The organism is Leisingera aquaemixtae (assembly GCF_001458395.1).
GTDB classification, from domain to species: domain Bacteria; phylum Pseudomonadota; class Alphaproteobacteria; order Rhodobacterales; family Rhodobacteraceae; genus Leisingera; species Leisingera aquaemixtae.
The window spans coordinates 1-56041 of sequence record NZ_CYSR01000011.1 but is presented as its reverse complement, the minus strand read 5'-3'; the positions used below and the strand labels follow the sequence as shown (position 1 = coordinate 56041).

53 protein-coding genes (1 of these 53 cut by a window edge) are annotated in these 56041 nt (G+C 63.3%); 26 read left to right on the top strand and 27 right to left on the bottom strand.

Annotation, left to right across the window (positions count from 1 at the left end):
- A protein-coding gene (holA, locus tag PHA8399_RS06155; RefSeq protein ID WP_058285302.1) for a DNA polymerase III subunit delta crosses the window boundary here: on the top strand, nt 1-432 show its 3' end. Its footprint begins 597 nt before the window's first position; only the last 432 of its 1029 coding nucleotides appear in the window; the start codon falls outside the window, past its left edge; its stop codon occupies nt 430-432.
- Nucleotides 433-508: 76 nt separating this feature from the next.
- A complete protein-coding gene (locus PHA8399_RS06150) occupies nt 509-1099 on the top strand; it encodes a glutathione S-transferase family protein (RefSeq protein ID WP_058285301.1) in 591 nt (196 codons plus the stop codon).
- Here PHA8399_RS06150 and PHA8399_RS06145 read toward each other — a convergent pair.
- Nucleotides 1072-2271 carry a TIGR03862 family flavoprotein gene (locus PHA8399_RS06145; RefSeq protein ID WP_058285300.1) on the bottom strand — a complete coding sequence of 400 codons (1200 nt, stop codon included), beginning with the start codon at nt 2269-2271 and terminating at the stop codon, nt 1072-1074. The two genes, PHA8399_RS06150 and PHA8399_RS06145, sit on opposite strands and share 28 nt — an antisense overlap.
- Nucleotides 2272-2339: 68 nt before the next feature.
- Between PHA8399_RS06145 and PHA8399_RS06140 the strand changes: the two genes are divergently transcribed.
- Nucleotides 2340-2633, top strand: coding sequence for an HNH endonuclease (locus tag PHA8399_RS06140; protein WP_058285299.1), 294 nt, complete (start codon nt 2340-2342; stop codon nt 2631-2633).
- Here the strand turns inward: PHA8399_RS06140 and PHA8399_RS06135 are convergent.
- Genes PHA8399_RS06135 through PHA8399_RS06125 form a run of 3 tightly spaced genes read right to left on the bottom strand, consistent with a single transcriptional unit; the run spans nt 2630 to nt 4670 of the window.
- On the bottom strand, nt 2630-3316 hold the full coding sequence (locus tag PHA8399_RS06135; protein ID WP_342027516.1) for a VOC family protein: 687 nt from the start codon (nt 3314-3316) through the stop codon (nt 2630-2632). The genes PHA8399_RS06140 and PHA8399_RS06135 overlap by 4 nt on opposite strands.
- On the bottom strand, nt 3313-3924 hold the full coding sequence (locus PHA8399_RS06130) for an enoyl-CoA hydratase/isomerase family protein (RefSeq protein ID WP_058285297.1): 612 nt from the start codon (nt 3922-3924) through the stop codon (nt 3313-3315). Before PHA8399_RS06130 ends, PHA8399_RS06135 begins: the two co-directional genes overlap by 4 nt.
- Nucleotides 3921-4670, bottom strand: coding sequence for an SDR family oxidoreductase (locus PHA8399_RS06125; protein WP_058285296.1), 750 nt, complete (start codon nt 4668-4670; stop codon nt 3921-3923). The genes PHA8399_RS06130 and PHA8399_RS06125 overlap by 4 nt, the downstream gene beginning before the upstream one ends.
- A gap of 135 nt (nt 4671-4805) precedes the next feature.
- Between PHA8399_RS06125 and PHA8399_RS06120 the strand changes: the two genes are divergently transcribed.
- From PHA8399_RS06120 to lpxK, 5 genes are all read left to right on the top strand, one after another.
- Entirely contained in the window at nt 4806-6329 is a 1524-nt protein-coding gene (locus PHA8399_RS06120) for a DUF2125 domain-containing protein (protein ID WP_058285295.1), read from the top strand.
- 122 nt (nt 6330-6451) lie between these two features.
- A complete protein-coding gene (locus PHA8399_RS06115) occupies nt 6452-7798 on the top strand; it encodes a TldD/PmbA family protein (RefSeq protein ID WP_058285294.1) in 1347 nt (448 codons plus the stop codon).
- Nucleotides 7785-8588, top strand: a complete 804-nt coding sequence (locus tag PHA8399_RS06110) for an inositol monophosphatase family protein (protein ID WP_058285293.1) — start codon at nt 7785-7787, stop codon at nt 8586-8588. Before PHA8399_RS06115 ends, PHA8399_RS06110 begins: the two co-directional genes overlap by 14 nt.
- 113 nt (nt 8589-8701) lie before the next feature.
- The gene (locus tag PHA8399_RS06105) at nt 8702-9895 is read left to right on the top strand and encodes a 3-deoxy-D-manno-octulosonic acid transferase (protein WP_058285292.1); all 1194 of its coding nucleotides are present in this window, start codon (nt 8702-8704) and stop codon (nt 9893-9895) included.
- Nucleotides 9882-10883, top strand: a complete 1002-nt coding sequence (gene lpxK, locus PHA8399_RS06100; RefSeq protein ID WP_058285291.1) for a tetraacyldisaccharide 4'-kinase — start codon at nt 9882-9884, stop codon at nt 10881-10883. The genes PHA8399_RS06105 and lpxK overlap by 14 nt, the downstream gene beginning before the upstream one ends.
- 83 nt (nt 10884-10966) lie before the next feature.
- Here the strand turns inward: lpxK and PHA8399_RS06095 are convergent, their stop codons facing one another.
- Nucleotides 10967-11638: a DsbA family protein gene (locus PHA8399_RS06095; protein ID WP_058285290.1), complete on the bottom strand. Its 672-nt coding sequence runs from the start codon at nt 11636-11638 to the stop codon at nt 10967-10969.
- Nucleotides 11635-12162, bottom strand: a complete 528-nt coding sequence (locus PHA8399_RS06090) for a DUF721 domain-containing protein (RefSeq protein ID WP_058285289.1) — start codon at nt 12160-12162, stop codon at nt 11635-11637. Before PHA8399_RS06090 ends, PHA8399_RS06095 begins: the two co-directional genes overlap by 4 nt.
- 84 nt (nt 12163-12246) lie before the next feature.
- Here PHA8399_RS06090 and PHA8399_RS06085 point away from each other — a divergent pair, with 84 nt between their 5' ends.
- Together PHA8399_RS06085 and PHA8399_RS06080 are read left to right on the top strand one after the other, a co-directional pair.
- Entirely contained in the window at nt 12247-13311 is a 1065-nt protein-coding gene (locus PHA8399_RS06085) for an A/G-specific adenine glycosylase (RefSeq protein ID WP_058285288.1), read from the top strand.
- An 84-nt stretch (nt 13312-13395) separates the two neighbouring features.
- Nucleotides 13396-14529 (top strand): alkane 1-monooxygenase, encoded by a 1134-nt coding sequence (locus PHA8399_RS06080; RefSeq protein WP_058285287.1) that lies wholly within the window; start codon nt 13396-13398, stop codon nt 14527-14529.
- Nucleotides 14530-14532: 3 nt separating this feature from the next.
- On the opposite strand, the gene PHA8399_RS06075 is transcribed toward PHA8399_RS06080, so the two are convergent.
- The 4 genes from PHA8399_RS06075 to PHA8399_RS06060 all read right to left on the bottom strand — a co-directional run bounded on the left by PHA8399_RS06075 (nt 14533) and on the right by PHA8399_RS06060 (nt 18564).
- On the bottom strand, nt 14533-15924 hold the full coding sequence (locus PHA8399_RS06075) for an adenylate/guanylate cyclase domain-containing protein (RefSeq protein ID WP_058285286.1): 1392 nt from the start codon (nt 15922-15924) through the stop codon (nt 14533-14535).
- A 190-nt stretch (nt 15925-16114) separates the two neighbouring features.
- Nucleotides 16115-17218: a site-specific DNA-methyltransferase gene (locus tag PHA8399_RS06070; protein ID WP_058285285.1), complete on the bottom strand. Its 1104-nt coding sequence runs from the start codon at nt 17216-17218 to the stop codon at nt 16115-16117.
- Between the two features lie 107 nt (nt 17219-17325).
- Nucleotides 17326-17943, bottom strand: a complete 618-nt coding sequence (gene rnhB / locus PHA8399_RS06065) for a ribonuclease HII (RefSeq protein WP_058285284.1) — start codon at nt 17941-17943, stop codon at nt 17326-17328.
- 102 nt (nt 17944-18045) lie between these two features.
- The gene (locus tag PHA8399_RS06060; RefSeq protein WP_058285283.1) at nt 18046-18564 is read right to left on the bottom strand and encodes a hypothetical protein; all 519 of its coding nucleotides are present in this window, start codon (nt 18562-18564) and stop codon (nt 18046-18048) included.
- Between the two features lie 170 nt (nt 18565-18734).
- Here PHA8399_RS06060 and PHA8399_RS06055 point away from each other — a divergent pair, with 170 nt between their 5' ends.
- The 3 genes from PHA8399_RS06055 to PHA8399_RS06045 all read left to right on the top strand — a co-directional run bounded on the left by PHA8399_RS06055 (nt 18735) and on the right by PHA8399_RS06045 (nt 21406).
- Nucleotides 18735-19028, top strand: a complete 294-nt coding sequence (locus PHA8399_RS06055) for a hypothetical protein (protein WP_058285498.1) — start codon at nt 18735-18737, stop codon at nt 19026-19028.
- On the top strand, nt 19000-19701 hold the full coding sequence (locus tag PHA8399_RS06050; RefSeq protein ID WP_058285282.1) for a winged helix-turn-helix domain-containing protein: 702 nt from the start codon (nt 19000-19002) through the stop codon (nt 19699-19701). Before PHA8399_RS06055 ends, PHA8399_RS06050 begins: the two co-directional genes overlap by 29 nt.
- Before the next feature lie 130 nt (nt 19702-19831).
- Nucleotides 19832-21406: a DUF427 domain-containing protein gene (locus tag PHA8399_RS06045; protein ID WP_058285281.1), complete on the top strand. Its 1575-nt coding sequence runs from the start codon at nt 19832-19834 to the stop codon at nt 21404-21406.
- 184 nt (nt 21407-21590) lie between these two features.
- Here the strand turns inward: PHA8399_RS06045 and PHA8399_RS06040 are convergent, their stop codons facing one another.
- Together PHA8399_RS06040 and PHA8399_RS06035 are read right to left on the bottom strand one after the other, a co-directional pair.
- Nucleotides 21591-22625: a hypothetical protein gene (locus tag PHA8399_RS06040; protein WP_058285280.1), complete on the bottom strand. Its 1035-nt coding sequence runs from the start codon at nt 22623-22625 to the stop codon at nt 21591-21593.
- A complete protein-coding gene (locus PHA8399_RS06035) occupies nt 22622-24811 on the bottom strand; it encodes a dehydrogenase E1 component subunit alpha/beta (RefSeq protein WP_058285279.1) in 2190 nt (729 codons plus the stop codon). The genes PHA8399_RS06040 and PHA8399_RS06035 overlap by 4 nt, the downstream gene beginning before the upstream one ends.
- A 376-nt stretch (nt 24812-25187) precedes the next feature.
- Here PHA8399_RS06035 and PHA8399_RS06030 point away from each other — a divergent pair, with 376 nt between their 5' ends.
- The 5 genes from PHA8399_RS06030 to PHA8399_RS06010 all read left to right on the top strand — a co-directional run bounded on the left by PHA8399_RS06030 (nt 25188) and on the right by PHA8399_RS06010 (nt 30333).
- Nucleotides 25188-26636: a mannose-1-phosphate guanylyltransferase/mannose-6-phosphate isomerase gene (locus tag PHA8399_RS06030; protein ID WP_058285278.1), complete on the top strand. Its 1449-nt coding sequence runs from the start codon at nt 25188-25190 to the stop codon at nt 26634-26636.
- Nucleotides 26637-26640: 4 nt separating this feature from the next.
- Nucleotides 26641-27735, top strand: a complete 1095-nt coding sequence (locus tag PHA8399_RS06025; RefSeq protein ID WP_058285277.1) for a glycosyltransferase — start codon at nt 26641-26643, stop codon at nt 27733-27735.
- 124 nt (nt 27736-27859) lie between these two features.
- Nucleotides 27860-28126 (top strand): spike base protein, RCAP_Rcc01079 family, encoded by a 267-nt coding sequence (locus PHA8399_RS06020; RefSeq protein WP_058285276.1) that lies wholly within the window; start codon nt 27860-27862, stop codon nt 28124-28126.
- Entirely contained in the window at nt 28123-29010 is an 888-nt protein-coding gene (locus PHA8399_RS06015) for a phage head spike fiber domain-containing protein (protein ID WP_058285275.1), read from the top strand. The genes PHA8399_RS06020 and PHA8399_RS06015 overlap by 4 nt, the downstream gene beginning before the upstream one ends.
- Nucleotides 29011-29070: 60 nt before the next feature.
- A complete protein-coding gene (locus PHA8399_RS06010; protein WP_058285274.1) occupies nt 29071-30333 on the top strand; it encodes an O-antigen ligase family protein in 1263 nt (420 codons plus the stop codon).
- Here the strand turns inward: PHA8399_RS06010 and PHA8399_RS06005 are convergent.
- The 6 genes from PHA8399_RS06005 to PHA8399_RS05980 form a co-directional block, all read right to left on the bottom strand.
- Nucleotides 30309-31373, bottom strand: coding sequence for a glycosyltransferase (locus PHA8399_RS06005; RefSeq protein ID WP_058285273.1), 1065 nt, complete (start codon nt 31371-31373; stop codon nt 30309-30311). The genes PHA8399_RS06010 and PHA8399_RS06005 overlap by 25 nt on opposite strands.
- Nucleotides 31370-32290, bottom strand: coding sequence for a sulfotransferase domain-containing protein (locus PHA8399_RS06000; RefSeq protein ID WP_058285272.1), 921 nt, complete (start codon nt 32288-32290; stop codon nt 31370-31372). The genes PHA8399_RS06005 and PHA8399_RS06000 overlap by 4 nt, the downstream gene beginning before the upstream one ends.
- Nucleotides 32287-33606: a lipopolysaccharide biosynthesis protein gene (locus tag PHA8399_RS05995; protein WP_158509250.1), complete on the bottom strand. Its 1320-nt coding sequence runs from the start codon at nt 33604-33606 to the stop codon at nt 32287-32289. Before PHA8399_RS05995 ends, PHA8399_RS06000 begins: the two co-directional genes overlap by 4 nt.
- A gap of 100 nt (nt 33607-33706) precedes the next feature.
- Nucleotides 33707-35086 (bottom strand): polysaccharide biosynthesis/export family protein, encoded by a 1380-nt coding sequence (locus PHA8399_RS05990; protein WP_208856270.1) that lies wholly within the window; start codon nt 35084-35086, stop codon nt 33707-33709.
- Nucleotides 35087-35111: 25 nt separating this feature from the next.
- Nucleotides 35112-35753: a YjbF family lipoprotein gene (locus tag PHA8399_RS05985; RefSeq protein WP_244270164.1), complete on the bottom strand. Its 642-nt coding sequence runs from the start codon at nt 35751-35753 to the stop codon at nt 35112-35114.
- Entirely contained in the window at nt 35750-37828 is a 2079-nt protein-coding gene (locus tag PHA8399_RS05980) for a YjbH domain-containing protein (protein WP_244270163.1), read from the bottom strand. The genes PHA8399_RS05985 and PHA8399_RS05980 overlap by 4 nt, the downstream gene beginning before the upstream one ends.
- On the opposite strand from PHA8399_RS05980, the gene PHA8399_RS22225 reads away from it, so the two are divergent.
- The gene (locus PHA8399_RS22225) at nt 37827-38198 is read left to right on the top strand and encodes a hypothetical protein (RefSeq protein ID WP_145976984.1); all 372 of its coding nucleotides are present in this window, start codon (nt 37827-37829) and stop codon (nt 38196-38198) included. The genes PHA8399_RS05980 and PHA8399_RS22225 overlap by 2 nt on opposite strands.
- Before the next feature lie 2 nt (nt 38199-38200).
- Nucleotides 38201-38491, top strand: coding sequence for a hypothetical protein (locus PHA8399_RS05975; RefSeq protein WP_027245281.1), 291 nt, complete (start codon nt 38201-38203; stop codon nt 38489-38491).
- 99 nt (nt 38492-38590) lie between these two features.
- On the opposite strand, the gene PHA8399_RS05970 is transcribed toward PHA8399_RS05975, so the two are convergent.
- From PHA8399_RS05970 to PHA8399_RS05940, 7 genes are all read right to left on the bottom strand, one after another.
- Entirely contained in the window at nt 38591-40735 is a 2145-nt protein-coding gene (locus PHA8399_RS05970; protein ID WP_058285495.1) for a GumC family protein, read from the bottom strand.
- A gap of 103 nt (nt 40736-40838) precedes the next feature.
- Nucleotides 40839-41525, bottom strand: coding sequence for a sugar transferase (locus PHA8399_RS05965; protein WP_082649471.1), 687 nt, complete (start codon nt 41523-41525; stop codon nt 40839-40841).
- Between the two features lie 537 nt (nt 41526-42062).
- Nucleotides 42063-42260: a VPEID-CTERM sorting domain-containing protein gene (locus tag PHA8399_RS05960; RefSeq protein WP_244270162.1), complete on the bottom strand. Its 198-nt coding sequence runs from the start codon at nt 42258-42260 to the stop codon at nt 42063-42065.
- A 187-nt stretch (nt 42261-42447) separates the two neighbouring features.
- Complete coding sequence (locus PHA8399_RS05955) at nt 42448-43176, bottom strand: metallophosphoesterase (RefSeq protein WP_058285268.1); 729 nt, start codon at nt 43174-43176, stop codon at nt 42448-42450.
- 134 nt (nt 43177-43310) lie between these two features.
- A complete protein-coding gene (locus PHA8399_RS05950; RefSeq protein WP_058285267.1) occupies nt 43311-43823 on the bottom strand; it encodes a hypothetical protein in 513 nt (170 codons plus the stop codon).
- A 176-nt stretch (nt 43824-43999) separates the two neighbouring features.
- Nucleotides 44000-45601, bottom strand: coding sequence for an exosortase E/protease, VPEID-CTERM system (xrtE, locus tag PHA8399_RS05945; RefSeq protein ID WP_058285266.1), 1602 nt, complete (start codon nt 45599-45601; stop codon nt 44000-44002).
- 143 nt (nt 45602-45744) lie between these two features.
- Nucleotides 45745-46776: an SDR family NAD(P)-dependent oxidoreductase gene (locus PHA8399_RS05940; protein ID WP_058285265.1), complete on the bottom strand. Its 1032-nt coding sequence runs from the start codon at nt 46774-46776 to the stop codon at nt 45745-45747.
- 532 nt (nt 46777-47308) lie between these two features.
- Between PHA8399_RS05940 and PHA8399_RS21845 the strand changes: the two genes are divergently transcribed.
- The 4 genes from PHA8399_RS21845 (at nt 47309) to PHA8399_RS22215 (ending at nt 53327) form a co-directional block, all read left to right on the top strand.
- Nucleotides 47309-47740 (top strand): plasmid mobilization protein, encoded by a 432-nt coding sequence (locus tag PHA8399_RS21845; protein WP_145976983.1) that lies wholly within the window; start codon nt 47309-47311, stop codon nt 47738-47740.
- On the top strand, nt 47730-50456 hold the full coding sequence (locus tag PHA8399_RS05935; protein ID WP_058285264.1) for an AAA family ATPase: 2727 nt from the start codon (nt 47730-47732) through the stop codon (nt 50454-50456). Before PHA8399_RS21845 ends, PHA8399_RS05935 begins: the two co-directional genes overlap by 11 nt.
- 284 nt (nt 50457-50740) lie before the next feature.
- Nucleotides 50741-52117, top strand: coding sequence for a hypothetical protein (locus PHA8399_RS22220; protein WP_145976982.1), 1377 nt, complete (start codon nt 50741-50743; stop codon nt 52115-52117).
- A 1-nt stretch (nt 52118) separates the two neighbouring features.
- On the top strand, nt 52119-53327 hold the full coding sequence (locus PHA8399_RS22215; RefSeq protein WP_145976981.1) for a hypothetical protein: 1209 nt from the start codon (nt 52119-52121) through the stop codon (nt 53325-53327).
- 348 nt (nt 53328-53675) lie between these two features.
- On the opposite strand, the gene PHA8399_RS05930 is transcribed toward PHA8399_RS22215, so the two are convergent.
- Entirely contained in the window at nt 53676-54419 is a 744-nt protein-coding gene (locus PHA8399_RS05930; protein ID WP_145976980.1) for a hypothetical protein, read from the bottom strand.
- Between the two features lie 29 nt (nt 54420-54448).
- On the bottom strand, nt 54449-54775 hold the full coding sequence (locus tag PHA8399_RS05925; RefSeq protein ID WP_058285262.1) for a hypothetical protein: 327 nt from the start codon (nt 54773-54775) through the stop codon (nt 54449-54451).
- A gap of 223 nt (nt 54776-54998) precedes the next feature.
- On the opposite strand from PHA8399_RS05925, the gene PHA8399_RS05920 reads away from it, so the two are divergent.
- Complete coding sequence (locus PHA8399_RS05920) at nt 54999-55571, top strand: recombinase family protein (RefSeq protein WP_058285261.1); 573 nt, start codon at nt 54999-55001, stop codon at nt 55569-55571.
- A gap of 164 nt (nt 55572-55735) precedes the next feature.
- The coding region (locus PHA8399_RS05915; protein ID WP_145976979.1) for a helix-turn-helix domain-containing protein at nt 55736-56041 on the top strand (306 nt) is incomplete at its 3' end.

Here is a 56041-nt window from a genome sequence, read left to right as displayed (position 1 = left end):
CTGGCACTGGAGGATATCGCCGCCGTCGCCCCGCAATCGACCGAAGCCGCGCTGGATGATGTGCTGCACGTGGTGGCCGAGGGGCGCAGCGCCGAAATCGGCCCGCTGATCCGCCGCCTGCAGGCGCAGGGCACCAACGCGGTCACGCTGTGCATCGGCGCGACACGGCATTTCCGCACGCTCTATACCATCGCGGCCGCCCCCGGCGGCCCGGCCCAGGGCATCGGCCAGCTGCGCCCGCCGCTCTATGGCAAGCGCCGCGACCGGATGCTGCGGCAGGCGCAGAGCTGGGGCGCGAACCGGCTGGAAACCGCGCTGACCATCATCACCGACACCGATCTGGCCTTGCGGTCTGCCGGCCAGACCGCCCCGGCGCTGGCGCTGATGGAACGGGCGCTGATCCGGCTGGCAATGCTGGGCCGCGCCCGCTGAACCGGCGGCGCGCCGTACCGCTTGATCCGCCTCCGCCGGCGGCGCATCTTACCCGCACATGAACAGGAGAGAGATGATGTACACCGTCACAGGCATGCCGCTCACCCGCACCTTCCGGGTGCTCTGGGCGCTTGAAGAGCTTGGCGAGCCTTATGAGCTCCACCCGCACGGCCCCCGCAGCCCGGAAGTTCAGGCGCTGAATATCTCGGGCAAGGTGCCGGTGCTGCAGGCAGAGGGTGAGGTCATCACCGATTCGACCGCCATCATCACCTATCTGGCCGACAAGCACGGCGCGCTGACAGCGCCCGCCGGGACGGTGGCCCGCGCCAAGCAGGACGCGATCACCCATCTGCTGCTGGACGAGTTCGACGCCGTCCTGTGGGCCGCGGCCCGCCACAGCTTTATCCTGCCCGAGGAGCAGCGGGTGCCGGAGGTGAAAGGCAGCCTGAAATGGGAGTTCGGCCACAATCTGGCGCGGCTTGAGGGCAAGATGACCGGTCCCTTCCTGATGGGCGAGGACTTCACCATCGCCGACATCATCTTCACCCATTGCCTGAACTGGGCGCGCAGCGCCAAATTCCCGGTCGAGGGCGAGAAGATCCAGGACTACGGCAAGCGGATGCGGGAGCGCCCTGCCTTTCAGCGGGTCGCGGCACTCGCCAAGTAAGCCGCCGCCGCCCGGCCCGCCCAGCGCCCAGTCGCCAGGCATCCGGTCAGAAGGTAGCCGCCGGTGGGCGCTTCCCAATCCAGCATCTCCCCGGCGCAGAACGTGCCGGGGAGCTGTTTCAGCATCAGGGTGTCCTCCAGCGCACCGCGGCAGACGCCGCCTGCGGTGGAAATCGCCTCATCCATCGGGCGCAGGCCTGCGTGCTGCACCGGCAGCGCCTTGATCAGCTGCGCCAGGGACTGCGCATCCTGCGGCAGCGGACGCCCGAATTCCTGCAAAACCGCCGTTCGCGCAGGCCCCAGCTTCAGCACCTTGCGCAGATGGTTGGAAAAACTCGCCTTGCCGCGCGGGCGGGTCAGGCGGCTGGCAATCTCCGCCACGTCCAGGTCCGGCAGCAGATCCATATGCAGAACCGCACCCTCCCGGACCGCCGCGCAGACGGAATAAACGCCGCCGCCCTCCAGGCCGCGCTCCGAAATGACCGCCTCACCACGCGACGCCAGGCTGTCGGCGCGCAGGGCAATGCCCTTCAGCGGCTGGCCGAACTGAGGCTTCATATGCGCGGACCATTCCACCAGCAGACCCGCATTGGCCGGCTGGAACGGCGCGGTTTTCACGCTCTTTTCACGCAGATGCGGCACCCAGGCCCCGTCCGATCCGAGCCGAGCCCAGCTGGCGCCGCCCAGCGCCAGAACCACGGCCCCGGCCCCGATCCGCTGCGGCCCCTCCGGCGTCTCGAAGGCAAGCGCAGCGCCGTCCCAGCCGGTCCAGCGCCAGCGGGTGCGGATCTGAGCGCCGTACCCATCCAGCCGCGCCAGCCAGGCGCGCAGCAGCGGCGAGGCCTTCATCACCGTGGGAAACACCCGGCCCGTCGATCCGGTGAACAACGCGCTCCCCAGCCCCTGCGCCCAGTTCTGCACGGCCTGCGCATCAAAGGCGCGGATCATCGGGGCCAGCCAATCCGCTGCGCCCCCATAGTGGGTGATCAGCTGCTCATACGGCTCATCCTTGGTCAGGTTCAGGCCGGACTTGCCCGCCATCAGGAACTTGCGCGCAACCGACGGCTTGGCCTCGATCACCAGCACCCGGTGCCCGGCGCGGCCCAGCTCCTCTGCCGCCATCAGCCCGGCCGGCCCGGCGCCGATCACCACTGCGTCCCACGTTTCCGTCATGCCATCCCCTTGCCAGCGCCCGCCGCCAGCGTGTCTATTCACCGCACGAAACCGCAAGAGGCCCGCACATGTCCGATCCGGTCTGCCCGCTTTGCGGCCGTCCCATTCCCGACGGCGTCCCGCAAAGCCTGCACCATCTGATCCCAAAACTGAAAGGAGGCAAGGGCGGGCCGACCGTGCTGCTGCATGACATTTGCCACCGCGAGATCCACGCGACGCTCACGGAGGCAGAACTGGCCCGCGAATACAGCACCCCGGAAGCGCTGAAAACACACCCGCGGCTGGCCAAGTTCATCGTCTGGGTGCAGAAACGCCCGCCGGGCTTCCGCTCCCGCGTGCCCGGCAGGCGGCGCAAGCGCTAAGCGATCTCCAGCCCCAGAAGCGCCGGGCTGTCGCGCAGGTCCGCCCCGGCAATATGCTGGAATTCCAGCACCGTATACGGCCGCTTCCACAGCCAGGGCCGGTTTCCCACAGCCTGCAAGTCCGGATTTGGCGGGGTTTCCTCCGTGTAGGCCAGGAAATGCAGGTCAAAGCCGAACTCTGCCACGTCCTGCACCGCCAGCAGCGTCATGTCCGCGTGTATGGCCAGTTCGGCGGCGATGTCGCCGGTGCGCAAGGTGATCTGCCCCAGATGCGCGCCGCCGCCCAGCGGCAGCGCCGGATCGCCCGCCCCGTCAGGCCGGCTGCCCTGGAAGTCATGCTGCAGCAACTCTATGGCAAAGCCTTCGGGATCGTGCATATGCGCCATATAGCCAATGTCGCGGAACTGGTGCGGAGCAGAGACTTCCACCCCCTTCTGCCGCAGCTGTTCGCAGGCGGTATCCAGATCGGGCAGGCAGATGCCGATTTTCCAGTAGCGCTCCTCCCGTGAATGCGGAACCGGGCGGCCGCCCGGCTGCAGGACCAGATCCGCGTCTGCCCCGGCATAGCCTGCGCGCCAGCCGCCGTTGCCGCTGCGCGCCGTCATGCCCAGCACATCCGAATAGAACCGGGCCAGCCGTTCGGGATCCTGCACCTGCAGCTTCACACCGGACAGCCGCTTCACCGGCACATCCTCAGGATCCCGGCGGCGGTCTCCGGCTTGGCCGCCAGCGAATGCGCCAGCAGGTCCTGCGCGGTGGCCATCAGCGCGTCCGGCTCCACGATCCGGTCGACGAGGCCGTAATCATAGGCCTCTTGCGCGGTGATCTTCTGCCCTGCCGCCAGGATCATCTTGGTGCGCGCAGGCCCGATCAGCGCCGCCATTCGGCCCGCGTCCGAGGGCTGCGGCAGGTAGCCGAGCTTCATCACCGGATAGAAGACCTTGGCCGACGGCACGGCAAGGCGGACATCGCAGGCCAGCACCATGCCGTTGGCGCCGCCCGCGAGGGTTCCGTTCAGCACAGCGACCTTAAGGCAGGGCACGGCGGCCATCGCATTCGAAAGCCGCTCCCACACAGGAGAGGTCGCCAGACCGGCCCGTGCCTCGTCCAGGTCGGCACCGGCGCTGAAGACCTTGCCGGTGCCGGTCAGGATCAGCCCGCGCGCCTCCTGCGCGCGCTCGGCGATCTCTGCCAGCTCGGTCAGCATCGCGCCGGTCAGCGAATTGGCCTTGTCCGGGCGGTTGATGGTGATGGTCCACAGGCCGCTGTCCGCGATGTCCAGCCCGATCATGCCAGTCCGACCCGCTGGCGGATGCTGTCTTCGCGCAGGGAGACTTCCTCGCCGATATAATCGTCCGCGTCGGCCGTGCACATCCACAAGAGCGTCCGGGCGGGCCATTCCGGCGGGATGTGGTCTTCCCACTCCAGCGCGCTCACCGGGTTGATGCCGCTGGCCTTGATCTCGCGCTGCATTTTCGTTGCCACCGTGCCCGGCGAAAGGCCCATGGCGCGGATGCCGTTTTCGCGTTCCTCCAGGTCCAGCGCGCTGGTCAGCATCGCCGCCCCCGCCTTGGAGGTGCAATAGGCGCTCCAGCCCTCCAGCGGCCGGTGCGCCGCGCCGGAGCTGACGGTGATGATGGTGCCGCCGCCCGCGGGTTTCATCAGCGGCAGCGCGGCCCGGATCCCGTTGAACACGCCTTTGACGTTGATGTCGATCAGCTTGCCCCAGTCTTCGGGCTCAGCCGCCTCCAGCCTGGCGATCGGCTCGATCACCCCGGCATTGTTGATCAGCACATCCAGGCTGCCGAATTTCCGGTGCGCCTCGGACAGCGCCGCCGCCACCGCGGCATAGTCGGCCACATCGCAGGCGAAGGTCAGCACGTTCCCGCCGATTTCCGCCGCCAGTTCCTGCAGCGCCGCGCCGCTCCTTGCCAGCAAGGCCAGATTGGCCCCGGCAGCGGCAAACACCCGGGCCGCATCCGCGCCGATGCCGCGGCTGGCCCCTGTAATTACAACTGTTTTTCCATTGAAATCCATCCGCTGTCCCTCCAAGTGGCTGCTGTCCCAAGTGGTAAAGCGGTTACGGGGAGCGGTCCAGCCCAAGGCCCCCTTGACGGCACCGCCCGCCGGGCCGACGATGATTTCAATTATCTCACAGAGAAAGGTTCTCTAATGTCCCGAATTTTTGCGCGCGGCGGTGCCGCAGCGGCAATTTTGGTTGTTTCAGCCCAGGGCGCCCTCGCCGATCTCAGCGCTCAGGACGTCTGGGCCGAGTGGAAAGCGTATCTGACCAGCACCGGCTATACCGTGTCCGGCACCGAATCCATTTCCGGCAGCACCCTGACCGTTTCCGATGTGTCGATGGTCATGCCGATCCCCGAAGAGGACGGGTCTGGCACCGTCAGCCTCCCGGAAATCAAGTTCGTGGAAAACGGCGACGGCACCGTCAACCTGCTGCTGCCTGCGGAATTCCCGGTCGGGTTTGAGTTCTCTGGCGACGGCGAAGAATTTTCGGGCAAGCTGCTCTACACCCATGACGGCGCGCCGCTGACGGTGGCCGGCGATACCGAGAACATGAGCTATGATTACAGGTCGTCCAAGGTCACCGTGACCTTGGCTGAACTGGCCGCCGATGGCGAGGCGGTTCCGGACGGCGTGGCGAATGCGCAGGTCACCCTGAACGATGTGACCACCACAACCGACATGAAGATCGCGGAGGTACGCACCTACAAACAGGCGCTGTCCGCCTCCAGCCTGAGCTACGACATGGGGTTCAACGACCCGGAAAGCAACGGCAACGGGTCCTTCAAGGGCGCGCTGGAAGGGCTGAGCTTCAAGGGCACCAGCACCGTTCCGACGGGCCTCGACGCCCCCGACATGGCAGCGCTGCTGGAGGCCGGTTTTGCCTTTGACGGCACCTTTACCTTTGCCGGCGGCAAAGGCTCCATTTCCGGCCAGGAGGGCAGCGAAAGCTTTGCCATGGAGAGCAGCTCCGAAGGCGGTTCGGTCGCCATAGCGATGGACAATAAGCACCTGACCTATGACGTGTCGCAGAGCGGCACCAATGTGAACATCACCGGGTCCGAGATCCCCTTCCCGCTGGCGATCAGCATGGCGGAAGCCGGGTTCAACCTGATGATGCCGCTTGCCAAATCCGAGGAAGAGCAGGATTTCGCCCTGGGCGTCACCCTGCGCGACTTTGCGCTGCCGGAGATGCTGTGGGGGATGTTCGATCCGACCGGCCAGCTGCCGCATGACCCGGCCACCGTCGTTCTGGACCTGGCCGGCAAGGGCAAGGTGCTGTTCGACATGTTCGACCCGGAGGCGATGGAAGCCCTGGAGAAGGGCGAGGAACAGCCGGGCGAGCTGCATGCGCTGACCGTCAATCAGCTGCAGGTGTCCGCCGCGGGCGCTGAGCTGACCGGCACCGGCGACTTCACCTTCAACAACGAGGATCTGACCAGCTTTGACGGGGTGCCTGCCCCCGCAGGCGAGGCCAACCTCAAGCTGACCGGCGCCAACGCCCTGATCGACAAGCTGATCCAGATGGGCCTGATCACCGAGGGCGACGCCATGGGCGCGCGCATGATGATGGGTATGCTGGCAGTGCCGGGCGAGGCTGAGGACACCCTGACCTCGAAGATCGAAATCTCCGAGGATGGCCAGATCCACGCCAACGGCCAGCGCATCAAATAACCGTCAAAACCCTGACGGGGACTGCAAGGGGGCTGCCATGCGCGGCCCCTTTTTTGCAGCCCGCACTTGCGGCAAGCCGCCTCACTGGATAGCTCTTTTACAGAGCAGAACAGAAGGTGCCCATGACCCAGACCCCCGAAGCGCTTTGCCACGCCCTGATTGACGCCGCCCGCAAGGCCGGCGCGGATGCCGCTGATGCGATGGCTGCTGAGGGCAGCTCTCTCAGCATCGAAGTGCGCGAGGGCAAGCTGGAGCACGCGGAGCGCTCCGAAGGGACAGACCTGGGCCTGCGGGTCTTTGTGGGCAAGCGGCAGGCGCTGGTGTCGTCCTCGGACATGCGCCCGGAGACCATCGCCGCGATGGCCGAACGCGCCGTGGCGATGGCCAGGGAGGCGCCGGAGGATCCCTATGCGGGCCTTGCCGACCCGTCGCAGCTGGCCCGCGGCTGGGACCTGGCCGCGCTGGAGCTGGAAGACCCCTCGGGCGAGCCGGAACCGGCCGCGCTGCAGGCGGACGCCCTGGCGGCCGAGGCCGCCTGCCAGGAGATCGACGGCATCAGCCAGGTGCAGTCCGCCGCCGCGGGTTATGGCCGGCACGCGGTTCACATGGCTGCCACCAACGGGTTCTCCGGCGGCTACCAGCGCACCGGGCGGTCGCTGTCCTGCACCGGGATCGCAGGCACCGGCACCGGCATGGAGCGTGACCACGATGGCGACTCGCGCACGTTCCAGGGTGACCTGCGCAGCGCTCAGGAGATCGGCCGCACCGCCGGCGAGCGGGCCGTGGCCCGGCTGGGGGCGCGCAAGCCCAAGACCGGCAGCTTTCCGGTGCTGTTCGACGAACGCATCTCCTCCTCCCTGATCGGGCATCTGCTGTCCGCCGCCAATGGCGCCGCGATTGCCCGCGGCTCCTCCTGGCTGAAGGATTCGCTGGGCCAGCAGGTGCTGCCCGAAGCGCTCTCGGTCATCGAGGACCCGCACCGCCCGCGCATTTCCGGCTCCCGCCCCTTTGATGGCGAAGGGCTGCCGACCCGCCGCCGCACCGTGGTGGACAATGGCGTTCTGACCGGCTGGACGCTGGACCTGGCCTCCGCCCGCAAGCTGGGGCTGGAAAGCACCGGCAACGCCGCCCGCGGCATCGGCGGGGTGCCCTCGCCCGCGACCTGGAACATCGCGCTGACCCAGGGCGAGGCCAGCCGAGAGGATCTGATCGCCCAGATGGGCACCGGCCTGCTGGTCACCTCGATGATCGGCTCCACCATCAATCCGAACACCGGGGATTATTCCCGCGGCGCCTCCGGCTTTTGGGTGGAAAACGGCGAGATCGCCTATCCGGTGAACGAATGCACCATCGCGGGCAACCTGCTCGACATGCTGCGCCGGATCGTGCCGGCCAATGACGCACGCACGCATCTGTCCACCGTGGTGCCGTCGCTGCTGGCCGAGGGGATGACACTTGCCGGCAACTGACCTGCCCCTGCTTGTGAAAGCGGCGGAACTGGCCGGAGACATCGCATGCCGCTTCACGGGTCCCGAGGCCAGGAGCTGGGACAAGCCCGGCGGCGCGGGCCCGGTGACAGAAGCAGACCTCGCCGTGAACGCCATGCTGGAAGACATGCTGCAGAAGGCGCGCCCCGGTTACGGCTGGCTGTCGGAGGAGACCGAGGACAGCGCCGCGCGGCTGTCGCGGGACCGGGTGTTCATCATCGACCCGATCGACGGCACCCGCAGCTTTGCCCAAGGCTCCCGCACCTGGGCGCATTCCATTGCGGTTGCGGAAAAGGGCGTGGTGACGGCGGCGGTGATCTACCTGCCGCAGCGGGAGCTGATGTACACCGCGGCCAAGGGCCAGGGCGCCGCCTGCAATGGCGCCCCGATCCGGGTTTCCTCCGCCTTGGACCTGTCCATAACAGAGGTGCTGGCCGCCAAGCCCAACCTGCAAGCGCATCACTGGCTGGGCGGCATCCCGCCTGCGTTCATCCGCAGCTACCGGCCCTCGCTGGCCTACCGCCTGGCCAAGGTGGCGGACGGCCGGTTCGGTGCGATGCTGACGCTGCGGCCGAGCTGGGAGTGGGACATTGCCGCAGGTGATCTGCTGCTGCGCGAGGCCGGCGGCACCATCACCGACAAGACCGGCACCCCCTTGCGCTTCAACAACCCGGCCCCGCGCCTGAACGGCGTGGTGGCCGGCGGCAGCGCCCTGCACCGGGCATTGCTGGACGCGCTGGACCCGGACAGCCCCGGCATCACTGGACATTGACAGCGGCCGGCCTTAAGCGGCGGTAGCAGAGGCGGCTGCAACGCCGGCAAATTTTTCACAGACAAACCCGCATGTTGCCGATACGTTGGGCCGGAAATTTCAGATCGAACCAGATGCAACGGCGAACCACAGCTCCCAGCCGCCAATCCGTGCTGCAGCCCCGTCCCAGGGGCGAGCTGCTGTGGGTGCACGCAACAACGGCGGAGCGCTACCTGGCGCTGTGCGATATCGGCCGCCGGCTCAAGACCCTGCGCCCGGACCTGTCGGTGCTGGCCAGCTGGGAGCCCGGCCTGCGGCTGACCGGCACCGTCGGCTGCGATGTTCCCGTCGGCCCGCTGGCAGAAGACACCCAGGCGGAGGCGCGGGAGTTTCTGGGGCACTGGCAGCCTGACGCCTGCATCTGGACCGGCCCGCCCGCCCGGCGGGTGATGCTGCGGCAGCTGCGCGAGCAGGGCACCGGGGTTTTGCTGGCCGACCTGCTGGAGGATGAGGTTCCGAACCGGGCCAGCCGCTGGCTGCCGGACCAGCGGCGGCGGCTGCTGGAGGGGCTGACCTGCATCCTGACCCCGTCCAAGGACGTTCAGGCGCGGCTGGTCCGGACCGGCTTTCCGGCGGAGCGGGTGGAGCTGGCCGGCAAGCTGCGGGTCTCCGCTGTTCCGCCCGGCTGCAACGATGACGAGCTGGCCGCGATGCAGCAGACCCTGGGCAGCCGCCCGGTCTGGCTGGCGGCCCATGTGAAGCTGAGCGAGCTGTCCCGCATTCTGGACGCCCACCGGGGCGCCTTGCGGCTGCTGCACCGGCTGTTGCTGGTGATCGCGCTGGACGATTACGCGGATCTGGACGCCGCCCGCGGCCTGCTGCAGGACAGCGGGCTGTCCTTTGCCGACTGGGAGACCGGCGGCGAGCCGGACGATTTCACCCAGGTGCTGCTCACAGGCGGCGAGGATCTGGGCCTCTGGTACCGGCTGTCCCCGGTTGCGCTGATTGCCAGCAGCCTGGATCCCGCGGCCCAGGGCCAGTCGCCCCTGGATGCTGCCGCCCTGGGTTCGGCTCTGCTGCACGGCCCGGGCATCCATGCCCACCGCGACTTGTACGAGCGTCTGGCCAAGGCCGGCGCTGCCCGGCCGGTGCGGACGCAGGAGGAAATGACCGATGCGGTGGTCGCGATGTCGGCGCCGGACAAGGCAGCCGAGATGGCGCTGGCCGGCTGGCAAAGCGTGACCGAAAGCGCGGCCACGACCGACACACTTCTGGAAAAGGTTCAGGATCTTCTGGACCGGCGCGAGGATACCGATGCGGGCACCTGATTTCTGGCACAAGCCGCCGGGCGAATTCGATGCGCGGGCTGCCTTGCTGGCGCCGCTCGGCTGGGCCTATGCGCGCGCCACCGCGTCCAGAATCGCCAAGGGCAGCCCGGCTGCAGCCGGCGTGCCGGTGATCTGCGTGGGCAATCTGAACGCCGGCGGCACCGGCAAGACGCCCACGGTGATCTGGCTGCTGGAAACCCTGCGCAGCCAGGGGCACGAACCGCATGTGGTGACCCGCGGCTACGGCGGCACGATGGAGGGGCCGGTGCAGGTGCTTCCCGCCACGCATGACGCTGCCCAGACCGGGGATGAGCCGCTGCTGCTGGCCGCCTTTGGAGAGGTCTGGGTCGCCAAGGACCGCGCCGCTGGCGCCCGGGCCGCTGCCGCAGCGGGGGCGACGGTGATCCTTCTGGATGACGGCTTTCAGAATCCTTCGGTGGCGAAGGACCTGTCGCTGATCGTAGTGGATGCGCAGCATGGCTTCGGCAACGGTCGCTGCCTGCCGGCCGGTCCCCTGCGCGAGCCGGTGGCCGCCGGGCTGAAACGCGCCGATGCTGTTCTGTCGATCGGGCCGGAGGCGGCCCAGCAGGCCTTTGCCGCCGCCTGGGGCAGCCAGCTGCAGGGCCTGCCGCATTTCACCGGCGCGCTGGAGCCCTTGCAGACCGGAATGCCCTGGACCGGCACCCGCGTGCTGGCCTTTGCCGGGATCGGCCATCCGCAGAAATTCTTCGACACCCTGCGCAGCCTTGGGGCGGATATCGCCCGGGCCGAGGCGCTGGACGATCATCAGCCGCTGACCCCGGCGCTGCTGACCCGGCTGGAAAATGAGGCCAAGCTGCGCGGCGCCCAGCTGGTCACCACCGAAAAGGATGCCGTGCGCCTGCCCGCCAGCTTCCGCCGCAAGGTGATCACCCTGCCGGTGCGGCTGCAAGTTGCCGGAGACGGCGCCTTGAAAGACCTGCTGAAGAAAGCCGCGCCTGCGCCCTGAGCCGCCACGGGTTTCGCCGTGCCCCCTCAAACAGAAAAGCCCGGGCACAGGCCCGGGCTTGCCATTGTTGCAGCGGTGCTGGCTTAGCTTTCCAGCTCTGCATCGAGCAGCTTCTTGAACTCCTCGTAGGAATGGTTCGAGATCTTTTCGCCGTTCAGGATGAAGGACGGGGTCGACTCGATGCCGTGCTCGGTCGCGTTCTCCTGGTACCATGCCACCAGGGTCTGCGCCTTGGCGCCATCCTGCAGGCAGGCTTCCAGCTGCTCGTTCTCCAGCCCCGCCAGGCGGCCGATCTTGCGCAGCTCATCAACGATTTCCGACGCACCGCCGGCGCGTGCCCATTCGGACTGGCCCTTGTAGATCAGGTCGGAGATGCCAAAGAACTTGTCCGGCCCGTTGCAGCGCGCAATCATCGACGCCCACAGCCCGTAGCGGTCGAAATAGACCTCGCGGTAGATGAACTTCACCTTGCCGGTGTCGATGTAGTCTTTCTTCAGCTGCTTGAAGACCGTGTTGTGGAAATTGGCGCAATGCGGGCAGGTGTAGGACGCGTATTCGATCAGCGTGACCGGCGCATCCTCAGCCCCCAGGGTCATCTCGGTGATGGTCGAGGTGTCCACCTCGGCCTCCTGCGCAAAGGCGGCGCCGACCAGCGGGTTTTCCGGCAGATTGCTCTGGCTGTTGAAACCGGTCAGGGCATAACCGCCCGCCACAACCGCAACAGCGGCAAACACACCAGACATGAGACGGGTCATTTGAACCCCTTTCCTTGCGTTTTCTGTTTTGTCAGCACATTGCGCCCCAGGCGTTCCAGGGCGGCGCGCAAATCGTCGTTTTCCACCCCTTCGGCGGCCTTGCTGGCCTCCGCCGCATCCTGCGGGTCCGGCTGAAGCGGCGCTTGCACCTTGGGGGCATATTTGAATTCCACGCGGCCGTCGGAAAATCCCGTCGGTGCCGTTTGCGTGATCCGCACCTTGGAGATGGCGTTGAAACCGTAAACCGCGTTAACCCGCTCGCGCAGGCGTTCCTTCTGCATCTCCAGCATCGGCGCGTTGGCCCCGGTTGTCAGCACCGTCAGCGTGGCGCCAAAGGAGCCGCGGCCATAGCCGACATTCACCGGCCGCGCCATCGCGGCAATATCCGGGCCTGCGATCTCTTCCCAATGGGTCAGCAGCCGGGATACCGCGAAGCCGCGGCTCTCCCCCGCCTTGCGGATCTGCTCATTTAGAAGCTTGGAGGTTCGTGCGAACCCGCGTGTTGTGCTGCGCCTGAATGCCATGATCTAGCTTTTGCTCGACTGCGTACCCTATTGTAAAGAGCCCGAGTACAGGTGCCAGCCTAACCGAAAGCCAGGGAATAACGAATGCGTGACTTGAACAGCAATGCAGCGGAGATGAGCGGAGAGCTGCTGGCCTGGTACGATATCCACGCCCGCGAAATGCCGTGGCGCGTCAGCCCAGCAGAGCGCGCCACCGGAATCCGCCCCGATCCTTACAAGGTCTGGCTGAGCGAAGTGATGCTGCAGCAAACCACCGTGGCCGCGGTGCGGGAGTATTTCCTGCGCTTCACCAGCCGCTGGCCGACGGTCCTGGATCTGGCCGCGGCACAGGACGCCGACGTGATGAGCGAATGGGCAGGCCTTGGCTATTACGCCCGCGCCCGCAACCTGCTGAAATGCGCCCGCACGGTGGCAGGTGAGCTGGAGGGCGTCTTTCCCGGCAGCTACGAGGGGCTGCTCAAGCTGCCCGGTATCGGCCCCTATACCGCTGCTGCCATCGCCTCGATCGCCTTCGACCGCCCGGAGACCGTACTGGACGGCAACGTCGAACGGGTGATGTCCCGGCTGCATGACATCCATGATCCCCTGCCCGAGGTGAAACCTGTCCTCAAGGAGCGCGCGGCGGAGCTGACCCCGGCCCGGCGGCCCGGCGACTATGCTCAGGCAGTGATGGATCTGGGCGCCACCATCTGCACCCCCCGCAGCCCGGCCTGCGGCATCTGCCCCTGGCGGGCGCCTTGTGCGGCGCGGGTGGCAGGAACCGCCGCCGAGCTGCCCAAGAAAACACCGAAAAAGCCGAAACCCACCCGCTACGGCATCGTTTACCTGGCCGAATCCGCGGCGGGGACCTGGCTGCTGGAACGGCGCCCGGACAAGGGGCTGCTGGGCGGAATGCTCGGCTGGCCGGGATCCGAGTGGAACGAGGCCCCTGCGCCCAATCCCCCCTTTGCGGCAGACTGGCAGGACCTGGGCGGCGAGGTGCGCCATACCTTCACCCACTTCCACCTGATCCTGCAGGTGATGACGGCTGAACTGCCCGAAGGGTTCAACCCCGCCGCGGATCAGGAGCTGCTTCCCCGCCACAGGTTCCGCCCCGCCAGCCTGCCCACGGTGATGCGCAAGGCGTTCGACCTCTACAGGGGGCGTTAGGTCAGGCTGCGCCCCTCTTGGGTTTTCAGTTCTTTGGGCCTAGGGTCGCCCTTGACGCGCGCTGACTGATTGGGAGACCCCGGCATGATTGCCCCCGAAACCCTTGCCCGCTGGCAAAGCGCCCTGCCGTTCTGGATGTCCTTTCTGCTGCTGCCGCTGGTCTGGTTCGGCGCGCTGCAGGGCGGCTGGGCGCTGCTGCTGCCGCCGCTGGTCACCTGGCATCTGTTTGCGGTTCTGGACGGGATGTTCGGGCTTAACCTGGAAAACGCCGATCCGCAGACGCCGGACAGCGATCTGAAATGGTACAAGGCGCTGACCGCGGCCTGGGTGCCGCTGCAGTTCCTCACGCTGTTCGGGCTGATCTGGTACGTCAGCGGCGCGGAACACCTGAACGGGTTCGAAAAGGCCGCCGCGTTTTTCGGCGTCGGCGTGGTGACCGGCGCTGTCGGCATCAACTACAGCCACGAGCTGATGCACCAGTCCAGCCGGGTGGAGCGCTGGCTGGGGGATATCCTGCTGGCGATGGTGCTGTACTCGCATTTCCGGTCCGAGCATCTGCTGGTGCATCACCGCTATGTCGGCACCCCGCGCGATCCGGTCACTGCGCGCTACAACGAGGGTTTTCACCGCTTCTATCCGCGGGTGCTGCGGCAATGCTGGCATTCCGCCTTCCGCGCCGAGAAGGAGAAGCTGGCGAAGAAAAACCGCCCCTGGACCGACCGCTCCAACCCGTTCTTCCGCTACTGGGCGCTGCAGGCAGCCATGCTGCTGCTGGCGCTGCTGCTGGGCGGGGTAACCGGCGTGCTGCTGTTCCTGGTGCAGGCGGGCACCGCCATCTGGCAGCTGGAGGTGGTCAACTATGTCGAGCATTACGGGCTGACCCGCAAGCATCTGGGCGATGGCAAGTATGAGCCGGTCCAGCCGCGCCATTCCTGGAATGCGGCGCATAAGGCGTCGAACTGGCTGCTGATCAATCTGCAGCGCCATTCGGATCACCACTACAAGCCGAACCGGCGTTTCCCGCTGCTGCAGAATTATACCGAGGCCGACGCCCCGCAGCTGCCCTACGGCTACCCGGTGATGACCATCGCCGCGATGATCCCGCCCCTGTGGCGCCGGGTGATGAACCCCCGCGTGCGCCGCTGGCGGCAGCGGTATTACCCGGAGATCACCGACTGGCACGCCTATAACAAGGCCGAAAATCCGCTGCCGCGCTAAGGCTCAGCCCCAGGCCAGCACGGTCATCGGCTGATCCAGCCCGCGCACCTCCTGGCCGGGGTGCCGGGTGGCACCGTCCAGCAGGCCCGGCTCTGCCTGTTCTGCCCTGACCTGCTGCGCCAGCGTTTCACTGACCACGATCCTGGCCTGCAGCGTGCGGGTCAGGCTCTCCAGCCGGGCCGCAACATTCACCGTCATGCCGATCACCGCATATTCCAGCCGGTTGGCGCCGATATCGCCCAGCAGCGCCGCGCCATAGTGGATGCCGATCCCGGCGGGGATCTCCGGCTTGCCCTGGCGGATGCGCTCTGTATTCCACTTTGCCAGCGACGCCCGCATGGCGTGGGCACAGGCCAGCGCGTTGCTGGCATCCCGCACCCCCGACACCGGCGTGCCGAAGGTCGCCATCAGCCCGTCGCCCAGGTATTTGTCGAGCGTGCCGTGATGGCAGAACACCTCGCGCTCCATCCGGCCGTGAAACTCGCGCAAGAGATCGATCACCGCCCGCGGCTCCATCCCCGCTGACAGCCGGGTGAAGCCGACGATGTCGATAAACAGCACCGCCACGTTCTCGCTGCGCACCCGTTTCAGCGGCTCGTCGTTCTGCGACAGCTGCTCCACCACGTTGGGCGAAAAGTAGCGCGACAGGTTGGCCCGCTCCCGCGTCAGGCTGGCATTGCGCCGCAGCAGCCCGTTGAACCGGCGCACCGAAAAGCCCAGGGTCACCGCCACCAGCACAAAGACCACCGCCTCCTGCACCCGCAGGCGCACAACAAAACTGTTTGGATCAAAAAACTCCGCCAGTTCCGGACTAAAGCCTAGGGCCGTGTTCACCGCTTCCGAGAGCCCCGGAACCGGGCTGGAGAACCACCACACAAGGGCCAGCGCGCTGAGCCACATCATCGCCGTCCAGGTGCCGATCGCAATCACCGTGCGCCAGGAATAGGCCATGGTGCCAGCCGCAAGGATGATAAAGAAATACTGAAAATTGTCGAACCTGTACTGCATGGCCACCGGTATGACACGGCTGTCGAAGGGGTTGGGCACGACCAGGCCGTAGGTCATGATGAGGAGGTCTAGGAAAATCAGGAAAAGCTCTACCCGCGACCTGCCGACTTTGCCCGCCCGGCTGATGAACCATCCATTGAGGCACAAGAGCGCAAGGATCCCGTGGTAATACAGCACGCTCCAGACCGGGTTCAGGAAGACAATGAAAATCGCAATAATAGGCAGTGCAATCCAGCGGGCCCGCACAGCCAGCTGCAACCCGCGCCGTTTGTGCGCATCCAGCGCCGCCTCCGCAAACTTGCTTTCGGCGGATGAGGCCCGCTGCAAGCTGCCGCGCTCCGCCGCCTGAACGGCGCTGGTTCCGGACGCAAAGGCGGTATCGGTCATCGGCTTTCCCCCCTGCCCGCGGGCTGCTGCAGTTGCGGCACATCAGATAACGGCCCGGCACGGCACAGGGAATAGCGCATCGGGCCGCATCAATGCAAAAAACCCCGCCTGGAACAGGCGGGGCAAGGTGTGCGCCCGCGCATACGCGCAGGCGCCTGCAATAGACTGCTGTGTTCTGAAACCGTGGCCGTCAGTTCTGCATCTCGGCCCGGATCTGCTGGCGCAGCACGTCGATCGGCACCGTCTTGCCGTCGCGCTTGAAGCACCAGTAGGTCCAGCCGTTGCAGGACGGCGCATTTTCCAGATGCGCCCCCACCTGATGGATCGAGCCCTTGATGTTGTCGCCGATCAAGGTGCCGTCTGCCCGCACCTTGGCCTTGTGGCGGCGGTTCATCGAATAAAGCTCCTCGCCCGGGCGCAGCATGCCGCGTTCCACCAGCTGGCCGAACGGCACCCGCGGCGCCGCGCGCTTGCTGGCGGAAACCTCCAGCGCCTCGCGGTCGAACTTGCGCACTGCCTTGATCCGCTTTTCCGCCACCTTTCGATAGGCTTCCTCGCGCTCGATCCCGATGAATTCACGGCCCAGCATCTTGGCCACTGCGCCGGTGGTGCCGGTGCCGAAGAAGGGATCCAGCACCACATCGCCCGGGTTGGTCGCGCCAACCAGGATTCGGTGCAGCAGCGATTCCGGCTTCTGCGTCGGGTGCGCCTTGTCGCCGTTCTCGTCCTTCAGCCGCTCGTGGCCGGTGCAGATCGGCAGCACCCAGTCGCTGCGCATCTGGATGCCTTCGTTCAGCGCCTTCAGCGCTTCGTAGTTGAAGGTGTATTTCGCGCCTTCCGACTTCGACGCCCAGATCATCGTCTCATGCGCGTTGGTGAACCGCTTGCCGCGGAAGTTCGGCATCGGGTTCGACTTGCGCCAGATGACGTCGTTCAGCACCCAGTAGCCTTCGTCCTGCAGCAGCGCGCCGACCCGGAAGATGTTGTGGTAGGAGCCGATCACCCAGATCGAGCCGTTCGGCTTCAGCACCCGGCGCGCCGCCTTCAGCCACTCGCGGGTGAACTGGTCATAGGCCGCAAAGCTGGAAAACTGGTCCCAGTGATCGTCCACGGCATCGACCTTGGAGTTGTCGGGGCGGTGCAGCTGGCCTTTCAGCTGCAGATTGTAGGGCGGATCCGCGAAGATCAGATCGACCGAATTGGCCGGCAGACTGTTCATCGCCTCGATGCAGTCCCCGCCAATAATCGTGTTTAAAGGGAGCGCTGCCGCGCCCTTTGTCATGGTTTTATTCATTGCTCTGCCTCATAACCGCGGCGCATTTTTGCGCTCATTAGGTTGTCCACAGGATGAGTCATCGCGGATTCGAGGTCAATTTGTTTATTACAACAACGCCTTACGGTTCACTCTTGATACAAGATGTTGTGTAACGGCTTAAAGGAGCGCCGATGATGTGGGGTCACACCCAGCTGAACTAGCGCCTCGCGGTGCTGTTTCGAGGGGTAGCCTGCGTTTTTCTCCCAGCCATATCCCGGGAACTGTTGCGCCAAATCCACCATGATCCGGTCGCGTGCCAGTTTGGCGATTATCGACGCCGCCGCAATCGACAGCGATTTGGCATCCCCCTTGACGACCGCTTCGCAGGGCAAGACCAGCCCCTTGGGGATCAGATTGCCGTCGATCAGCAAGTAATCCGGCGCCGGGTCCAGCGCCGCCACCGCGCGCTCCATCGCCAGATGGGAGGCGCGCAAAATATTCAGGGAATCAATCTCTTCCACCGTGGCGTGGGCAATGGCCGTCTGCGCGGAGGACAGGATCAGGCCTTCCAGCGCCGCGCGTTTTTTCAGGCTCAGTTTCTTGGAATCGTTCAGGCCCTCGGGGATCGCGGCACCGTCCAGAACCACTGCCGCGGCCGTCACCGGCCCGGCCAGCGGCCCGCGGCCCACCTCATCCACTCCGGCAATCCTCAGATGCCCCTGGGCAAGGGCGGCGGCTTCTAGGCTGTAGTCTGGCTGTGTCATGCGCCCGACAAAGCCAATGGCCGCCGGTTATGCAAGGGCCGCGGCGAAAAAAGGGGGGGCCGAAGCCCCCCAGTTTGCTGCTGCTCGAATCTGCGCTTTGGCTCAGCGCCGCACCAGCCGGTAGCCGTGGCTGTTCAGGCATCCCGGCTTGTATCCGGTGCGATGGCGCTGGCCGTTCCAGAACGTCACCCGGCAGGACTTCGGCAGCGCCTTGGTTTGGCCATAGCTGCGCTCCAGGCAGCCCTTGCCGACCAGCGGATGAGTGCGGCTGTAGCGCGGGAAGTATTTCAGGCACTGGGACGGCAGGTCATAGCGGCGCACCCGTGGCGGCAGCGGTTTCACATACCTGTCATCACGGCCATAGCCCCGGTAAGCGTGGCCGCCATGGGAATGGTTGTGCGGGGGCTGCGTGTAGTTATGGGTCACCGCATTGTCATCCTTATCCCTTGAATGCTTGATGGCAGCGCCAAGGATCCCCAGCAGCGCCAAGCCGCCGAGGATCTTTGCAACGTCTTCATCGGCGCGGGCGGGGGCCGCCGTGAACCCGGTGATGGCAATGGATGCGGCGACGATCAAAGCAATGAATTTGCGGTGCGGTTGCGGGCGGGATGTCCGGGCCATATCGGGACCTTTCTCAGAAATGGATTGTCGCGCAGCCAATGCGCCTTGATGACCCCAGCCTGCTTCCGCTCGCGCCGGACAGGCAATATCGGCCTGTTGTTATCAGATATCAGCCTGCCCAACCCCCTGCGGTTATTGAATTTCACGCCGCAGAACCGCAGGATGCCATCATGAAACAGCACCTTCTGATTGCCGCTGCCGCGGCCGCCCTTCTGGCGCTTTCCACCCCGGCTCAGGCCGCCGAATGCTTTGCCGATTACAAGGCCAAGCAGGACAACCCCTTGCGTCTGCATTACGGTGTGATCCAGCTTTCAGGCGCCTGCCAGAAGCAGGCCGCCCGCAGCGAGATCCAGGCGCGCATCGCGTCCGATGGATGGAAACTTTTGAATGTCCTGACCGTCTTCGGCCCCGAAGGCCTGCAAGAAAGGAAGGCCAATGCCGGACCCTACTATCTCCGTTTCTGAGGCCCGCGCGGCCGGCAGCAGGGTGATCGCCTTCGGCATTGCCGCCATCGTTGCGCTTTTGGTGATTGCGGGCACGGTGCTGCTGCTGACCTTGCCGGATGCCAATGCGTTCAACGCGCGCGTTGAGCGGCTGTTTGTCGAAAACGACCTGACCGCCCAGGCCGAAATCAAGCTGCTGGAGATCCTGGCCCAGTCCGGCACCGCCTTTGCCGACACGCTGACCAGCTACCGGATGGTGATCTTTGTGCTGCTGGTCTTTGCAACCGCGATGATGGTGGCAGCGCTGGCGGTGCTGGGCATGCTGGTGATGCTGAACCGCCGTATGGCGCAGATTGAACGGTCTGGCATCCAGGTGAATGAACTCCTGATCAGCCGCGATGAAAACACCGTCTATCTGAACAATATGGGGTTCAAGCTGACGCCCGCCGCGATGGAAACCCTGTCGGTCCTGGCCGAGGCCCGGCTGGACGACGACGTGCTGTCGGGGGCCGAGATCGAGGCGGTCATCTCAGGCCGCACCTCAGCCGATTGCGAGGAAGCTGCCGGCGCCACCCGGATCAAGCGGCTGCGGGACACGCTGGGCAATCAGATGGTCAGCGAGCTGCTGGTCAAGAACATCGCCAAGCGCGGGTATGTTCTGGCCATCAGCAAGGACGTGATCCGCATGGTCTGATGCTGCCCGCTCCGGTCCGCTCAACATCACGTGTTGCGCACTGGATTTCCCGCCGGCAGACCCCAGATAGATCAGAACCGGCCAATGCCGGCCGGTCCTGACAGCCGCAGAACAGACAAGGACCTCAAGGATGGATGCACAGGTTCAGACCGGCACCCGCGGATACGGCATTGTCGTCGAGCCGCTGCACGGCCAGGTCACTGCCCGGCGCAATGGCATCATCCTGGCGCAAAGCACCCGTGCCAAGGTGATGTATGAAACCCGCCTGCCCCCGGCGGTCTATTTCCCGGCAGAGGACGTGACCGTTCCGCTCTCCCCCCATACCGCCCTGCAAACCTTCTGCCCGTTCAAGGGCACCGCCAGCTACCGCGACATCCTGCTGCCGGGGGATCGCGTGCCGAACGGTGTCTGGGCCTATGAGGACGCGATGCCCGAGGCCGCGGCGATTTCCGGCCATATCGGTTTCATGCCCGGGGCAGAGGCTGAATTCGACCTGGGCCGGAACACGGTTGAGATGCCGGACTACGGCAATATCTCCGGGCCGGTGATCGACTGGCTGCTGCGCGATGCTTCCTTAGTGCCGACCCCAGAAGAGCTGACCGCCGCCTTGGCGGAAAAACTGGTGGAGCAGGGCATCTACCTCTCCCGCCTCTCGGTCATGGCGTGGTCGCTGCACCCGCTGATCGCGGGCAAGAACTATATCTGGCAAAGGAAGACCGGCGAGGTCACCACCTACGCGCCGTCTTACGAGATCCACGATCACCCGGCCTACCGCAACAGCCCGCTGCGGCATGTCTCCAACGGCTTGGGCGGGGTGCGCCACAGGCTGGACGCCTGCTGCTCAGACGATGCCTTCCCGATCCTCGAAGACCTGCGCAAGGAAGGCGCCACCGATTATGTTGCCATGCCGCTGCGGTTCTCCGACGGGCGCATCAACGTGCTGACCCTGACCAGCGCCCACCCAAACGGATTTTCCACCGCAAACCTCGGGCTGATCTTCGAATGCTCCGGCGTGATCGCGCGGTATTATGAAATCTTCATGCAGCGCGAAAACGCCCAGTCGCTTTTGGAAACCTATGTCGGCAAACGCACCGGCGCCCGGGTGCTGGGCGGCGAGATCCGCCGCGGCGACGGTGATGAGATCGACGCCGCCATCATGTTCTGCGACCTGCGCGGCTCCACCCGGCTGGAGGAGCAGCTGGGCCGCCAGGACTATATCGCGCTCTTGAACCAGTTCTTCGAGACCGCCTCGACCATCGTGCATGATCACGGCGGCGAAGTTCTGAAGTTCATCGGCGACGCTGTGCTGGCGGTGTTTCCGGCCGGCAGCGACCCGGAACAGGCCCGCACCCAGGCGCTCAACAGCGCCCGCGCCATCGTGGCCCGGCTGGAGAAGATCGCGGGCGAGGAAGACGGACACCGCTGCGAAGCCGCCATCGGCATCGCCTACGGCCGGGTGACCTATGGCAACGTCGGTTCGCGGGAGCGGCTGGACTTCACCGTGATCGGCCAGGCCGCCAATATCGCGGCGCGGCTGGGTGATTACGGCAAGACGGTCAATCATCCGGTCGTCGTCAGCTGCGACATCCTGAGCGATCCGTCACATGGCATCCCGCTGGGCGCGGTCAGCCTGCACAATGTCTCGCAGCCGGTGACATGTTTTGCCATCCCCGCCAGGCCCGCACCGCAAGCCGCGGCAGAATAAACGCGGATGAACATGCGCACCGGATAAAGGACCGCCGGAGCAACCCTGTTCCTGAACGCCGTCTCAGCAGCCGCCCTCCCGCCCTGCCCGCAGGGCAGGGCCACGCCCAAGGCTGCTTTGCCGGCATCTTCGATGCTGGCAACAGGCGCGGGAGCTTTCCGCTGCCCCGCACCCAACGCCGCATTCAGCCGGTTGCAATCCCGCGCTGCGCCTCATCCCCCATGGACACCAGCAGCGGGTTCTCCGCCTGCCGCGCCTTGAAGGCCGCCTTGCCGGTCATCCCGTTCCAGCCGCAGTGCACCAGCGATTGCGCCACCGCGCCGCCCAGCGTGGTGCCGGGGCCGGTCACGATGAACAGGTCCGGCGCAAACTCATAGGCCGCGTTCTGCACCGCACGGGTGAAATCATAGGGCTCCACCACCTGATGCCCCAGCGTGTAGTCCCAGAGCGCCTGGGTATCGGTGGCCCCCGGCCACCAGATCTGCCCGCGCCCGTCGATCAGCGGCACATTCGGCTGGGTGAACAGGTCCGCCCCCAGCCTCTTGCGCCCCTCCGCCGCCACCGGCGCCTGCAGCGCGGTGTGAAATGCGGCGTGGTTGGCCAGACGCATCGGGAAACGCTCATCAACTACTGGCACTGCCGGCTCGAACGCCGCCAGCCCGGCCTCGTTCCCGGCCAGCACCAGCAGCCCGCCCAGATCAATCGACAGCGCCAGATCATGCCCCTCGCGGGCATTGATCTCCGCTGCCAGTGCCAGCAGGTCTGCCTTGCGCGCGGGGTCGTTCTGCCAGTCCGGCCCGGCAAAGGGATAGACCAGCTGACCGCCGATCAGCTGCTCCTGCATCAGCGTGCCCATGGTGTTCACCACCTTGAACCCGTCCGCGGCATTCAGCGCGCCGGCCGCCGCCAGCGCGATATACCAGCCCATTGAGTTGCCGGTGACCACAACAACCTCGATATCCTCCGCCAGCGACTGCGCATCCGCCAGCGACGAGGCGTAGATCAGCGACGAGGCGATATCCCCGCGGGAATATTTCGACACCGAAAACCGCGTGGCGGCATCCAGTGCAGTGACCTCTTCTTGCCCGGCGTCCCGCCGCTGCGCATCAAAACCCGCAAACAGCGCGGCCTTATCCGCGTGGTGGCGGTGCAGATACCCCAGCTCCGCCTTGTTATAGGTGCCCCGTCCAGGGCAGATCAGAACAGCGGTGCGGGTCATTTCTTGCCTCCTGCCAGCGTCAATGCAGCCGCAACGATGCTGTCCTTGGACGGCAGCGTCGCGCCATAGGCGGGCCCGGTTGCGATGAAGCAGTCGCTGGCGGCAATCCTAGCCATGGGGATATCGCTCTGCTCCGCAAACAGCGCCATCAGCGCTTCCGACTGGCTGCCGGTGATGCGGCATTCATCGACGATCAGAACGTGCTTGCAGCCCTCGACAGCTTCCAGCAGCGCCGCCTCCGGCAAGGGCGCCAGCCAGCGCAGGTCCACGATCCGCGCCTGCACGCCCTGCGCCGCCAGCTCTGCTTGCGCCTGGGTGGAAAGGTAGCGCCCGTTGCCATAGGTCACGATGGCCAGATCGCTGCCGTCCCCATGCACGCCTGCCTCGCCCAGCCCGATGCGCCGGTCCGGCGAAGGATAGGTCCGCATCCAGCCGCCGTCCTTTGCCTCAAGCAGGTCCCGCATCGGGTAGAGCGCAATCGGTTCGACAAAGACCACCACCCGCTGCTCCTCGCGCGCCAGACGCACCGCCTCGCGCATCATCATCGCGGCCTCGGCGCCGTCCGACGGGCAGGCAATCACCAGCCCCGGAATATCCCGCAGCACCGCCAGCGAGTTGTCGTTGTGGAAATGGCCGCCAAAGCCCTTTTGGTAGCCCAGCCCGGCAATCCGCAGCACCATCGGGTTGGCGAACTGCCCGTTCGAGAAAAACGGCAAGGTCGCCGCCTCGCCGCGCAGCTGATCCTCGGCGTTGTGCAGATAGGCGAGGAACTGGATTTCCGGGACCGGCAGGAACCCGTTGTGCCCCATGCCGATCGCCAGCCCAAGGATCGACTGCTCATCCAGCAGCGTGTCAATCACCCGGTCCGGCCCGAACCGCTGCTGCAGCTTCTGGCTGACGCCATAGACCCCGCCCTTGCGGCCCACATCCTCGCCCATCATGACGATTTCGCGGTGCTCCAGCATCAGATCAGTCAGCGCCCAGTTGATCAGGCGCGACATCGGCTGGGGTTCCTCCATCGCCCGCAGGTCGCTGCCGAACGCCTCAGCGCGCGTCTCGGCGCTGGGGCCATTGGTGGGCGCGCACGTCCGCCTGGGCGGGATCAGGCTGGCCGCCACATCCGCCCCCGTTTTCAGATGCGGCCGCGTCACCGCTTCCGCCCGGATCCGCTCCACCCTAGCGCTGGTGTCCTGGTAGATCTTCAGCGCGTCCGCAGGGTTCAGCACCCCGGCCTCGTCCAGCAGCCGCACCGAATGCAGCAGCGGATCGTTGGCCTCATCCGCCTCTACCTCGGTCTTGGCCAAGTAGGTGGTCGGCACATCCGCGCCGGCATGGCCGTAAAGCCGCACGGTGCGCAGGTGCAGGAACGCGGGCTTCTTGCGGGTCCTCACATACTCCGCCGCCTCCTGCGCCACCTGAAAGGCGTTGTAGATATCCAGCCCGTCCGCCTTGAAATATTTGATACCGGGGCGATGCGCCATCGAGGCCTCGATCCAGCCTTTCGGCGTCTTGGTCGAAATGCCGATCCCATTGTCCTCGCAGACGAACAGCAGCGGCAGAGGCACCGCCTGCACCGAGGTCCAGCCCGCCGTGTTGATCGCCCCCTGCGCGGTCGAGTGGTTGGCAGAGGCATCCCCGAAGGAGCACATGACAATCGCATCCTCAGGCAGCACCTGGTGTTCCGGCTGGTGCCGATTGGCGGCGCCAATGGAATAGGCCGCACCGACCGCCTTGGGCAGATGCGAGGCGATGGTCGAGGTCTGCGGCGGGATCATCAGCGCCTTGGAGCCCAAGACCTTGTGCCGACCGCCCGAGGTCGGATCCTCGCTGGAGCAGGCAAAGGACAGCAGCATGTCCCAGGCAATCCGCTGCCCCGGCACCTGATCGGCGCGGGCGATCTGGAAGGCCGCATCCCGGTAATGCAGGAACGCCATGTCGGCCGGGCGCAGGGCGCGGGCCACCGCCGCCATCCCCTCATGCCCGGAGGAGCCGATGGTGTAAAACCCCTCTCCCGCTTTCTGCATCGCCCGGCTGGTCAGATCCAGCACCCGGCTCAAGACCTGCGCGCGAAAGATGCCTGCAGCCTCCGCCGCGGCAAGCGGCCCTGCGGGCGCGGCGCCTGCAGGCAGGATCCCGGCCTGAACCCTTTCGAGGAAATTCTGATGCACGATCTGGGCGCGGTCCATGCGGCCTCCTTGGAACACTTGCTGTGTGTTGTTATCCGCGAAACCCCGGAGCAACGCTAATGAGATTGCGTACTGCTGCCATTCCAAAATGGAATGACAGACGGCGGGCTCAGTCCGATCCATCACACAACCGGCGGACCAAGCCGGCCCTGGCCGCATAAGCGCTTCCCCCCTTCAGCTCGGGCTCCCGACGGAGAAGCCTTTTCCGGCTCAAAGGCGCAGACCGCCGGGACGGCGCCGGCAAGCGGCAGGCGAACGCGGCAGCGCCGCTAAACCTATGATGATATTTTGCGCCGCGACTCACCTCGCAGGGTTGTCAGGGCAACGGCCATTTACTAGGACCACGCGTAAGCGAACTTTAATTGAGTATTTTATCATGTTGATTACCCCAATCCTCCTGTGCGGAGGGTCCGGAACCCGCCTGTGGCCGCTGTCGCGCAAAAGCTATCCCAAGCAATTCGTGCCCCTGATGGGGGAAGAGACCCTGTTTCAGGCCTCCGCCCGGCGGCTGTCGGGGCAGACGGATCAGCTCAGGTTTGCCGCGCCGATGGTGCTGACCAATTCCGATTTCCGCTTCATCGTCACCGAGCAGCTGCAGGCCATCGGCATCGACCCCGGCGCCGTCCTGATTGAGCCGGAGGGGCGCAACACCGCGCCTGCCGTGCTGGCCGCGGCCCTGCGCGCCCAGGCGGAAGACCCCGATGCGGTGCTGCTGGTGGCGCCCTCGGACCACGTGGTGCCGGACACCGCAGCCTTCCACGCCGCTGTCGCCAAGGGCCTCAAAGCGGTGGCCCAGGGCCAGATGGTGACCTTTGGCATCACCCCTGCCCATGCCGAAACCGCCTATGGCTATCTGGAGCTTGCTGCCGCGCCAGAGGCCGGGAACACCCCGGTTCCGCTTAAGCAGTTTGTCGAAAAACCCGATGCCGCGCGCGCCGCTGAAATGCTGGCAGCGGGCAACTTCAAATGGAACGCGGGGATCTTCCTGTTCCGCGCCGCGGATGTCACCGCCGCCTTCAAAACACATGCGCCGGCGCTGATCGAGCCGGTGCAGGCAGCGCTGGATCAGGCCAAGACCGACCTCGGCTTTCTGCGCTTGGCGGCAGAGCCCTGGAGCCGTGCCGAGGACATCTCCATCGACTATGCGGTGATGGAAAAGGCCGAAAACCTCTCAGTCGTGCCTTTTGACGCGGCCTGGTCGGACCTTGGCGGCTGGGATGCGGTCTGGCGCGAAAGCGGCCCGGACGCAACCGGCGTTGTCACCAGCGGCGGCGCCACCGCGATTGACTGCCGGGACACGCTCCTGCGTGCCGACAGCGAACGGCTGGAGGTTGTCGGCATCGGGCTGGACGGCATAATAGCGGTGGCGATGAATGACGCGGTGCTGGTTGCCGACAAATCCCGCGCCCAGGATGTGAAAAGGGCCGTTACCGCGCTGAAGCAGAAAGGCGCGGCTCAGGCCACCCAGTTCCCCAAGGACCACCGCCCCTGGGGCTGGTTCGAGAGCCTGGTGGTTGGCGACCGGTTCCAGGTCAAGCGGATCCAGGTGCATCCCGGCGCGTCGCTGTCGCTGCAAAGCCACCTGCACCGCTCTGAGCACTGGATCGTGGTGAAGGGCACTGCCAAGGTAACGGTGAATGACGAGGTGAAACTGGTGACGGAAAACCAAAGCGTCTACGTCCCGCTTGGCGCCGTCCACCGGATGGAAAACCCCGGCAAGGTGCCGATGGTGCTGATCGAGGTTCAGACCGGCGCCTATGTCGGCGAGGACGACATTGTGCGCTATCAGGATGTCTACGCGCGGGGGCAGGGCGAAAAGGGCTGAGTCTGTGAAAGTCGCCATTGTTCATTACTGGCTCGTCGGCATGCGCGGCGGGGAGAAGGTTCTTGAAGCTCTGCTGGACCTGTATCCTGACGCGGTGATCGTCACGCATGTCTACGACCCCGCCCAGGTCAGCAGCCGGGTCCGCCGCCATGAGGTGCGCGAAACCTTTATCGGCAGGCTGCCAGGCGCAAAGAAGCACTACCAGAAGTACCTGCCGCTGATGCCGCTGGCGCTGGAGCTTATGGACATGCAGGAGTTCGATCTGGTCATTTCCAGCGAATCCGGGCCGGCCAAGGGCGTCATCGTGCGCCCTGATGCGGTCCACATCAGCTATTGCCATTCGCCGATGCGCTACATCTGGGACCATTACCACGTGTACCGGGCGCGTGCAGGGCGGCTGGCCCGGCTGATGATGCCGCTGGCCGCCCACAGGCTGCGGATCTGGGATGTCACCACGGCCGCGCGTGTCGATCATTTCATCGCCAATTCCTCCTTCATCGCCAAGCGCATCGAAAAGTTCTACCGGCGCGAGGCCGAGGTGATCTTTCCGCCGGTGGACACCGCGGAGTTTGCGGTTTCCCCGGAAGTCGGCGGCCACTACCTGCTGGCCGGGGAAATGGTTTCCTACAAGCGGGCGGATCTGGCGGTGGAGGCGTTCAACGCCTCCGGGCGCAAGCTGGTGGTGGTCGGCGACGGGGAGATGAGGGAGGCGCTGGAGCGCAAGTCCGGCCCCAACATCACCTTCATGGGCCGGGTGCCCTTTGCCGAACTCAAGCAGCAGTTTGCCACCTGCAAGGCGCTCATCTTCCCCGGAGAGGAGGATTTCGGCATCATCCCGGTCGAGGTCATGGCCTGCGGCCGCCCGGTGATCGCCTACGGGCGCGGCGGCGCGCTGGATACGGTGATCGAAGGGGTGAGCGGGGTTCTGTTCCACGAGCAGACCGCGGACGCCCTGAACGAAGCCATCTCCCGGTTCGAGGAGGAGCCCGGCCTGGTTGCCGGCCCTGAAGCAATCCGCGAGCTGGCAAAGGGGTTTGATACTGCCGTTTTCAAAGAAGAATTCTCTGCGTTTGCGGCGCGGGCACTGGACAGAGCCTGACGCGCGCCGGCGCCGGGCCGCAAGGGTTGAGACGGGGTTAACGGGGCGTGCGCAGGCCTAGGGGGACATTCACCCCTATGCCTTACCGTCTTGGCGGAACAAAACAGCTGATGAGGCCAGTCCGATGACCAACCCTTTTGACAACCGTGTGCCCGCGCTCTCCGGCCCCGCCCGCGACATTGCGCCGGTCGTCCCGTCCGATACCGTGGACCTGCCGGATGTAGCAATTGCGCTTTATGCCGAAACCGGCGGAGCGGTGACCCTGACCACCGTCCGGGGACAGCTGCGGACCGTTAAGGTCGCCGATTTCTCGATCCTGCCGGTCGGCACCGTCAGGGTTCATGCCACCGGCACCACCGCCGCAGGCATCCACGCGATGGTGCTGGCATGAAACTGCTGACCGATCTCTCCGTCACCGCGCGCCGCCACCGTCCGGCGGCGGCCCCTGCCCTGCTGCTCGATTTCGCCCGGCAGGCCTACCGGGCGGCAGGCGTGCCTGTGCCGCTGTCCTCGGTGCTGAATTTCAGCCGCGCCTCCGCCGCCGTCCGCGGGACCGCAGGCGGCCTGCTGGAAACGGCCGGGCCGGACGTGCTGCGCCTGGACCATGCCTTTGGCTCCGGGGCCTTCCGCGGCGCGCTGTTCGAACCGGCGGCCACCAACCTGCTGAGCCATTCCAGCGATTTCACCCAGAGCGCCTGGTCCGGATACGCCGCCAAGCCCGCCTTCACCGGCGGCCAGGACGCGCCGGACGGAAGCCTGACCGCGATGACGTGGAACTGCAGCGCCACCACCGGCGGCGCCGGCGGCCAGCGCGGCGGCATCCTGGTTGTTGGCGGCAGTGTCTCCGGCGTTGCCACCGCCAGCGTCTGGCTGCGCGCCAGCGCGCCGCTGGGGATGCGCTTCGGCCATTCGGACGGCACCTCAAAGGCTATCACCGTGACCCCGGAGTGGCAGCGTTTCAGTTACACCGACGTGCTGCCCAACACCCAGAACCGCATCTTCATGCTGTATGAGGACGTGAACGCGGACACCGATGTCTTCATCTGGGGCGCGCAGGTAGAGGCTGGCGGCAACGCCAGCTCCTGCATTGCGACCGGCGCCAGCCCGGCCGCCCGCAGCGCCGACCAGCCCGGCCTGACCGGGATCAGCGGCACCTTTGATGTGACCGTCACCTATGATGATGATAGTCAGGATAAACTGGCCGGAGAGACGGTGAGCGAAGGCTGGTGGCCCGCGCTGTCACGGCCTTGGGTGAAGAAACTGGTGGTGGGATAAGAGGCTGGAAGGTAGGTTCCGGCATCTGGTTCGCCCCTCCCCTTGAGATAGTGAGCGGTAATGAAAGTTGGCTTGATTTCATTTTTCCTGTTGTTTGCGCCGTTTACTGCTGCACGTATTTCTGACGGCTTCTCGATCGGCCTGCTGGACTTGATGTCTTTCGCATTTCTTGCGCTGGCCCTGCCGAGGATTTCGTCTGTCGCAAAAACGGGCCTCGGCTTTCTTCTGACCCTGCTGATCTGTACCCTGACCTTTTCATTTTTGGCCGGAAGCATCGTTAACGAGTTTTCGGCCAGGGACCTTGCCTTCGCAAGAATGATTTTCATCATGCTCCCCGCCATCCTGCTTATTTCCCAACCCATGTCCGAGGAAAAAGTCTGGCGAATGACATTTCTCTTTTTCTGGGGAGGCTTCATTGCGGTCCTCTTGGGGATCGTGCTCCATCATCTGGGGATTCAAATCCGAAGCAATCAGCAAGCCCTTTGGGCCGGAGATGGTTCAGGTCCGAGCCTGAGAGCCGGCGGAGTACTCGGCAACAGCTCGGACTTCGGGCATCTGACCGCAGTGTGGGGAAGCGTCTGCGGGTTGGGAGTGCTTGTGTTCGGACGAAGGAGAAGCCGCTTCCTGGTGACTCTGCTCATTTTCGCAGTGTCCTTTTACGCGACATGGATCGCGTCCTCGCGCGCAGCCACGCTGCACCTTCTGCTTGCCTACGGTCTGGCGCTGCCATTTCTGCTCGGGCGAACCGGCTGGGCTATGGCGGGCTGCGCCACGGTATTTACCCTTTTGTCGATTCCATTTCTGCTGTCCGAGTTCAGCCTGTTGCTTCCGCAAAGCGTTACATACAACCTTCAGCGGCTGGATTTCCTGAACATTTCGGGAAACAGCACGTTTCTGCAAACCGGCCGTTTTGTAAACTGGATTCACCTGATCGCTGTTTTCCAGGAAAATTGGTTCCTTGGAATTGGATACAAGAACATCAACAGCGACTATGGAGTCTGGGGCGACAACTCCTATTTGACGATCCTTGTTGAATTCGGACTGCTCGCCGGGGCTGTCAATATCCTGCTTTGGATCTGGCTGATCGCAATATCTGCGGCGTCCGCGCTGAAAAACCGCCGTGGCGTCGTGTTTTTTGCGGTCGTTTTGTCCGAAGCCGTGCATGGGCTAACCGTGGATACAGGTACAATCTGGTACTCTATGCCGTTTGCATGGTTGTTTATCACCGCCCACTATCTTCTTCAGACCCAGTCCGGGGGCCTTAGGAACAAGAGAGGGGCAGCAACTGCCAGGAACCTCTATCCGGCGACACCGTATACCTGATAGGTTTTTGCCGCCATAACGTCGGCAGAATAGGTCTGCTCAGCCTCCCGGCGCGCGGCTGCGCTCAGACGCGCGCAGTCCTCCACGGTCAGCCCCTGCAGCATCCGGACGGCCTCGTCCGAGGTCCGGAACAGGCGCCCGGTCTTCCCGTCCCGGATCACGTCGGCATTGCCGACCACATCGGTGGCCAGAACGCAAAGCGCTTCGGACATGGCTTCCAGAACCGCCAGCGGCATGCCCTCCCAGCGTGAGGTCGACACAAAGGCATGGGCCCGCCGGAAGTGGTCGCGAGGGTTGGCGACGCCGCCGTGCAGCGTGACATGCTGCGCAAGACCCTCATCGTTGAGGCGCTGCTGGATCTGCGGCAGCCGCTCTCCGGTGCCGATCACATCCAGGTGGAACCGGAGGCTGCCGCTGAGCGCCTTGGCGATATCGATGAGCAGATCCGGGTTCTTCTGATGGTCATACCTGCTGACTGCCAGCAGCCGGAGCATCCCGCCATCCCATCGCGGCCGCGTTACCGTTTCGGGGATTTCGATGCCGTTGGGGATCACCGCCAGCTTGTCAGCGCGGCTGACCCCAGCCTCCCGGATGAGCCGGGCCTCGCCTTCCGACACGCAGATGGCCTTTTGCGTGCCCAAGCCCAGGAGCTGCTCAAGACGGAGGTACAAGGCTTTCTTCAGCGGGCTGTATTCACCAGTGTGAAGCCCGTGGAACGTATGCACCACAGGGCGCCCGGTCCACAGCCCCAGCACGCGGGCATAAAGCCCAGCGCCCTTGCCATGGGAGTGCAGCACGTCGATTCCTTCGCGGCGTATGAACCTTGCGGTTGCGGCCAGCGATCCCAGCGAGAACGCGCGGTGCGGCAGCGGGACGATTCTGTCAGGCCCCAGCAGCGCGCGATAGCGGTCGTGGTAGGGCTTGTCATCCGGGCAGGCCACATAAGCCCCGATCCCCTTTGGGCGGTGCTTGAGAAGCTGGTACAGATGCTCCGGCCCGCCGCCGAGATCGGCCCGAACGGTGAGAAACAGGACCTTCATCTCCCCTCTCCCTTCCAGGCGGACAGGTCCCGCTGCAGCAGGGTTTCCAGGCGCTCCACGCCGGGGCGGAACCAGGCGGTTACTTCCGCCCGCAGCGCATCGTCCAGCCGGGGCCGGGGGCGTTTGACGTTCAGGAAGCCCTTGAGCGCGGCAACCAGCTTGCTGTCGCGCGCCAGAAGCGCCAGGCGCAGGGTCCTGACCGCCGGGGCCAGCGGCCCCGGGGGGGCCAGCAGGAAGTGCGACAGCCGGGGAAACCGCTGGGCGTGGGCGGCATTGCGGGGCGAAAAATCCGTGCGCCCGTCGTCCGGCAGGCCAAGGAAGGACAGCAGGTCCAGCCAGACCGCCCGCGGGTCATCGCGGAAATCGTCATAGATGATCACCTTGCGCCGGGGCGCGGGCACCAGCTCAAAGAAGCGTTCGATCTGCGGGGAAAACGCCGCGATCCGCCGGTAGAGCAGGCTGTCCGGGCGCCCGTCCCTGGCCGCGTCCCATTCCGCTTCGCGGCGGGCCTGATCCTGCCAGGCGGCGGCAAAGTCCTGTTCGGTTTCGAGGCCGGTGTAGAGCTGCTCCATATGGAAGGCGTGGGCCACATCAGCGGGGTTTCTCAGGATCGCCACGAACTTGGCTTCGGGGTAGCGGCTGGCACAGGTGCTGACCGCCTGCGCTGAGCGCAAATAGGAGGTTGTCCCCTCGCCGATGATCCTGTGCCGTGCCGGGTCGGCAGCGGCAAACAGGGCGTCATACTCTGCCTGCGTTTCCGGGCGCAGCGCGTGCGGCTCGATGCCGAGATCGCTGCACCAGAACAGCGGTTCCTTGGGTTTGGAGAAGAAGACATCTTCGCGTTCCGCCAAGTATTCGGCAATTGCGGTGGTGCCGCATTTGGGGGCGCCAATCAGGAAGAAATTCGGGGTGCTCATGCGGCTTTGCTCCACAATGAGAAAATGGAAGGGTCGATGCCGACCCGCTTTTTGACGGTAAATAAAAGGGTGATATGCGTGACCGCGCGCAGCCCTGCGGTGCAGACTGCCGCGCCGGTCATGCCGAAATGTTCGGTGGCCGGGACCAGGGCGGCAAGGCAGATGCAGTTGAACCAGACCAGCCGCCGCAGGAGAATTTTTTCCTGGCCGGCCAGTTCCAGGATGTTAGGCACCGGGCCGCAGCAGACGGAAATCAGAAAGCCGGCCCCCAGAACTGTCAGGGCTGGGGCCGCGGTTGCAAAGTCCGGGTTCATCAGGGCAAGCAGCCAGTCGCCATAAAACACGATGATCAGAAAGCTGACCAGTGTGGCCAGGCTGACGAGGAGGACAGAGTAGCGCAGCATGGCCTGTGTTTCGGCGAAATTCCTGTTGGCATGCCCGCGGGCAACCAGCGGCGCCACGACCATGGCGGATGCGAGGGTGAAGAGGTCAAGGACTAGCGCGATCCGGAAGGCCGCGAAGAAGGGGCCGACCTCATCAGGCGAAAGCACCACGCCCAGAATGACCGGCGCCAGCACCGGCCCGCCAACCGTCTGGATCAGCGATGTGCCCCAAAGCGGCAACCCCGTCCGCACCCGTGCAGCCGCGGCCGCAAACAACTCTCGCAGTGCTATGGGCCTGCGCAGATAGGGATCGCTTCCGGCCTGAAGCAGGATCAGGGCAATCAACGGCAGGCCTAAAAGCCACACCGCAGCTGCCGCAGACAGGCTGAGCGAAAAGCCCCAGAGGCCCAGGCAAACCGCCAGAATTGCCAGCCTCCAGAAGATATCCCGGGGCAGCAGGGAAAACGCAATCGTCCGGTATCCGCGGAAGAAATGAACGGCGTTCTCGGCGAATGCCAGGGCGGCCGCCAGGACAGCCATGGCCGCAAACACCTGCGTGTCCAGCTGCAGGAGGCCGAAGGCCCTGGCCGGAACCAGCAACAGCGCGCAGGCCAGTGTGCCGAGAACGACAACCAGCAGGCTGGATTTCCCGATCAGAGCGAGCGTCCGTCCGTCCGCATTTTCATGGGCGATGGCGGCGTCCTTCAGGGACATCATGCGCTGCCCAAAAGACCCTGCAACCGCGAGCAGCGTTGCCAGGGAGAAGCAGAACCCGATGACCCCGAAGCTCTCCGTGTCGGTGACCCAGGCCAATGCGGTGAACATGGCGAGTGACGCCGCGGCGGCTGACCCTTTGATCAGCACCGCGACAGCGCCGCCGCCAAGCAGGCGCAGGAGCGTCTTGTTGCCTTTGAGCCGGTGCAATAGCTTCATCGTGAAAAAACTCTTTATCAAACTGCGTTCGCAAAAAATATGCATTCCTCCGGACAGGAGGCCTGCAGCGTACGGCTCTCAGGTCCGGAAGGACCGCGGATTAATCCGCCACCGCATTGATCGGAGCCGTGATCAGAGACGGTGTGATCTGGTTGATGGTGCGGCCCCAGCGGGTGACAGGGTTTTCGGCCACAAACACGATGTCATCGGGGCGCAGCTGGAAACGGGCGGCCAGCGGCAGATGCGCGGCATTGCGCACGTCCAGATGCCAGGCGGTGACGGCGCCGAACTCGCGGATGTCGCCGGAGGCGCGCAGCACGTAGACCTGCGACGCGTCGCCGGTCTCCTTGGCGATGCCGCCGCCGGTGTCGAACAGCGCATCCGCCAGCGTCGCCTTTCGGCCGAACGGCAGCGTGTAGCGGCCCTGGGTGCGGACCTCGCCGCTGAGATAGACGTAATCCCGGTCCACCGCGTCCAGCTCCAGCGCCTGGGAGAAGTTCTCCCGCTGCTCATCAAGGTCGGCGCGGCGCAGGGTGAGGGCGGCGGTCAGTTCGTCAATCGCAGCACGGCGGCCCGCCAGGGTGGTCTGCTGCAGCTGGATCTGCTGCGCGAAATAACGCTCGGCGCGGCCAAGGTCGTAATCGGTGTCCACAAACACCGAGTCATCCGCCAGCAGCTTGAGGCGCTGCAGCTCGGAGCGGGCATAGAGATCCTCCAGCGGGATCTGGTACATGGTGCCATCGCGGTAGATCCGGACCGAGCTGGTGTCGATATCCGCCACCGAGACCGAGCCCGCCGCCGCCAGCGCCTCGCCCAGAGTGAGCGGCGTCAGGGTGATGGGGTAAACGCCGGGCTGGCCCACGGCGCCGCCGATCGAGACCCGGCGGGAATTGAATTCGGAAATCTCAAGGCTGAAGGTCGGGTCGATCTGGCTTTCCACCAGGCGCTGGAACAGGAGCGCCTCGGCCTCGTCCACGGTAAGGCCCGCGATGCGCACCCGGCCCACGTCCGGGATGTTGATCGAGCCGTCATCCTGCACGGTGTAGCCGTTGCGGCTGTTTTGCGCCGCCAGCAGTCCGGACAGTTCTGCCACGGTGCCTTGCGTCGACGGGGTCGACAGAACAACCACATCGCCGGTGCCGATGGTATAGGGGCCGGGGTCCACGGCGGGCGGCGGATCCAGCCGCAGCCCCTGGCGGCTGCCGTCCTGGGTGGAGGGCGCGTCGGGCAGCCGGCCCAGGCCGCGCGGGCTGGCCCCGGCACCCGAGCCTGCGGAGATCTGGAAGACGGCTGGCAGGGTCTTGGGCTGATAGGCGGCGCGGTTGGCGACCAGCACGGTTTCCGGGGTCACGGCCACCACCCGGACCTTGCCCGCGTCCGACACGCCTGCCTTCACGGCAGGGCTGCGGTAGACGGTTGAGCAGCCGGACATCAGTCCAGCCAGAGCCAAGGCGCTGAGGGCAACGGAAATGCGGCGCACGGTGCGTCCTCCAATCAACTTACAATCAAATCTCATCCGGCACCGTCTTCATAAAGAGGTTGCCAAGGAAGCTGCCGGTCCACTGCGAGGATTGCAAAACCTCGGGGACTCCCTGCCGCACCCAATAGGTATTCGTGAAGCTTTCCGCTACCCCGTGGCAGCGTTCCTGCAGCTTTTGAGCGGCAACCGGCAGGCCGCGCAGAAAAATGCTCTCCGGCCCCAGGCGCGTCACAACGCATTTGTAGGCATGCAGTTCGATCTGGTCGTTGCCGTTCAGAAAACTGTGGAACCGCTCCGCCGTGCCCTCCTGCCGGGCCAGCACCAGCGCCGCGCTTTGCCGCACATCCGAGGCCGCCAGACCAGAGCCGAACCCCTTGGCGGAGGTGAGGAAACCCTTCTCCAGCGTGATCGTGGCGCCATCGGCGGTCAGCCAGGTCTGCACCCCTGCCCGCTCGGTCTCCAGCAGCATGACGCCGCTCAGGTCGCGGCTGGGAAAGCTCACCTCCAGCCGCGGCGGGATCGGGCGCACAGACGCCAGTGCATTGGCGCGCGGATGGAACCGGGGCGCATCAGGCTGCAGCGCGCCGCGCAGCAGGTCGAGTTCGTCCCTGGCGTCGCCGCAGGACGCCAGCAGCAGGCAGATCAGGGCAGTGCGGAACAGCCTCATCGCAGGAACCTCCCCCATCCCTTGGCCAGCTGCTGGGCGCGCGCCTCGCGGGTCACGCCATACAGCCGGTTGCGCACGTTAAGCCGGGCGCCGCCATCGCGCAGCACCGGGCGGATCACCTGCGCCAGCCGGTCGCGCGACGGGCGGCCGGTCAGCCAGGACACCGGAATCTCCAGCCGGATCCCCTTGTCAAAGGAGCCCTCGCCGAAGTCGTCGAAGCTGACCGTGGTCAGGGTAAAGAAGGCGCCGACCTTGAAGCCATTGGCAAATTCGCGGTCGAGCGTGACGGTAGCCCCGTAGTCCCCGGCCAGATAGCGGCCTGCGTCCACCTGGGCGTGGTATTCGCCGGGCAAATCGTAATAGGCGGAGACATGGCCGGTCGCGACCGAGTAGTCCTGGAACCCGAACAGCACGTCAAAATCGCGCTGCTTGACGTAATTCACCTCGGCACCCAGCGCCAGGCGGCTGTCCGCCGGGAACCACAGCACTTCGCCCGAGAGGCCGCCGTACATGGTTTCCAGATAACCCGCCGTGGTGCGGGCGTAAAGATCGGTACCGGGACGCCAGATGTATTCGGCGGTCAGATGCTCGACGCGCAGATCGGATTCCCGGGCGTAAATCCCCCAGTCGGACCGCACCCGCTGGATCACCGAATTCGACTGCCGCTGGCTGTCATCGAGGTTGCCGGCGGCCGGCTGGCGCAGTCCGGCAGACAGGGTGAACCCCGGGGCGGCGGTGTAATCCAGCCCCATCTGGGCGCCGATTTCATAGCGCAGCGGCGCATCCGGGTCGAAGAACGAAGCCTGCAGATAGGGGCCGAACCGGTAGCTGAAATTCGGATAGGCCGCATCGGTGAAGCCGCCCCTGACCAGCGTCAGGCTGTCGGACACCTCAGCCCGGGCAAAGCTGCGCCAGGCCCCGTCGGGATCATGCTCCAGCTCATAGAGATCCTGGCGGGCGATGCGCACGGAACTGAGCGGCACGCCGTTCGACATGAGCGCGATATCAAAGCTTTGCACCCGAGCAGGCTGGGTATTGGCCAGCACCCGTGCCGCCCGCCCGACAGCCTGCGCCGCCTGGCCGTAGGTGCCGTTTTCAACCCCGATCCGCAGCGTGCCGCCGGCGTCCTCCAGATAGACCAGCCGCAGCCCTTCCAGTTCCAGGCTGCGCGTCAGGACCTGCTGCCGGCGGCCGGGTGCCGCGGTATCAGGCAGGTTCCAGCTGGCCAGCGCCACCCGGTCGATCGGCTGCAGCGGCGGCGGCGAGGCGCCCTGCCCGCCCGGCGCCACGCTTTGCCGCGGGTCGATGAAATAGCTGTAGTTGAGCCCCAGGGTGGTGCCGTACATGAAGGCCGCGGTCACCTGCGCCCCGTTCTTCAAACGGTACTGGGCGCCGAAGTTGAACGGCGAGCTGACCTCGAAACCGATGCGGTCCCGCTCTTTGGTATAGAGGTCCGGGGAATATTCCGCGAGCAGGGTCAAGCGGTCGCTGTAGGCCCAGCTGGCGCCGCCGAACAGCGCCGCTTCGCCCCGGAACCAATTGCCGAAGTCCAGCCGCCCCGTTTCGGTGATGTTGCCCGCACGAGGATCGCTGCGGGTGTCGAACCGGCTGCTGAGCAGACCCAGCGGGTTGGAGAAACTGCCGCGTCCGGCCAGCCGCCCCCAGCCGATGCCGCCGGACAGTTTCAGCCGGTCCCGGATGGTCTTGGTGGCAACCAGATATTCCGAGGCATAGATGCCGGTGCCGCCGAAGTCGCGCAAGCCCAATGCCAGGGCCGGGGACGTCCGGCCTTCCTCGCGCAGCTGGAAGTGCAGGTCGAAGCTGCGGTCGAAACGGTCGCCGATCTCCCCGTCGAAGCCCTCGATCACCGCATAGCGGAAGCTGCCATGCACCCAAGGCAGCATCTGAAAGGTCATCGTGGCCCGCAGGGTCTGGTCCAGCACACCGCTGGTAAAGGCCAGGGTGCCGTCGGGATACATTTCAGCCGTAGGCGTTTCGATCAATCCCGGCGTGCCGTAGACCGAAGTGCTTTGCGCCTGGGCCAGTGAAGGGGCGAGTGCCGGGGCGGCCGCCATGAGTGCTGCCGAAAGCAATTGCCGTCCCTGGAAAATCACGTTTGTCATACCGTCTAAGAATGTACTGCTGGCCTGCCGCCCCTTTATCCGTTTTTCGGCGGACTGTCCCGCTGGCTGGAGAAAAGGCCGGAAATGTCTTTCTGCTGTGGCGAATCTGCCTGTCTCTTTCCCTGTTTCGGACGCCAGCGCAACCCTTGCCGGAGCAAAACCGGCGGTTGCGCGGCTGCTGCGGTTTCCGCTAGTGGTTTTGCCGCCGGACGGCGGCGGAAAAACACCATTTTGGACACACAAAAGCGGCTTTGCAGCAGTGCAGCATTTGCAGCGCCGGCAGAGCATGATAGCTTGGCGGCGAATAGGTTTAGGAGATTGACGATGATCCGGATTACCCTTTTGGCCCTGGCCCTGTCCGCAACCGGCGCTGCCGCCCAGAGTGTCAGCCCCGCAACCGCTAAGGACGATTGCGAAGACACCCAGAACACCGACGATGACGAGTGTCTTGCAGCGCTGGCGGACGCCGCCTCCGCAGCAGAGGCGGAAGGCGTCACCGGCTTTGTGCCGCTGGTGGCACCGGCGCTTGGAGCGGCAGCCGCTGCCGCCGGACTTGCAGCCGCAGCAGGCGGCGGCGCGACCCCGTCCACCACAAGCACCGTCAGCACGAACTGAAGCACCCGCAACTGCGGCCCGCAGTCTGCAAAAGAGAACGGCGCGCCCCCTGCGAGGCGCGCCGTTCCTTTTCAAGCCGTCTTCTCCGGCTTCAATGCGTCAGTTGGCGTAGTATTTTGAGCCATATTCGCCGTAGCTGTAGCCATACTGCTTCATCCGGCGGGTGTTGATCTGGCCCAGGATCATCCCGGTCAGGCGCTGGTTGTCGGTATGGAACAGCCGCAGGGCCTCCGCCACATCCTGTTCGGCGGTGTCATCCCATTTCACGGTCAGCAGCACCGCGTCCGCATTGCGGGCGATCAGCCGGGCGTCAGAAACAATCAGCACCGGCGGTGTGTCGATCAGAATGACGTCATAGAGCTGCCGCATCTCGTTCAGGAAGTCGCGGAACCGCTCCGACGCAAAAAGATCGGCGGCGTTGGCCGAGGTCTTTTCCCCCGCCAGGATGTCACAACCCAAGAGCGGATCCTGGAAGATGGCTTGGTCAGCCGCGATATCCCCTGCCAGCACCGAGACAATGCCCTGCGGCGGCACATTGCTGAGCTGGGCCGTCATCGTCCGGCGCCGGATGTCGCCCTCGACCAGCAGCACCTTCTTGCCCATGCCAACGAAGTTCTGCGCCAGCGCCAGCGCATTGGTGGTTTTGCCTTCCCCCGGCAGGGAGGAGGTCAGGACCACGACCTGCGGCGGATGATCCACATTGGACAGCATCAGCGAGGTGCGCAGGTTGCGCACCGCCTCCGCGGTGGCGGAAGACGGTTTCTCGGCCAGGTATTCCAGCACCTTGCGGCGGCCGCTGGCCGGGAACACCGGGATCTGCCCCAGCACGCTGTAGCCGGTCTTGCGCTCCAGCTCCTGAGCGGAGCGGATGCCCCGGCGCCGTGCTTCCATCAGCAGCACGATGCCGGCGCCCGCCATCAGCCCCAGAATCCCGCTCATCGCAAGGATCAGCGACTTTTTGGGCGCGGAGGGGCGCAGCGGGATCACCGCCCGCGACAAGAGGCGGCTGTCCGCTTTCTGGATGCCCTCCTGGGCCGAGGTCTCCTTGAGACGGGTCAGGAAATATTCATAGAGCAGCCGCACAGCTTCCGCCTCGCGTGTGAGCTGCTGCAGGGTGATCAGGTCTTCGCTCTGCCGCGCGGTTTGCCTGGACAGTTCCGCCTCCGACTGCACCAGCGTCTGCAGCTGCTGCGTCGCGCGGCGGGCATCCAGCGCGGCGCGGGCCAGAAGCCGCTGGAAGGCGGTGTCAAACGCAGCCCCGCCCGCGGCGGTGTCCGCCTGCGCCAGCAAACGCTGCAGCTGCCGGTCCTGGCTGATCTCCGCCTGCCTTTCCCGGGTTTCCGCCGCGCGCAGCTCGCTGTAGCGCACCTGCGCGGTTTCCTCCGCGGCTCTGGCCAGGGCAATGCGCTCGCGCAGATCCTTCAGCTGCACCTCTTGCGCCTGCAGCGCCTCCGGCGAGACCAGGGCGGTGCCCGCATTGAATTCATTGGCCTTGGCCTCGGCGGTTTCCAGCTCCGTCTTAAGCTCGGCCACACGGCCGGTCAGCCAGGTTGTCGCCTGCTCGGTGGCGTCGAATTTCACTTCGATCTGGTTGAGGATGTAGAGATCCACAATGGTGTCGGCAATCAACGCCGACTTGCGGGCGGATTCCGTCTCCGCAGTGACCTCGAACACCAGCGTATTGGGAACATTGCGCACCGAGATCTTGTTCAGCAGGGTCGAGACCACACTGTCCCGGATCAGCTGTTCGACCAGCTCCTCCGGCATCTCTTCCGCCGGTTTTTGCAGGCCCAGCAGCGATTTGATCTGCGACTTCACCGTCCAGACCAGCGTGCCCAGCGCAGAGGGTTCAACCAGGGTTCCGTTGAATTCCGGATCGTCCATCAGGCTGAGCTTGTCGGCGACCTTGCCCATCAGCCCGCGCGATTGCAGCACCTCCAGCTCGGAATTGACCTCGGCGTAGTCGCCCGACAGGCCGCTGACGACGCTTTGCAGATCAACCACGCTTTCCTGCTTGGTCTCCAGCATCACCACGGCGCTGGAGGTGTACTGCGGCACCGCTGCGACAAAGGCGTAAATCCCGCCCAGGAAAATAGCCGCCATGGTCGCCAGCAGCATGATCCACTTGCCGCGCCACAGGGTGGCGAACAAGGCGCCAAGGTCTATGACATCGTCGTCCGGCGTTTCAGAGGGCGCAGGGCGCTGCACAGGGAAGGAAGCTTCACTCAAAGGCGTCTGTTTCATGAATACCCAAGTACCGTACTGATGATGCGCGCCGCACACGCGCATCATCCCCCGCATACACGCGGGGGCTTTAAGAAGAAAGTCCTGCGGACCGGTGCCGGACTCAGCGGCCGGTTCTGCCCAGCACTGCTGCACCTGTGCGGAGGATGATTGTCAGATCCTTGAAGAAACCGCGGCAGGACAGATAGGCCACATCCAGCGCCACCCGCTCTTCATAGCTGATGTCATTGCGGCCGGAGATCTGCCAAAGCCCGGTGATTCCAGGCTTTTGGGCCAGATACGCCGGCACGCTCCTGCCGTATTTCGGCAGCTCCTTGGTGACAATGGGGCGCGGGCCGACAAAGCTCATCTCGCCCTTCAGCACGTTCCAGATCTGCGGCAGTTCATCCAGGCTGGTCCTGCGCAGGATCCGGCCAAGCCGGTTGATGCGCGGGTCGCTGGTCAGCTTGTGGTCACGCTCCCATTCAGCAGCAGCCTCGGGGTTGCTGTCCAGATGGGTCTGAAGCCGTGATTCGGCATCGACCACCATGCTGCGGACCTTCCAGCATTTGAACGGCTTGCCGTTCTGGCCCACACGGGTATGCCCGAAAAATCCCGGCCCGCCATCCAAGCGCACGACACCCCACAAAATTAGGATGACAGGCACCAGGACGGGCAACAGCAAAAGAGCAAATAGTATATCAAAAATCCGCTTACCCGATCTGGAGTAATAGCCTGGCGAAGAATAGCCAGGCACCTGATATTCAACAGATCCATCGATGGAGTACGCGGTCAGTGCAAAATCCTGCATCGTCTAACACTCCGAAATTCAAACGTCTTAACCAAAACCCACCTGCCAAAAGGGATAGGTACGGGCTCACTACACTCAAGTTACGACAAACTTAAGTAGTATTTTCTACACTTTTGAGACTTGGTTAACCATTGTGTCCTGGGAGCAAGACCTGGGTGGCCCGGTTCATTTCTGAGGGGATGACGGGCCTTGATTCTGCCGGAATGCTGGTTTCCGGCGCCGGTGGCCTGAGGCCCGATACAGCTCTTTTGGCTGCCAGAGCCTAAAGGAAAGATGAAGCCTGCAGGCGACAGCCCGGCGTCGCCCTTCGGCGCGCAGCCTGTCAGCACGAATTCAGATCGTGTGCCCCCTGGGCGCTAACGCCCGACACGCCGCAAAACCACAGGCCCGCCGAACGCCGAGGCGCTTGGGACGGAACCTGTGCAGAGTACGGTGCGGCGGGGGCTTTGCGGCGAGAAGCTGCTGCGGCGATTGCCGCAGACGCCTGATCAGCCTTGGCGGAAATGGATTTACCCCGCTGAAGGGGCCCGTTCCGAATCAGGCGCGGCGGCGGTTCACTTCCCAGGCCAGGGCCAATGCAGCGCCAACCGCCGCTAGCGTCAGCAGACCCGCGCTGGCGTCGATTTCCGGCACGCCCCACGCATTGCCGTTCCCGTTGCCGCCGTTGCCGTTGCCGACTCCATGCCCGTTGCCATTGCCTTTGCCAGGCTTCGCTAAAGCGGCGGACAGGGTCATGCAGTTGACAATGAAAGCGGTGCTAAGGGCGGTAAAAAGATTTTTCATCTGCTTGGCCTCAAACGATAACTGTTAAACTCCCCCATCGAAGGCACTTAACACTTTCTTAACCACCGCTCAACTTGAAGCGTGGGACAGGTGCGGTATTCCTGCCCTGCTGTATCCGGTCTGCACCGATGACCTGACGTCAGGCGGGCTGCGCTGGCACGCTCAGGAACCGCGGCGCGCTGCCATCAAGGCAGACCGCAGACAGGGTTCCGGTGGCATAGGCGCCGGTATCGACGGCAATCCGGCCCCGCTCCGCCGCGGGCGTGCTGACGATGGTATGGCCATGCACGACCCAGACCCCGTCCCGGCGCGGGGTGCGGAAGAACTCCCGGTGCCCCCACAGCAGCGTGCCGTCCTGCTGCTCGGCTGCGGCCGTGCCGGGATCCGCCCCAGCGTGGGCAACCAGCACAGTGCCGGACAGCAGGGAGGTCTCCAGACCGGCAATCCAAGCAATCAGATCCTCCCCCATCGCCGCCTGCAGGCGGTCGCGGCAGCCGCGCAGCTCATCTGCGCTCATCTGCGGGCGGGCGCCGCAGATGCCGAAGGATGCCAGCGTCTGCAGCCCGCCGTTCCTGATCCAGCGGCCGCCGTCGCGGGCGGGGTTCTGCAGGAAGCGCAGCAGCATATCCTCATGATTGCCCATCAGGCAGGTCAGATCCGGGCGGGCGCTGAGAAAGCGCAGCAGTCCGGCGCTCTGCTCGCCCCGGTCGACGTAATCCCCGGCCAGGACGACTTGGTGATCCCGCGGCACCTGGGCCAGCATCTGCTCCAGCAGCGGCAGGCAGCCATGCACATCACCGATCACGCAGATCGGCACCTCAGGCGCGGGATCCGCAAAGGCGGCGCCCTTTGCGAACTTGCGGAGCATGGATGACAGCACGATAGGCAAATCTCCCGGTAGCCTGTTTGGCGCAGTGAACCCCGGCGTGCGGCAACGCGCCGGGGTTCACTGCGGTCACCTCCGTGATACCCGCCAGCCCGCACCGGGGCAAGCTGGCCTGCTCAGGCGCTGCGGCAGGCTTTCACACCCATGCGGATGATTTCGCTGCCCTTGATCTTGTAGATGCCGGAAATCCGGTTGCGGCCTTCCGCCATGAACCAGACCTTCAGCGGCTCCGGGTAGAAGTCCGCCATCACCCGGCTGAAATAATCGAACTTTTCCTGCGCCAGGCGGCGGCCGCTGCGCGACGGACCGTGGAAGCCGAAGGTGGTGTTCGGATCAACGCAGGCCCCCGGCAGGCCGAGGAACATCGTGCAGGTGGAATAGCAGACCCGGCCGCGGATCTCGACCCGGGTGCCGCTGCGCTTGAGGTTTTTCAGCTCGATCAGCCGGTCGTGCAGATAACCGCCGCGGTCGCTGCCCACGACATAAGTCTGCTGGGCGGCTGCTGCCTGCGGCTGCAGCACCGCAAGTGCCAGACATGCGGCAACGGCGGCCTTGGCGGTCTTGCGGAAAACGGAACGGGCGCGCCCCGGCAGGGCAGCAGCAGAAGATGCGATATTCAGTGCCAGCATGATCAGATCTCCAATGCAAAGAAACGGGCGTTGGAGACTGGATAGAAAACCCCTGCGCGCTGGCCGGGGTGGAGATGTGGCAAAAATTAGTACATTATCAACACTTTAGCCCGCATGTTAGGCAAATTTTAAGAGTTTTCGCCCTGTCCTGCGGCGTGCCGCCAGGCGGGATGAGATCAGATCAGATCATAATTCATGGTGGCGATGGCCACGGCAGCGATGATGGCGTTGGCCAGCATATGCGCCTGCACGGCGCCGCCGGGGCGGCGGGTCCGCAGGTACAAAAGCCCGAACGCAACGCCCGCCGCGGCCCCGGCCAGCCAGCGGTCGTGCAGCGCCGCAAACAGCAGGCTGCTGAGCGCCAGCCCGGCCAGGACGCGCCAGGGTGCTGCAGCGGAAGTGCCGGCGGCACGCTCCAGCACATAGGCGCGGAAGAACAGTTCTTCGATGACCGGCACCAGCAGCACCGTGCCCAGCAGGCGGCACAGGATCCAGAACGGATCCGGCGCCTGCGCCGCGCTGGCGGTGGTGTCCGGGGCCAGCAGCAGCCACATTGCCGCCACCGCGCAGCCGGTCAGCCAGTCGGCCGGCCCGGCGCGCCAGTCGATAGCCCTCAGCGCAGGCCAGAACAGCGCCAGCCCCAGCAGCATGAACGCCACCCTCAGCGGGTAGCCATCGGCAGGATTTTCCCAAAGCAGCGGCGTGATGGTGCCGCTCATCATGAAAAGGATGAACGGAACGATTCTGGCAAACAGCGGATCCGCCCTCAGGGGCAGGCCGGGGCGGGCGCCAGGCTTTGCTGCCCCGGTGTGGAAAAAGGCCATGTTGTGAACGATGGCCAGAACCGCAAAGGCCAGCAGCGAAAACATCAGCCAGCCCGCATAGGAGTGAAACCCGTCCACCGCCAGTTTCGGCGAGACATTTGCACCCAGCCAGATCAGCGCCGAAATCCGCAGGATGTTCAGGATCCAGCTCAGGCAGACCGCAACCGGGAACAGCACCGCCCAGTAGGGGCCCATCCGCAGTGTCCGGCGCGCCAGCAGCGCATAGAGCGCCATGAACACCGCCACCAGGGCCACGCCTTCGGCACCGGAACAGCCCGAGGCAATGCGGACCGAAAAGTCGTTGAGGCCGATAATCCGCTCCCCCGGGAGGGTGAACAGTTCGGTGCCAGTCAAGGCAAACACCCCGCTCACGGCCTGGAACGTCAGCCGGGTCAAGGCGCGGTTCTCGCCCCACAGCCACCCGGTCGCCTCAACCACAAGCGGGAGAAGGAAAAATCCGGCTGCCACCAGCGGCAGGAAGGCGCCATTGCCCAGCAACCACTGCTTCCAGGCGCGCAACGGCAACAGCCAGAGCGCAGCGCCCAGAAGCGCAAGCGCCCCGCCGGCCAGGAACAGCGGCGCCGCCTGGCTGAACTGCGCCTCCAGCTGGGCAAGGGGAAGCCGCCAAAGCGGCACCAGCACCAGCACCAGCCCCAGCAGATGCAGCCCGGCCGGAACCAGGCGGCGGGACGGCGCCGCGGCCGCCAGATGCGCATAGCTGTGCCAAAGACGGGGGCGGGCCACTGTCATCAGAACAACGGCAGCACACATGAAGAAAACGCTCAGAGGAAGCGTCCGCAGCCCCCGGCAGAGAGTATATGCGGACACATTCCCGCAGAAGAACTGGTCCGCATCATAGGTCAGCAGGCGAATGGCCGCGGCCTCGGCCACTGCCACCAGCAGAAAAACAGCCAGACGCATGGATGCAGGCCGCAAGATCAGTTCCTGCCTCATGATCACTCCCCGGACGCGCGGTTTGGCAACAGGGTGGCGCAGACCCTGCCCTGTGCAGTCACAGCCGCTCCTTCATAATTCAGGCAGCCGCAGGTTCAAGAGGCTCGCCCTGGCCCGGGACGGTCCCGGCTGCGCCGCTCGGCTCACTGGCTGTCCGGGGCCTCCAGGTAATACGCCCGGTACCACTCAACAAACTGCGCTACACCCTCTGCCACTCCGGTTTGGGGGGTATAGCCCGTCAGCCGCCGCAGCAGCGAGGCATCCGCCCATGTGGCGGGCACATCGCCGGCCTGCATCGGCATCAGGTTGCGCTCCGCGGTGCGGCCGGTGGCGGCCTCCACCGCGGCGATAAAATCGTTCAGCTGCACCGGCTCGGAATTGCCGATGTTGATCACCCGGTGCGGCGCCACCGGCGACAGGCTGTCGCCCTCCGGCACCGCCCCGTCCGCCGGGCGTTCCGGCACCGCGTCCATCAGCAGCCGTACGGCCTCCACCAGATCTGTGATATAGGTGAAGTCGCGCTGCATGCCGCCATAATTGTAGACGTCGATCGGCTGCCCCGCGAGGATCGCCCTGGTGAATTTGAACAGCGCCATATCAGGCCGCCCCCACGGGCCGTAAACCGTGAAGAACCGGAACATGGTGACCGGCAGATCAAACAGATGCGCATAGGAATGCGCCATGTTCTCGGTCGCCTTTTTGGAGGCGGCATAGAAGGACATCTGGTGATCCGCCTTCTGGGTCTCCCTGTAGGGCATCTCGGTATTGGCCCCGAACGCCGAGGAGGTGGAGGCCAGCAGCATGTGCCGGGGCGGATGGGCGCGGGCGGCTTCGAGGATCTCGAAGGTGCCGGTGATGTTGCTTTCCAGATAGGAACGGGGATTCTCGATCGAATAACGCACCCCGGCCTGCGCGGCGAGGTGGACCACATAGTCCGGCTTGTGCGCCTCAAAGACCCCCAGGACAACGCCGGGATCCTCGATGCTGCGGGTGATGACGCTGAAGTCCGGGTACTGCTCCAGCATCGCCTGCCGGTCCCGTTTCAGCTGCACGCTGTAGTAATCCGACAGGTTGTCGATGCCGACGACACGGAACCCGTCCTCCAGCAGGCGCCGGCACAGGTGGTAGCCGATGAAGCCGGAGGACCCGGTGACAAGAACGGTTTGCTGGGTCATCAGTCTGCTCCAGGGGCCTGTCTCAACTGCCGGGATCCGGAACCCGGCCGCAGGGTGTTGTTTCGCAAGGCGCCGGACCACCCGCCGGGCATTATGGCAAACCGGGCTGGGGCATACCATCCCCGGCAGCTCAATCCGGCCCTGCCGGCCGGTGCGGCATAAGCAAACAGCCTCCCCGGACGGCCGCAGGCAGAGGAACGGGGACGCGCGCTGCAACTGCCGTTGGCTGGCGGCACGCACCAGCGATCATTCACAAGACTGCGGAGAAAACTGGTGCAGATGACAAGACTAACCTAGAACCAGCAACGCTCGTTTCTCTGCTTAATGAGTTGGAGGAGTGGGGCGCGGTTTTGAAGGCTGAGCCTAACCTTGTTGAAAAGCTTCGGGAGTTCGAAGTAGCGGCTTCTGGACAAGCCAAGAACGCAAAGAAGAGCCCCCAGCAGAATACCTCCTGCCGCGCGCCGTTGCGAGGGCCGTCGCTGTGAGTAGGTCAACGCAAACCGCGAAACGGACGGCTATTTCACCGGTAACGTTGCGCCTCACGTCTGAAGAGCGGGCACGGCTGGAAGAACTGGCGGCGGGTACGACCCTGTCGGCCTATATCCGGGCTTGTGTGTTTGCCAAGGAAGAAAAACGGCGCAGGCATCGGCCCAAGAGCGTTGTTACCGACAAGAAGGCTGCCGCTGAAGCGTTGGCTATGCTCGGGCAATCGCGCATTGCCAGCAATCTCAACCAACTTGCCTACCATGCCAATATTGGTGCACTGATGATTGGGGAGCGTGAAAAAGCACAGATTGCCGAGGCCTATGCGCACGTGCTGTCGATCCGGTCGCTGCTGATGCAGGCGCTTGGGAAACACTCCGCGCCTCCCGGTTCGATGGCGACGCTGCCACGCTCCGCTCAAACGTGTCCTCAATCCCGTCAAAAATCGCTGAGCCCCAGAGACGCGGGATATGATCCTTGAAGGCAATGAACGCGGTTTTGGGGCTGAACTGGCGCGGCATCTCCTCAATCCCCGTGATAATGACCATGTGACCGTGCATGCGATTGAAGGCTTCGTGGCCGATGACCTTTATGCAGCCTTTGCTGAAGCCGAAGCGATATCCGGCGGCACGCAATGCCAGAATTACCTGTTCTCGCTGTCACTGAATCCGCCGCCTGGCCCAACGGTATCGATCGAGATGTTCGAAGCGGCGATCACAGTGGTTGGAAAAAAGCTCGGCCTCAGCGGCCAACCGCGCGCTGTCGTCTTCCATGAGAAACTGGGTCGCCGCCATGCTCATTGTGTCTGGTCCCGGATTGATGCGGGCCAAATGAAGGCGATCAAGCTGTCGCACTACAAGCGCAAGCTAATGGATATCTCGCGCGAACTGTATCGCACCCATGAGTGGGATATGCCGCAGGGGTTCCGCGACCCCGACGCCCGCGATGGGAAGAACTTCTCCCGTCAGGAAGCCGGACAGGCCCGGCGCGCCCAGGCTGATCCGAAAGAGTTGAAAGCCCTGTTCCGGCGTTGTTGGGACCAATCGGATTCCCGCTCAGCCTTCGCCGCAGCGCTCTGGGAAGAAGGCTACATGCTGGCCCGTGGGGACCGACGCGGGCTTGTCGCCGTGGATGCCTCGGGAAAAATCTGGTCGCTGTCGCGCTGGTGCGGTGTGAAACCGAAAGAGTTGCGCGCCCGCTTTGGGTCGGAAGACGCGCTCTGGTCCATCGAAGAAGCCAAAGCGGCGTTCAGGGAAATAGACGCGCGGGCCGCATCGCTGTCGAACGCAGAACCTGATCCCGACGCTGAGCATAGACGCAAGGCGTTGGTGGAACGACAGCGACGCGAAAGACAGAAGTTGCGGGCCACGCAGGAAGCGCGCCGGATTGCCGAACTGAAAGTCCGACAAAAACGCTTGCCAATGGGCCTGAAAGCCATCTGGGCGCGCGTCACGGGCCGTTACCAAACCTTGGTGGCGAGCATCGTCCTTGAGGCGAAGTCCGCTGAGGCACGCGATCGACAGGAGCAACAAGATCTGATCGATCAGCACTTATCGGAACGCCGTGCGCTGGAACGCGACCTGTCTCAGCCTGACATTTTGCAAGCGCTTTCGGCGTCGTTTGAAACCGCAATTCGCCCAGATCCAAGGCAGAAACTCGTCCTGCCACCGGACGACATCCCGTTCACAAAGGATCAGTTGATTGCTGATCCGGCTTTGATCCTGGATCACATCTCTCACAAGAAAGCGCGTTTTTCCCGCACCGATGTTTTGCGCGAACTTGCGAAACGCATTCCCGACCCGATGGCATTGCGGGCGGCGGCGGATACCGCCATGTCCTCGACCAATCTCATACAGCTTGGCGAGGGCGGCGATGTCACGACCAGAGACTACCGCGCTGCTGAAATCGCTTTGAGTGCCAGCGGTGCCGCACTGTCTGCCTCGAAAAGCGCTGCAGTGGATGCCTCGCATATCAAGCTTGCTATCCGCAAACAGGATGCTGACATGCAGAAGGCTTTTGGTGGTCGTTTGAGCGAAGAACAACGGTCAACACTGCACCATATTCTTGGACCGGAACGCCTCGCCTGCGTGGTCGGGTTGGCCGGTGCGGGAAAAAGCACCATGCTGAAAACCGCGCGTGCGGCATGGGAAAAACAAGGCATCACCGTTCAAGGCGCGGCGCTGGCCGGTAAAGCCGCCGAAGGTTTGAAATCCGCTTCAGGCATCACATCCTGCACCTTGGCCTCATTGGAAGCGAGTTGGAAAAACGGATACGAACCGATTGCCCCCGGAGACGTCCTTGTCGTGGACGAGGCTGGCATGATTGGCACCCGCCAAATGATGCGAATTGCCAGCAAATTGCAGAGCATCGGTGCAAAACTGGTGCTGGTCGGTGACCCGGATCAATTGCAACCGATAGAGGCCGGACACCCGTTCCGTCGCCTGATCGAAACTCATGGCGCGGCGAAGCTTAACGAGATCTACCGCCAGCGCGAAGACTGGCAGAAACAGGCGTCCCGCGATCTTTCCGAAGGCCGTACTCTTGAGGCCATCGAAAGCTATGATCAGCACGGTTTGATCACTAACCGCTGGTCTCGCGATACGGCCTTGGCGGCCCTGGTTGAAGACTACATGGCAGATGTGGAATTGAACGGGGACAGTACCTCTCGTCTCGCTTTCGCCCACCGCCGTAAAGATGTCTATGCGCTCAACCAAGTCCTTCGGTCGGCATGTCGCTCATCCGGCACCGCGAACCCCGAAACGATCTACGACACTGAAACCGGCCCGCGCGCGTTCGCCGAAGGAGACCGCATGGTCTTCACTCGAAACGAAAAAACCACCGGCGTGAAGAACGGCATGCTCGGCACGGTCATCAAATTCACAGAGAACCAAATCACAGTTGAGCTCGATAGTGACGACGGGCAAAGGCGCAAAGTCTCCTTCAACCCAAAAATCTACCGTGCCTTCGACCACGGCTATGCTGTCACCATACACAAGTCTCAAGGTGTAACCATCGACAGATCCTACATCCTCGCCTCCCGAACTATGGATGCACCGCTGACATACGTTGCAATGACCCGGCACCGGGACAGAGTCAAACTATACATCAACGGGCAGGATCGGCGTCCGTGTTTCGAAAAAAGATCGATAACGCAATCGTTTTGGTCACACCGCAGAAGAAGTGGACCAAGACAATGATGTCAGACCGACCCCCATGCGGGACAAAACGATCATCAACGAATAACCGGAAACGGATTCTGGTCGCTGCGAAATAACTCGTGGACTACTAGCTCTTTGACTGAATTTTATGTATGCTGAAACCCAGGTCTATATTCGATACATTTACACAAGCTCTGTTGAGCCTTCGAGTCCGGGAGTTTCAGCCGCCGATTAAACCCGCTCCGGGCGTACAGCAGCGAAGGAAACCTACGCGGGAGGTATAGGTGGTGGCGAAACACTCTTCGAGACGTGACTTTTTGAAATTGAGTATTTCGCCCTTCACCGCAGGTATTCTAGCCGGTACGTCGGGAGTTATCTTCCCCGCACCAGCAAAAGCCGAAATTACGGCAGCAGGCGTTGCGGCAACCATTTCGATTGCTTCCGCTTTGTCGAACATGTTTGGGAAAAGGGGCGGCGAAGGCGAGCGCCACGCCATTCTCAATGCCAAGTTAGATACAATTATCCAATTGCAGCAGCTAACACTCGAGAGCATTTCAGAAGTTCACTCGAAACTTGAAGAGTTAGAAGGGCAGATACCGAATTTTCTAGAAAATGAGTCATTGCGGAAACAGCAAGTAGATGCGCTAACTCATATGCGACGATTACAAGACATCCAATACTCAATACTAGCAGGAAACAATGTCGAAGACATCAAAAACGATTTCGACCAATTATCTCAAGCTGTTTGGACATCTGTTAGTAATCTGGATTCGGATGTAAAATCTTCAAATCTTCAGGGCGACGCCGGGTATGATGGAATTCTTTTCACGGTCACTGCCCTTAATACATATTTCATGATGGCCCCCGGTCTGAAGAACGTTGCGCTTGATTCTGCCCTAAAAGAGTTTCCCACTTCGGCGCGATATAGGGGATTGGTCCGAGCGATGGGTGACGTTATTGAATATTTAAAGACTTCAATCCTGCCCACGCAAGTTGAATTTCAACAACGCATGTTTGCTGCACCGAATCGAAAAAAGATTGGCGCTCCTTGGGTCTATTGGTACAGATACATTGCACAGCAATTCGATATGTTCGATCCATCAATAAGGGAACACGAGAAAATTCAGATCGACACTTTCTTTCGTAATTATATTACAATGATTCCATGCCGGAACGGCCACAACAGCAATGACATTGAATGGGCAAAGAGACACGGTACCAGTGTAGATCCCTACTGGAGAACTTTTGAGCTATTGGCACCAGTAAAATTGATTTTGAACCCGACATTCAGCGATACACCGACAGAATACCGCGTCTCGCCGTTTGTTGGATTTGACCAAGTCGATTTCTATTTTAGGAGAAATGGACCGATCTCCGTACGCCAAATATCGGAGTTCAATAAAAATGAGTTTGCTAGAGTGCCAAGAGGTGTTTGGCCGGGAAATAGGCAAAGGCCGACTGATTACTTGCACCTACCACTCGACGTAGGCGAGTTCTTCTGCCCTGGATTCAAGGACACGGATCCGCAGGCATACGCTCAACAGATCGCTAACCGGGTTCTTCAAGGTATTCGAGGAAATGAACTAAGGGTTATGTCAGAGTTGCTCCTTGAAATGTCGATGAGACGCTGGCGCGAAGTTGGATTTATAGAAATGGATAGTTGGCTGACGGAGTTGAACAAAGATATTAGCGAACTTTGACATGCCCATTGAGACAGTTGCTCGAACGAGAAGACCTTTCGACTTCATTTCTGTTTTTCTCATTTTTACCCTAATTTCGGAGGTTGCGTTGACAGAGGCACAAGATTTAGATGAACAATCGAAACAGTTCTTCGAGTCGGTCAAAAAATCAGACACTGCAGGAGTCGTTCGAAACTACGGAGGTTTTAGCAACTCGGCTTCCGGGTTATTTAGTAGTGTGGTTGACGGAATTCTAGAATTAAAAGATGCTGTGGATTTGCTTGACAGGGCCGTAAGTGTCTGGTCTGGCGAAGCGACTGACCTCGAAAGGGTACAGCGCATTATCGATAATGACATCTCGACATTGAGCGGAGCGGCTCGATTTGGAAAATGGCGAACGCCCGATTTCGCAATTGATCAAGAATTGATTTCAAGTGATCCAATGACTGCCGCTCGAGAGTATTCTCGCGTCACGGATCTAATTTATGGTGAGTTGGAGAGAATAGACTCGGAGTTGGGATTTCTCGAAAGCGAAAAATCAAAATTTGAAGATGTGTCCAGGGAGTCAAATGAAGCATACGATAGAGGGCTTCACTTACAGAAAGTATTTGAGGAAATCAACTCGGATGGCGTATCCGCAATCCTCGGCACTGACTATATTTGGGTGGAAATGGCCGTTTACATCCAGCCGGCACTCGCGAAGAGAGCTGGCGCTGCCGAAGATGCGCTTAATAGGGTGGACGCTCAAATAGAGAATTTAAAAAGAATACGAACCGATGCAGCTAATTTGGGAGAATGGGCAAACTTTTTTGCTTGGTACGAATTATTGCGGGAGGGCGTTAGGAATTCTAGGTTGGAGTTTGGTGGATTAGATTCCTTAAAAAAGTCTGAGGAAATTGCTGGCCGTCTTGGCTCCAAATCTGCTCGGTCCATGGAAGCCGTGCTTCAGGAGTCTGTCGCGGTCATTGCAAGAGGCAAAGAGGCCGTCGAACAACTCGCTGCGAGCGCAGCCAGTAAGGACGAGGCAGCGGCTAAGTCAGGAAATTATTCTAATATTCTCGGATTGCTAAGTGCTTTTTCCAGTGCGGCAAACTCTAGTTCGAGCGAAAGACAACCACGTCAATCAGCGCCCGTTACTTTCCAGAAAAACATCTATAACTTCATAGTTAATCCTTTAGAGTCGAAAGATGATAAAGCTGGTTCAGGGGTTCCGATCCCTCCGCCCGATTGAAAGCGTTGGCCTTCAGGGCAGCGGCGGAAGCCGTCATTGCTTTCATGCACAGCATCGGTCCCATTTGAACGATACCATTGAAGCCTCGACAATTGAGGAATCTTCAATTTCTCTTGGACGTGCGTTCAGCCAGAAAAATGTCCACAGCGGACATCAATGAAGTTCGTTGAGACGCCCTATTGCAGCCATTGTAGGTTTCTGGCGGAACTCTCGGTCAAAGAATCACACGGGTTCTGTGCGAACGATTTCTTGCATCGAATTTGCGCAGTTCTGGCGTCTTCAGCTGAATGGGCTCACTGTAGACCTTTTCCGCATTGCCGCATGCGACCCAAGCTTCGTTTTGACTGGCTACGCCCCATTTGGTTCTGGTACGACGAACCCTTTCAATCCATCAAGCGACGGGCCCCCGCTCACCGGTTTGGCCGCGACCTCTACAGAATTGCGATCACCGTCAAACTGTACCGCTTGGTGTTCTTGCGGCAGACGCGCTCTCACGGCCTCCGGCGTATCTTCAATCAGCTCCGCCCGCAGTTCTTCCAGCTCATCCTGCGTGATCTCCCCTTCTGCGAGTGCGTCACGCGCCGCATCAAGCTGTTTCTGATACTCAATCAGCGCTTCACGTTCCTGTTGAAGCGTCGCATATTGATCTTTGAGCGCCGAGAACTCTTCCCAGGTTGGATGGTGGTCCGGGATCGTGGCCGGGTCGATTTCGCCTGGCCCAACGTCCTCGCCAAACTCATCAAACACTTGCGTGCCGTCTTCGGTGCGGAACACGCGACGGCCATCTTCCATGACAAAGGCCTGGCTGAGCAGCGTCTCAAGGTCGGCGCGTAGTTTTTCCATTTGCAGATCATTGGCCATGAGCGCATCAACCGTGGCGGTGTCATAGAGGGTTAGATCGGCTTCAAAAGCTGCGATCTGCTGCACTGTTGCAGGAGGGGAGAACGCTACTGCGGCCATCGCGCCGATAGCCGCTTCAGCCTTGTCTTCGATCTCTTCTTTGCGGTCGCGCTCGTTACGGCGATGCTCAAAGTCCCGCTTGCGGCGTTTGTCGGCATCAACGCGATGCTGGTGCTGCGCCAGTTCTGCCAATCGTGATCTGTCAAACGCCTGTCTTAGCATTACCTCCTACTTCCCTGCTCACCGCATTCTTCCCGGATCAACGCGTACATCAATGTGCTGACCTGCTGTTCGGGGTGTTTCTCAAACCAGTCCATCTGGGCATTGAACCGCGCCCGTTGATCCGAGTGCAGATACCAGTTCCAGATGCATTGCATGCCAGTCTCATCGCGCTCGTCGGCGAGCCATCGGGCAAAAGCCAGCCCCTCGACCACACCGGAGATATAGGCGTTCTGCTCTTCGGCAGACATATTCTCCATTACATCCTGGGCGGTGAGCGCAGCCGCATTTTTGCCCGTGGCGAGAAACGCAGCTATTGCCAGTATCATCCCACAAAATGGTGAATAAGCTGTTAATTTTGCTAATCTTTTATCCCACATTGACGTTCGTCAGTGGTATATTTGCTTTTGCTGCGCCGAAAAAGGTATAATGATTGCAGAAGATATTTAAGAACAAGGACTTGCCGGAGCAGGCTGTCAAGTCCGACACCCCCAAAACGATGAGGAACGTTATTGTGGCATCAGATGCCGCTGCTTTCCTGGGGTACAGGCAATGAACCATATGAAGATCGGATATATTCGCGTGAGCACCGAGGACCAGCGGGAAGACCGTCAGGTCGATCTGTTGCTGCCGATTTGCGATGAATTGCATGTGGAGAAACGATCCGCCATGGGTCCGTCGCGGCCCGTCTTTGAGGCTGTTCTGGCGCAACTGACCAAGGGCGACACGCTGGTGGTCTGGTCACTGGATCGAGCCTTTCGTTCGGCCCGCGATGCACTGAACATTGAGGCTAGTCTGAAAGAACGCGGCGTGAGCCTCCAGATCGTTTCTCTCGGCGTGGATACCGCCACCGCGGATGGGAAGCTGGCCTTCACCATGGTGGCCGCCGTGGCCGAACATGAGCGCAGCCGGTTGTCCGAACGCACCAAACAGGGACTCGCCATCGCGCGCCGGAACGGTAAGCGATTGGGACAGGTGCCGAAGATGACCATTGAGCAGGCCAAAGATGCGCAAAAGCGCTTGGCAAAAGGCGAATTGGTCAAGGACGTCGCCTGGGCCTACGGCGTGCATCCGCAAACGCTGCGACGGCATATAGATAAACTGAGATCGCCAGAAGACGCTTAAATCTGCGATAGGCATTGGAGCTATTTATCTGAATTAGTCTCGATGTGATCTGACACCGCCCCCTTCTCAGCACGCTGAACTGGGGGCGGCGCATCTCTTGAAGGAGATGATGGTTGATCGTTTTGATGGTGGTGCAAACCCAACCGCAAAACGAGGCAACCACAATGCTGAACTCTACTGATAAGATCATCAAACACAAAACCGGTCTGCTGAAACTGGCCGAGGAACTGGGCAACGTCAGCAAAGCCTGCCAGGTGATGGGCTACAGCCGTGACACGTTCTACCGCTATAAATCAGCAGTCGAGGACGGAGGTGTCGAAGCCCTGTTTGAGCGCACCCGGCGCAAGCCTAACTTGGCCAATCGGGTTGACGAGGCGACCGAACAGGCGGTCATCAAATCCGCCACCGATTTCCCGGCCTATGGCCAAGCCCGCACCTCCAACGAGCTGCGCAAACTGGGCATCTTTGTC

Excerpts from the sequence above, each read along its gene's own strand:
- PHA8399_RS06150 (WP_058285301.1), top strand. The coding sequence starts at position 509 with ATGTACACCGTCACAGGCATGCCGCTCACCCGCACCTTCCGGGTGCTC.
- PHA8399_RS06145 (WP_058285300.1), bottom strand. The coding sequence starts at position 2,271 with ATGACGGAAACGTGGGACGCAGTGGTGATCGGCGCCGGGCCGGCCGGG.
- PHA8399_RS06140 (WP_058285299.1), top strand. The coding sequence starts at position 2,340 with ATGTCCGATCCGGTCTGCCCGCTTTGCGGCCGTCCCATTCCCGACGGC.
- PHA8399_RS06130 (WP_058285297.1), bottom strand. The coding sequence starts at position 3,924 with ATGATCGGGCTGGACATCGCGGACAGCGGCCTGTGGACCATCACCATC.
- PHA8399_RS06125 (WP_058285296.1), bottom strand. The coding sequence starts at position 4,670 with ATGGATTTCAATGGAAAAACAGTTGTAATTACAGGGGCCAGCCGCGGC.
- PHA8399_RS06120 (WP_058285295.1), top strand. The coding sequence starts at position 4,806 with ATGTCCCGAATTTTTGCGCGCGGCGGTGCCGCAGCGGCAATTTTGGTT.
- PHA8399_RS06115 (WP_058285294.1), top strand. The coding sequence starts at position 6,452 with ATGACCCAGACCCCCGAAGCGCTTTGCCACGCCCTGATTGACGCCGCC.
- PHA8399_RS06105 (WP_058285292.1), top strand. The coding sequence starts at position 8,702 with ATGCAACGGCGAACCACAGCTCCCAGCCGCCAATCCGTGCTGCAGCCC.
- lpxK (WP_058285291.1), top strand. The coding sequence starts at position 9,882 with ATGCGGGCACCTGATTTCTGGCACAAGCCGCCGGGCGAATTCGATGCG.
- PHA8399_RS06095 (WP_058285290.1), bottom strand. The coding sequence starts at position 11,638 with ATGACCCGTCTCATGTCTGGTGTGTTTGCCGCTGTTGCGGTTGTGGCG.
- PHA8399_RS06090 (WP_058285289.1), bottom strand. The coding sequence starts at position 12,162 with ATGGCATTCAGGCGCAGCACAACACGCGGGTTCGCACGAACCTCCAAG.
- PHA8399_RS06085 (WP_058285288.1), top strand. The coding sequence starts at position 12,247 with ATGCGTGACTTGAACAGCAATGCAGCGGAGATGAGCGGAGAGCTGCTG.
- PHA8399_RS06080 (WP_058285287.1), top strand. The coding sequence starts at position 13,396 with ATGATTGCCCCCGAAACCCTTGCCCGCTGGCAAAGCGCCCTGCCGTTC.
- PHA8399_RS06075 (WP_058285286.1), bottom strand. The coding sequence starts at position 15,924 with ATGACCGATACCGCCTTTGCGTCCGGAACCAGCGCCGTTCAGGCGGCG.
- PHA8399_RS06070 (WP_058285285.1), bottom strand. The coding sequence starts at position 17,218 with ATGAATAAAACCATGACAAAGGGCGCGGCAGCGCTCCCTTTAAACACG.
- rnhB (WP_058285284.1), bottom strand. The coding sequence starts at position 17,943 with ATGACACAGCCAGACTACAGCCTAGAAGCCGCCGCCCTTGCCCAGGGG.
- PHA8399_RS06060 (WP_058285283.1), bottom strand. The coding sequence starts at position 18,564 with ATGGCCCGGACATCCCGCCCGCAACCGCACCGCAAATTCATTGCTTTG.
- PHA8399_RS06055 (WP_058285498.1), top strand. The coding sequence starts at position 18,735 with ATGAAACAGCACCTTCTGATTGCCGCTGCCGCGGCCGCCCTTCTGGCG.
- PHA8399_RS06050 (WP_058285282.1), top strand. The coding sequence starts at position 19,000 with ATGCCGGACCCTACTATCTCCGTTTCTGAGGCCCGCGCGGCCGGCAGC.
- PHA8399_RS06045 (WP_058285281.1), top strand. The coding sequence starts at position 19,832 with ATGGATGCACAGGTTCAGACCGGCACCCGCGGATACGGCATTGTCGTC.
- PHA8399_RS06040 (WP_058285280.1), bottom strand. The coding sequence starts at position 22,625 with ATGACCCGCACCGCTGTTCTGATCTGCCCTGGACGGGGCACCTATAAC.
- PHA8399_RS06035 (WP_058285279.1), bottom strand. The coding sequence starts at position 24,811 with ATGGACCGCGCCCAGATCGTGCATCAGAATTTCCTCGAAAGGGTTCAG.
- PHA8399_RS06030 (WP_058285278.1), top strand. The coding sequence starts at position 25,188 with ATGTTGATTACCCCAATCCTCCTGTGCGGAGGGTCCGGAACCCGCCTG.
- PHA8399_RS06020 (WP_058285276.1), top strand. The coding sequence starts at position 27,860 with ATGACCAACCCTTTTGACAACCGTGTGCCCGCGCTCTCCGGCCCCGCC.
- PHA8399_RS06015 (WP_058285275.1), top strand. The coding sequence starts at position 28,123 with ATGAAACTGCTGACCGATCTCTCCGTCACCGCGCGCCGCCACCGTCCG.
- PHA8399_RS06010 (WP_058285274.1), top strand. The coding sequence starts at position 29,071 with ATGAAAGTTGGCTTGATTTCATTTTTCCTGTTGTTTGCGCCGTTTACT.
- PHA8399_RS06005 (WP_058285273.1), bottom strand. The coding sequence starts at position 31,373 with ATGAAGGTCCTGTTTCTCACCGTTCGGGCCGATCTCGGCGGCGGGCCG.
- PHA8399_RS06000 (WP_058285272.1), bottom strand. The coding sequence starts at position 32,290 with ATGAGCACCCCGAATTTCTTCCTGATTGGCGCCCCCAAATGCGGCACC.
- PHA8399_RS05995 (WP_158509250.1), bottom strand. The coding sequence starts at position 33,606 with ATGAAGCTATTGCACCGGCTCAAAGGCAACAAGACGCTCCTGCGCCTG.
- PHA8399_RS05985 (WP_244270164.1), bottom strand. The coding sequence starts at position 35,753 with ATGAGGCTGTTCCGCACTGCCCTGATCTGCCTGCTGCTGGCGTCCTGC.
- PHA8399_RS22225 (WP_145976984.1), top strand. The coding sequence starts at position 37,827 with ATGAGTGCTGCCGAAAGCAATTGCCGTCCCTGGAAAATCACGTTTGTC.
- PHA8399_RS05980 (WP_244270163.1), bottom strand. The coding sequence starts at position 37,828 with ATGGCGGCCGCCCCGGCACTCGCCCCTTCACTGGCCCAGGCGCAAAGC.
- PHA8399_RS05975 (WP_027245281.1), top strand. The coding sequence starts at position 38,201 with ATGATCCGGATTACCCTTTTGGCCCTGGCCCTGTCCGCAACCGGCGCT.
- PHA8399_RS05970 (WP_058285495.1), bottom strand. The coding sequence starts at position 40,735 with ATGAAACAGACGCCTTTGAGTGAAGCTTCCTTCCCTGTGCAGCGCCCT.
- PHA8399_RS05965 (WP_082649471.1), bottom strand. The coding sequence starts at position 41,525 with ATGCAGGATTTTGCACTGACCGCGTACTCCATCGATGGATCTGTTGAA.
- PHA8399_RS05960 (WP_244270162.1), bottom strand. The coding sequence starts at position 42,260 with ATGACCCTGTCCGCCGCTTTAGCGAAGCCTGGCAAAGGCAATGGCAAC.
- PHA8399_RS05955 (WP_058285268.1), bottom strand. The coding sequence starts at position 43,176 with ATGCTCCGCAAGTTCGCAAAGGGCGCCGCCTTTGCGGATCCCGCGCCT.
- PHA8399_RS05950 (WP_058285267.1), bottom strand. The coding sequence starts at position 43,823 with ATGCTGGCACTGAATATCGCATCTTCTGCTGCTGCCCTGCCGGGGCGC.
- xrtE (WP_058285266.1), bottom strand. The coding sequence starts at position 45,601 with ATGAGGCAGGAACTGATCTTGCGGCCTGCATCCATGCGTCTGGCTGTT.
- PHA8399_RS05940 (WP_058285265.1), bottom strand. The coding sequence starts at position 46,776 with ATGACCCAGCAAACCGTTCTTGTCACCGGGTCCTCCGGCTTCATCGGC.
- PHA8399_RS05935 (WP_058285264.1), top strand. The coding sequence starts at position 47,730 with ATGATCCTTGAAGGCAATGAACGCGGTTTTGGGGCTGAACTGGCGCGG.
- PHA8399_RS22215 (WP_145976981.1), top strand. The coding sequence starts at position 52,119 with ATGCCCATTGAGACAGTTGCTCGAACGAGAAGACCTTTCGACTTCATT.
- PHA8399_RS05925 (WP_058285262.1), bottom strand. The coding sequence starts at position 54,775 with ATGATACTGGCAATAGCTGCGTTTCTCGCCACGGGCAAAAATGCGGCT.
- PHA8399_RS05920 (WP_058285261.1), top strand. The coding sequence starts at position 54,999 with ATGAACCATATGAAGATCGGATATATTCGCGTGAGCACCGAGGACCAG.